Here is a 52877-nt window from a genome sequence, read left to right on the forward strand (position 1 = left end):
CTTGTCCCGCGAAGAGGCCCGCACAGGCGATAAAAACGGTCAGTCATGCTTTTTCATCAGGTGCGGCGCCAGGTTCAGCTCGCGCCCACGCCGCAGGCGAATGCGGCTGCGGCGCCAGAAGCGCACGCCCAGCCACAACAGCAGCAAGCCAGCCACGCTCAACACCCCGGACAACGGCTTGTTGGCATTGAGTTCCGCAAGGGCAGGGTAGTTGCCCAGCAGGCCGGCGACACCGGCCATCGCCAGCAGCACGCCCAGGGTGGCCAGCAAGGCCGACAGGCCGGCCGCCAGCCGCGCGCCCCAGTTACGCGGTTCGCGCGGGCGCAGGCGCTTGGCGTCGAAACTGCCTTTGAGCTTCATTCCGCTCTCCTCTGTGGATATCCGGAATTCGACCTGGGGCTCACCATCGCGTTCAGATCAGGCTGGCGGTGGGGGCCACGCAAGCGAAGTTGTCGGCCATCACGGCCATTTCGCACTGGTGAATCTGCGCGGCCGGGATCACCCCATCCTTGAATGCCAGGTCGCGGGTCGCCGAAGCGTCTTCCACCAGGGTGCAGCGGTAACCATAGTCCTTGGCACGGCGTACGGTGGTGCTGACGCTGGAATGGCTCATGAAGCCGCACACGATCAGGTCCAGATGGCCCAGTTCCTGGAGGGTCTCGTGCAGCTTGGTGTTCTTGAACGCGTTGGGCATGCGTTTTTCAATGACGATTTCGCCTTCCAGCGGCTCCAGCCCCGGGATGAACTGGCCGGCCGGCCCCTGTGGGTCGAAGCGACCACCGACGGTGCCCAGGTGGCGAACATGGATGATCGGACGGCCGCTCTTGCGCGCGGCGTCGAGCAACCTGGCGATGTTGGCCACGGCCTCGTCCATGCCCGACAGCGCCAGGGGCCCGCTGAGGTACTCCTTTTGCGCATCGATGACGATCAGGCTGGCGTGGCTCAGCTTGGCCGGCGGGTAATCGCGGCCAGTGAGGCGGAACATCGTGGTTGGAACGGACATCAAGGGCTCCTTGGATAGGGCTTTTGTATACCTATTGTCCCCTGCCTTGGCGCCAATGGGAATGGTTGACAATGCAAGCAGCATGATTACTGGCCTGTGGCCGGACGGCAGGCAGCCGGAAGGAACAAATGTGCGGTCGGGGCTGTTAGACTTTTGTCCGGTCTGAATTAGGAGTACCCCGTGATCACATCCCGCCTGCGCACGCTGCGCGACTACATCCGCTGGGCGGTCAGCCGCTTCCACGAGCACGACCTGTTCTTCGGCCACGGTGCCGACAACGCCTGGGACGAGGCCCGCCTGCTGGTGCTCGGCGCGGTGCATCTGCCGTGGGAGGTGGCCGACAGCTACCTGGACTGTCGCCTCGAGGACGACGAGCGGGTGCGCCTGCAGCACCTGCTGAAGCGCCGTATCGAAGAGCGCGTACCGGCCGCCTACCTGTTGGGCGAGGCTTGGTTCTGTGGCATGTCGTTCATCGTCGACCCGCGCGTGCTGGTGCCGCGTTCGCCGATTGGCGAGCTGATCGAGAAGCGCTTCGAGCCATGGCTGGCCAGCGAGCCGGCGCGCATTCTCGACCTGTGCACCGGGTCGGGCTGCATCGGTATCGTTGCAGCCGATGTGTTCCCCGACGCCGAGGTGGTGCTGGCCGACCTGTCCTTCGACGCGCTTGAGGTGGCCAACCAGAACATCGAGCGGCATGGCCTGGACGGGCGCGTGTACACCGTGCAGGGCGACGGCTTTGCCGGTTTGCCTGGGCAGCGTTTCGATCTGATCCTGTCCAACCCGCCGTATGTCGATGCCGAGGACTTCGACGACATGCCCGCCGAGTACCACCACGAACCCGAACTGGGCCTGGCCTGCGGCAACGACGGCCTGGACCTGGTGCGGCGCATGCTGGCCGAAGCGGCCGACCACCTGACCGACAAGGGCTTGCTGATCGTCGAAGTGGGCAACAGCCAGGTGCATGTCGAGGCGCTGTACCCTGAGGTGGACTTCGCCTGGCTGGAGTTCGAGCGCGGCGGGCACGGCGTGTTCATGCTGACCGCCGAGCAGTGCCGTCAGCACCAGCAACTGTTCAAGGCCCGCGTCTGACACCTGGCCCCCCACCGCCACAGTTACCGCGCTGCCGTTGAATGCAGTGCGGTCCTGTGGGAGCGGGTTACCCGCGATGCAGTCTCAGCGGGTAGCGATCCAGATCAGCAACCCAGCCTGAAACACCGCAAAGGCCACCAGGCACGTAATGGTAAAGCGCAGGCCACTGTCTTCGCGCTGGTACTTGGCCACCCGTTCATCACGCTCACGCAGTTGCCCTTCCTTTTCCTGCAACTGCTGGTCAGCTTGCTGTAGCAAGCCGGCAGCGTCCAGGATCTCCACCCGCTGCACATGCTCGCTGTTCCAGGCGCCTTTGAGCTGACCCACCGTCGTTTCCACGGTACGGCCCTTCAGGTGCTGGCTGTCTTCGTACTCCACCTCGATGCCCATCGCCCGCAGACAGTGGTCGCGGCGCAGGCGCGAGTCTTCGTTCAGCGCATCCTTGCTCGGCAGCGCCACACCCTCGACGCGGTAATGCGACCACTTGCGCTGCAGCCACTGCACGGCCTGGGCCAGCAGGAAGCGGCCCAGGCCACGGTTCAACGGTTCCAGTTGCAAGCCGGTTTCAGCGCCAATGCGCACCAGGCGTTCGGTGTGGTCGACACGGATGTCCAGGCGGTTCTGTTCCTTGTGCACCTTCTGGCCCGGCAGTCTGATTTCCATGCGCAGCAGGCTGTGGGCCTTGTCATGGCGCTCGGCGTAGCCGAACTGCACAAAGCGCAGCGGCCGTGCGCCGGTACTGCGGTCGGTGGGCAGGGCGGCCAGGCGCAGCAGCTGGAAATGTTCGGTGGTCAGCTCGGCCCAGGGCAGGGCCGGGCTTTCCTGTAATTCTTCGGCCGGCTCTGCGGCAGCGGGGGTGGTGGTCATCAGGGCTTGTCCTCGGCTATGCCTGCTGTATCGGCAGGCAGGCCCCAGACCTGAGCCCGTTCACCTCACGCCGAAGGCAAGTGCTGGATGAACGTCACGATCCGTTCACCCAGCTCGCGCGCCAGCGGCAGCTCGGGGTTGAGGTAGCTGTCGCGCTGCTGGCTCATGCCCTTGGGACTGATGCGCAACATATGGTTCATGCCGTCGATCAGGACCAGCTGGGCATCCGGCTTGGCTGCCTTCAGCCGTTCGGCATCGTCCACATCCACCTGCACGTCGTTGCGCCCCTGCACGATCAGCGCGGGCATGGGCAGGCGTGCGAAGGCCGCCGCCGGGTTCTGCCGGAACAGCGAAATCAGGTAGGGCTGCACGCTGGGGCGAAATACCTGGCGCAACGGAGCCGGTACTTCCAGGCTGGTCTGCCCGGCCTGCAGGCGGTCGAGCAGGGCGCTGCCACCGGCCAGCTGCGCCGGCGGCAGGCGCTGGGCCAGCTGTTCGCGCAGCACCTCGGCCAGTGGCCGGCCACTGCCGGCCAAGGTAATCACCGCGCTTGCACCGGCCTGCTCGGCAGCCAGGCTGGCGATCAGCGCACCTTCGCTGTGGCCGACCAGGATCAGCGGGCCAAAGCGCGGGTCGGCCTTGAGCTTGTGGCTCCAGGCGACCACATCAGCCACGTAGCGCTCCACGCTGAGGTCGCGCTCGTCGGGGGTGGCCGGCTGGCTGGCGGCAACACCGCGCTTGTCGTAGCGCACGCTGGCGATGTGTTCGTTGGCCAGCAGCAGGGCCAGGCGCTTGAGATTGTCGATCCGACCCGAGGCCGGGTTGTTGCCGTCGCGGTCGGTGGGGCCGGAGCCGGCGATGATCAGCACGACTGGCGGCGGGGTGGCTTGCTGCGGCAACAGCAGGCTGCCGTGCAGCACGCCCTGGCCGGTATCGAGGTCGATCGGGCGTTGCAGCACCGTGGGGGCGGCCTGGGCCAGGCTGGTGCACAGCAGGAAGAACAGGGCGACGAGGCGCGACATCATGCGGTACTACAGTAGGGAGATGTCACTTTGACCCTATGTTCGGGCGAAGGTTCTCGGCCTGGGCATGGCAGGCTCGGCCGCTTCGCGGACAAACCCGCTGCCACAGGTTCACGATGCCCAGCACAGGCAAGCAATCCATCTGTATACTGCCGCTTTCGTTCACTTCAGGCAGATCTCGCGGAGCGTCCATGTCCGGCAATACCTACGGCAAGCTGTTCACTGTCACCACCGCAGGCGAGAGCCATGGCCCGGCGTTGGTCGCCATTGTCGATGGATGCCCGCCGGGCCTGGAAATTTCCCTTGCCGACCTGCAGCGCGACCTCGACCGGCGCAAGCCCGGCACCAGCCGGCACACCACCCAGCGCCAGGAAGCCGACGAGGTTGAAATCCTCTCCGGCGTGTTCGAAGGCCGCACCACCGGCTGTTCGATCGGCCTGCTGATCCGTAACACCGACCAGAAGTCCAAGGACTACTCGGCGATCAAGGACCTGTTCCGCCCGGCCCACGCCGACTACACCTACCACCACAAGTATGGTATCCGCGACTACCGCGGCGGTGGTCGCAGCTCGGCCCGCGAAACCGCGATGCGTGTGGCCGCCGGCGCCATCGCCAAGAAGTACCTGGCCACCCAGGGCATCACCGTGCGTGGCTACATGAGCCAGCTGGGGCCGATCGAGATCCCGTTCAGGAGTTGGGAGGCGGTGGAACAGAACGCTTTCTTCAGCCCCGACCCGAGCAAGGTGCCGGAGCTGGAGGCCTACATGGACCAGCTGCGCCGTGACCAGGACTCGGTAGGCGCCAAGATCACCGTGGTCGCCGAAGGTGTGATGCCGGGCCTGGGCGAGCCGATCTTCGACCGCCTGGATGCCGAACTGGCCCACGCGCTGATGAGCATCAACGCAGTCAAGGGCGTGGAAATCGGCGCCGGCTTCGCCAGCGTGGCACAGCGTGGCACCGAGCACCGTGATGAGCTGACCCCGCAAGGCTTCCTCAGCAACAACGCTGGCGGCATCCTCGGCGGCATCTCTTCGGGCCAGCCGATCGTTGCCCACCTGGCACTGAAGCCGACCTCCAGCATTACCACCCCCGGCCGCTCCATCGACATCGACGGCAACCCGGTGGACGTCATCACCAAAGGCCGCCACGACCCGTGTGTGGGCATTCGCGCCACACCGATCGCCGAGGCAATGATGGCCATTGCGCTGATGGACCACCTGCTGCGTCATCGCGCGCAGAATGCCGAGGTGAAGGTGAACACCCCGGTGCTGGGCCAGCTCTGATTCGCCAGTACCGGCCTTTTCGCGGGTAAACCCGCTCCCACAGGTAACTCACGGCCCTCAAGCCCAGTGATATTCCTGTGGGAGCGGGTTCACCCGCGAAGAGGCCGGCACAGGTCCCCAAAAGGCCACCCCATGCAAGCAGTTCCGTACTGGCGCCTGTCCAGCTTCTACCTGTTCTACTTCGCCCTGCTTGGCTCCACCGCGCCGTTCCTGGCGCTGTACTTCGACCACCTGGGTTTCTCCCCGGCGCGTATCGGCGAGCTGGTGGCCATACCCATGCTCATGCGTTGCGTCGCGCCCAACCTGTGGGGCTGGCTGGGCGATCGCACCGGCCAGCGCCTGATGATCGTGCGCCTGGGCGCGCTGTCGACCTTGGCCACCTTCGCCCTGATTTTCTTCGGCAAGAGCTATGCCTGGCTGGCACTGGTCATGGCCCTGCACGCATTCTTCTGGCACGCAGTGCTGCCGCAGTTCGAGGTCATCACCCTGGCTCACCTGCATGGGCAGACTGCGCGTTACAGCCAGGTACGTCTGTGGGGCTCGATCGGCTTCATCCTCACGGTGGTCGGCCTGGGCCGGCTGTTCGAGTGGCTGAGCCTGGATATCTACCCGATGGCCCTGGTCACGATCATGGCCGGCATCGTCGCCGCCAGCTTGTGGGTGCCCAATGCACAGCCGCTGGAGCAGGGCGGGCGCCGTGGCACCGGCGGCTTCCTGCAGCAGTTGCGTGCCCCCGGGGTGATCGCGTTCTATGCCTGCGTGGCGTTGATGCAACTCAGCCACGGGCCTTATTACACCTTCCTCAGCCTGCACCTCGAACACCTCGGCTACAGTCGCAGTGCCATTGGCTTGTTGTGGGCGCTTGGGGTGGTGGCCGAAGTGCTGGTGTTCATGCTCATGAGCCGGATCTTCGCGCGCTTTTCCGTGCATCGGGTGTTGCTTGCCAGCTTCGTGCTGGCGGCGCTGCGCTGGCTGCTGCTGGGTAACCTGGCCGGCGAGCCGACGGTGCTGGTATTCGCCCAACTGCTGCACGCCGCCACCTTCGGCTGCTTCCACGCCGCCAGCATCGCGTTCGTCCAGGCCAGCTTCGGCGCCCGCCAGCAGGGCCAGGGCCAGGCACTGTATGCGGCGCTGTCAGGCACCGGCGGGGCGCTGGGGGCGTTGTATTCGGGCTACAGCTGGAAACTGCTGGGGCCCACATTCACCTTTGGTATGGCCAGTGCCGCAGCCTTGGCCGCAGCCGTTATCATTACCCTTTGTTCGCCACCGACCAGGACCCGCCCCTGATGAGCATTCTCAGCGTTTTCCACATTTCCAGCCCGGACCTGCCGAACAAGGTGCTGACCCATCACGCTGACATCGCCGCCACCCTGGCGGAACAGGGCGTGCGTTTTGCCTATGCCGAGCATGGCCTGCGGGTGCGCCCGGGCACGGCCGAGGAAGAGGTGCTGAACGCCTGTCGGGCACATCTGGACCAGTTGATGACAGCGCACGGCAGCAAAGCCTTCGTGGTGCTCAACCGTGACGGTGCCGACCCGGCGCAGGTAGACATGCGCGATGAGCACGTACATGACGCTGACGAGGTGTTTGCGGTGATCAGCGGGCGGGCGCAGATTGGCCTGCGTCTGGGCGATTGGGTGTATTCGCTGCTTTGCGAGAAGGGTGACCAGCTGGTGGTGCCGGCGGGGGCCCGGCGCTGGGTGGAACTGGGAGATACGCCGTTTTGCCTGGCGCTACGCCTGTATGCCAGCGAGCAGGGTGCACAGCCGCGCTTTACCGGGGATGAAAGTGCCAGGGCGTTTCCGGGGATCGACGAATTCTAGTGGCCCTTGCCGGCTGTTCACCGGCCGTCCGCGAGCTTGCCCGCGAGGCGGCCGGTGAAGCCAATCCAAGACTCAGCGATAGGTTGGCAAGGCGAAGCGCTGCTGGCTTTGCAGCATGGAAATCACCGGCAACTCGCTGGCCTGCTCGGCCAGGTCGCGGCGAATGGCGCTGATCGCCCACGACAGCTGTTCGGCGCTGTGCAGTTGGCCGTAGGTCAGCACCCGACGGGTGACCTTGCCGTCGGCCGCGCGCAGGGTCAACAGGATGCCGCCGTCCGGGCGGGGTTGGGTGGTGACTTGGTAGGCCGGAAACACCGAGACGAACTTTTCCTGGATGAGGTCCATATCAACTCCTGGCAGGTTAGTGGCAATCGTGAACAGGTAGATTGCAGTGAGCGTGCCAAGAGTTTTGTTTTGAAAAAGTCCTTTAAAATCAGGAAGTTAATAAGATATTGAAAGCGCTTGGCCGTGCAATCTGCAAGGTCGTGCATTTTGCACAGTGCATTTTGCACGGCCCACCTGTTGCCTATCGGCTCGATAGAAACTGAACCTTTGACCGATAACCGGGGCCTGACAAACACTTGGGCAATGATTGATGCCAGGAGGTTCCCGATGTCCACCCAAACTGCCCCCGCCACCATGAGCGAAGACGAAGCGGCTGCATTCGCCGAGCAGGTGTTCGAGCGTGCCCGCCAAGGCGATGCCGAGATGCTCGGGCGCCTGCTGGCCAGCGGCCTGCCGGCCAACTTGCGCAACCACAAGGGCGATACCTTGCTGATGCTGGCCAGCTACCACGGCCATCATGAGGCTGTGCGGGTGCTGTTGGCACACGGCGCCGACCCGCTGATTGCCAATGACAACGGCCAGTTGCCCATCGCCGGTGCCGCGTTCAAGGGCGACCTGGCCATGATCCGCCTGCTGCTCGAGCACGGCGTGCCGGTAGATGCCGCCGCGCAGGATGGCCGCACCGCCTTGATGCTGGCGGCCATGTTCAACCGCGGTGAGATTCTCGATTACCTGCTGGCCCAGGGCGCCGACCCGGCGCGCCAGGATGCTCGCGGGGCCACTGCGCTGATGGCGGCGCAAACCATGGGTGCAATGGACGCCGCAGCACGGCTGCAAGCGCTGGCCGGCTAACCGCAAGAGGGCGTTTGCGGCTATCCTTGGCGACTTTTCACCCGTCGCAGGCCCCTTTCATGAAAACTCAGTTGCGCGAATTCATCAGCCTCATTGGCGCTGGCTGCATGCGCGAGGAAGACATCGAGCGCATCGCCGACGAGGCCGCCCAGGCCTACGCCGACCCGGCCGCCTTCCTGGCCGCCAACCCTGACATCAACTACGACGACAGCTTCCCCATTCCGCTGGGCGAATGGGTGGTGCTGGGCAGCCTGCCGGACACCGTGGTGTTCCAGGCCGACAGTTACCAGGACCTGTTCCAGCAGATCAGCGCTTCGTTTGACCAGAGCGTACCGTTCACCCTCAAGGCCAAGCAGCTGGCCCGCACCGAGCCGCTGACCGCGCTCAACCGCATTCAGGTGCAGATGGGGGCGCTGAATAAAGAAGCGGGTGGGTATGTCCTGCTCAATTTCAGCCAGTTGCTGGACGACGAGCTGCAGATGGTGATGGTGGGGCAGAACGACCTGGCACGGGTGCTGGAGCTGGGGGCAGAAGTCGGCATCAGGGTCGAGCCAGCCCTGGAAGCCTTGAAGGTAGCGGTACACGTCTGATTGCATCTTTGTCTCTGCGCGGATCAATCCGCTCCTGCAGGCCCGGTGGTATCCCTGTAGGACCGGATCATCCGCGATGAGGCCGGCCCAGGCAGCTGATAACTTCAGCCTAGCGCCGTATCCAGAAACATCATCACTGCAAAGCCACCCATCAGCCCCAGGGTGGCCGTGGTTTGGTGCCCGTTGCGGTGGGTTTCGGGAATCACCTCATGGCTTACAACGAAGATCATCGCCCCCGCCGCCAGACCCATGCTGATCGGGTAGGCCAGGGCGAAGCCGGTCGAGATGCCCAGCCCGATCACCGCGCCGAGCGGCTCCATCAGCCCCGACCCGATCGCCACCAGTGCCGCTTTCAGGTTCGACAGCCCCGTGGCCCGCAGGGCCAGTGCCACGGCCAGGCCTTCGGGAATGTCCTGGATGGCGATGGCGGTAGTCAGCGGCAGGCCGGTGCTCATGTCACCGTTGGTGAAGCTCACGCCGATCGCCATACCCTCCGGCAGGTTATGCAGGGTGATCGCCAGCACGAACAGCCACACGCGGCTGAACCGTTCGGTTTCCGGCCCGGCGACGCCGATGCGTTCATGCTCATGCGGGGTGAAACGGTCCAGGCCGAGCATCAGCAGCACGCCCAGGGCCATGCCCACGACCACGGTAAACGCCGCAGCAGGGCCGTTGCCGGTGATTTCCCGGGCAGCATCCAGGCCCGGTAGAATCAGCGAGAACGAACTGGCCGCCAGCATCATGCCGGCGGCAAAGCCCAGCATCACGTCCTGGCTGCGCGTGCTGACGTCACGCAGGACCACTGCCAGCATCGCACCCAAGGCGGTCGCGCCGAAACCGGACAAGCCGCCCAGCGCTGCCAGGTGCAGGTGCTGGGCATGGTCCCCCTGAATCGCGTTCCACAGGCTTGCCCCCAGCAATACCAGCACCGCCAGCAGGCTCAGCGCCAGCCCGGCGCCGATCCACGGGCTGCTGTGCATCTGTTGGCGCCAGGCACTGACGGGTGAGGGCGGGGTGATACTGTGGGTGTGTGCGGGTGGCATGGCAACCTCGAAATCGGTGGATGCTTCAGTTTATGCAGTGACCCGCGCAAATGGCCAAGGATTCCCCTCTATCGACGTAATAGCTGGCTATGCTGTGCGGTAAAGCCTCTGGACAGGAGTTTGGGCATGGGGTCGACTTTCAACAGCCTGGTCGGGCTGATCATCCTGGCACTGGATATCTGGGCCATTCTGAATGTCATCAAGAGCAGCAGCGAGGTGGGTATCAAGGTGCTGTGGATCTTGCTGATCGCCTTGCTGCCGGTGGTAGGGCTGGTGATCTGGGCGATAGCCGGGCCACGGGGGAATGTGCGTATCTGAGCGCCGTTACAGACAAAAACGGCAACACCTTCGTGACAAAATTTTCACATCGGGTTAAAGAGAATTCGCCCCCGCACAAAGCTGCGTTGGTAAACTCCTGCACCATTTTCGCAAACCCGCCATCCTAGGACCTTCCCATTCATGGCCAACCCTGACGCCTTGAAGCAACGGGGCGCGCGAGCGCCGTTCACGCCGACCCTGAAATCCCACCTGGCCTTCACCCTGCTGAGCGGCCTGGTGATCATGTTGATGCTCAGCCTCGTACGCCTGGCGTTGCTGGTCTACAACAGCGACATGATCGGCGAAACGCCCTATGCGACTGTCGCCGAAGGCTTCCTCAACGGCCTGCGCTTCGATTTGCGGGTGGTGGTGTACCTGAGCATTCCGTTGCTGCTGGCCATCCTCAGCCCCTGGGCCATGGCCCGGCGTGGCGTGTTCCGTTTCTGGCTGACCATCACCTCGAGCGTGGTGATGTTCCTCGGCCTGATGGAAATGGACTTCTACCGCGAGTTCCACCAGCGCCTCAATGGCCTGGTCTTCCAGTACATCAAGGAAGACCCGAAGACCGTGCTGAGCATGCTCTGGTACGGCTTCCCGGTGGTGCGCTACCTGCTGGCCTGGCTGTTCGGCACATGGTTGCTGAGCCTGCTGTTCAAGGGCATCGACCGCATCACCCGTGGTACTGGCACCGGCGATGTCACCCTGCAGCGCCGCGTGGCGCCGTGGTACAACCGCCTGGCAGTGTTCATGGTGATTCTGCTGGTGGCGGTGGTTGCCGCGCGTGGCACCCTGCGCCAGGGCCCACCGATGCGCTGGGGTGACGCCTTCACCACCGACTCCAACTTCGTCAACCAGCTGGGCCTGAACGGCACCCTGACTCTGATCGATGCCGCCAAGAGCCGTTTCGGCGAAGACCGCGCCAACATCTGGAAGCCGGTGCTCGAGCAGGATGTGGCCACGCAAAGCGTGCGCGAGCAGCTGCTGACCGCCCACGATACGCTGGTCGATGCCGACGAGGCAGCCATCCGCCGCGACTTCGTGCCGCCGGCCGAGCGCACCCTGCCGATCAAGAACGTGGTGGTGATTCTCATGGAGAGCTTCGCCGGCCACTCGGTCGGTGCGTTGGGCAGCCCCAACAACATCACCCCGTATTTCGACAAGCTGGCCAAAGAGGGCCTGCTGTTCGATCGCTTCTTCTCCAACGGCACCCATACCCACCAGGGCATGTTCGCCACCATGGCCTGCTTCCCCAACCTGCCAGGCTTCGAATACCTGATGCAGACCCCGGAAGGCGGGCACAAGCTGTCCGGCCTGCCGGCCCTGCTCAGCGCCCGCGATTACGACGACATGTACGTTTACAACGGCGACTTTGCCTGGGACAACCAGTCCGGGTTCTTCGGCAACCAGGGCATGACCACCTTCATTGGCCGTAACGACTTCGTCAACCCGGTGTTCTCCGACCCCACCTGGGGCGTGTCCGACCAGGACATGTTCGACCGTGGCGCCGAAGAGCTGGCCAAGCGCGACGGCAAGAAGCCTGTCTATGCACTGCTGCAGACCCTGTCCAACCACACGCCGTACGCGCTGCCCAAGGACCTGCCGGTAGAGAAGGTCACCGGGCAAGGTCGCCTGGACGAACACCTTACCGCGATGCGTTATTCGGACTGGGCGCTGGGGCAGTTCTTCGAGAAGGCGCGCAAGGAGCCGTATTTCAAGGAGACCCTGTTCGTCATTGTCGGCGACCATGGCTTTGGCAACCACCAGCAGGTCACCGAGCTGGACCTGGGCCGCTTCAACGTGCCGTTGCTGCTGATTGCCCCGGGCATCCAGGAGAAGTTCGGTGCGGTCAACCACACCGTAGGCACCCAGGTCGACATCGTGCCGACCATCATGGGCCGCCTGGGTGGCCAGGCCCGGCACCAGTGCTGGGGTCGCGACTTGCTCAACCTGCCTGAGGGCGACCAGGGCGTGGGCATGATCAAGCCATCGGGCAGCGAGCAGATCGTCGGCCTGGTGCAAGGCGACCGCATCCTGATCGAGTCCAAGGACATGACCCCGCGCATGTACCGCTACCAGCTGGGCCGCGAGTTCAAGGCCGAACTGATCGAGAGCCCGGACCAGCCGGAAATGCTGAAGAAGCTCGAGGCGTACATCCAGACTGCGACCAAGAGCCTGCTGGACAACACCGCTGGTGTAGTGCACGGTACACCGAAGTAAGGCTGCAATCAGGGCCGCTTTGCGGCCCATTCGCCGGCAAGCCTCCCGACTGAACATTCTTCCTGCCCCAAGGTCATTTATTCAGGCATCACACACCTGTGTTCCTTGAATTGAGAGGGCTCGTTCAATGAAAGAGTGGGAAGTCATCTTTGCCGACCAGAAAGGCGAACCGTCCTCGCTGGTGCTGCATGCCGAGTATTGTCCCAGTGAAGAGGACGCTGCCCGGGCGATACGCTCGCAGCTGTTCCCGGTAATGGATGAGCTGGACCTCAACGACTTCCAGGACCGTACCATTTCCCCCACCGCCCGCTGGCTCAAGGAGCAGAGCGGCGTGACCATCACAAGTATCCACGAAGTGCCCTGATCCGCTCGTTTGCGTGGTGCCCTGGCAGGCACTACGCTGGTGAAAGGTGTCTGTTGTTGTGCAGGTAGGCGCCGCATCCCTTCGCGTCTTGCATCAGCTCGAACTGCCCGGCCACTGCCGGCAGGTGCGTAGTGCACGGAAAGTCTATCCATCGCATTATTCAGGAGGACGATTCATGAGCAGCCAGAACGACGATATCAGCAGCAACGTCTTGCGCCAGATGAAAGCAGGCGGTTTCGACTTCACCCAGATCCACCCTATCGAGTTCTACGCGGTATTTCCCGACGAGGACGGGGCTCGTCGCGCCGCCGGGCAGTTTCGCGGCGAGTCACTCAACGCCCAGGTGAAGGAGCGGGGTGACGGGGCCTGGCACCTGGAGCTGAGCAAGGTCATGTATGCCACCTACGGTGGGATAGGCGACTTCGAAGAGACCTTCGAACAGCTGGTAACGCCCTATGGCGGCGAGGTGGAAGGCTGGGGGGTCAAGCAGGAGCGGGTCATCGCCTGAACGTATTGTGCTACTGCTTCGCGGGCAAACCCGCGAAGCAGGTCGTGCAGCGCTCAAGGCTTGCGCTTGGCCATGTGCGCCAGGTAGGCCAGCAGGTTATCCAGTTCCTGTTCGCTCAACACACTTTGCGCAAACCCCGGCATTTTCGCCTGCGGCCATTGCCTGAGGTTCTGCGGGTCGCGAATCAACTGCCGCAGATACCCCGGCTGGAAGTACTCGGTCGGGTTGTGCGGCACATTCAGGTCTGGGCCCAACTGCGCATCACCCGCGCCGTTGAGCCGGTGACACGCCAGGCAGTTCTGCTGGAACAAGGCAAAGCCCCGGCGGACCGGGCTGTCGGCTGGCAACTTCGGGTCGGGCAGCAGCGCCGGGAAGCGCGCCTCGACGGAGGCGAGCTTGCGAATCGTGGAAATCTGGAACGGCCACTGTTCCGGGCGGATACCGCTGGCCTGCGGTGCGGTCCACACCAGGTAGAACGGTCCGGCACTCGGTTTGCCCTGACCCAATGCCGGCCACGGCTTGCCCGGGTCCTCCACTGCCAGCCAGGCCTGTGCCGGGCCGTGTTGCAGCAACGGCGCGGCCGGCATTTCGGCAGCAAACCCGTCCAGCGCTACCGCCTGCAGATGGTCGCTGGCGCTGACACCTTCGAGCAGCACGGCCAACGGTACCGCCCGATAGCGCATGGGCCGCTGATAGGAAACGTCCTGGTCAATGCGGATGTCCCGCGCCTGCGGGTGGGCCAGCAGTTCGGCACTGCTCCACTGGCGCGGCGTGGCGCCCAGTTCGAGCTGCAGTTGCGCCGCCGACAGCGGCAGGCTCAGGAACAACGCTAACAATACCAGGCAGTGGCGCATAGGTGATCTCCGACCATCAAGGCCGGCAGGTTACCTGTACGTTGCCTGTTGACGCCACAGCGGCAATCAGCCGAACAGCCGTGTCAGGTTCGGCAGGATCAGCAGCAGCGTCGTGGCGAAAAGAATGAGCCCAGCTTGGCGAATTTTCGATTGTGTGAACATGGCGGACCGCCTTCTTGTTGTTATTCCTGAATACCCGTTGGCTTCCCTGTCGAGCGTCGGGTCGATCGCAGTGGCGTTGTGTGACGCCGGAACTGCCTGCCTCTTGAAAGTGGATATACAACCAACAGTAGGGTGTGCGTCATCCATGTTTGAGAACCCTTTGTTCTAATAATTTTCAGTCGCAGCTCTTTCAGCTATGAGGCCATGTGCCATCCGGCTGGCATCCTCTCGCTAGACAGTGGCGCAAGTACCAGCAGGGCGCCGACGAAATGTGACCGTTCGTCAGTACGCCCTACTTGCTTGTACGTGTCTTTCGCGTCAGTCTCTACAGCAGATTTCCACCCATGTCGTTCAGGACTATCCCTATGTCGTTACGCATCTGCATCCTTGAAACCGATGTCCTGCGACCGGAGTTGATCGCGCAGTACCAGGGCTATGGCAGGATGTTCGAGCAGCTCTTCTCGCGTCAGCCAATCGCTGCCGAATTTCGTGTGTACAACGTGATGAACGGCGACTACCCCGCCGACGACGAAGTGTTCGATGCGTACCTGGTGACCGGCAGCAAGGCAGACTCCTTTGGTACCGATCCATGGATCCAGACGCTCAAGGCCTACCTGCTGAAACTGTACGAGCGTGGCGAGAAGCTGCTGGGGGTATGTTTCGGCCACCAGCTGCTGGCGTTGACCCTGGGCGGCAAGGCCGAACGCGCCGAGCAGGGTTGGGGCGTGGGTATTCATCGCTATTCGCTGGCGGCCCATGCGCCCTGGATGGACCCGGAAGTGTCGGAGCTGACCCTGTTGATCAGCCACCAGGACCAGGTTACCAAGTTGCCCGAGGGTGCCACGGTGATTGCATCCAGCGATTTTTGCCCGAACGCGGCGTACCACATCGGCGACCAGGTGCTGTGCTTCCAGGGCCACCCGGAATTCGTCCACGACTATTCTCGTGCGCTACTGGACGCGCGCCAGCAATACCTGGGGGATGAGGTGTACCACAAGGCAGTGGCCAGCCTGGCCACCGAGCACCAGGGTGACCTGGTCGGGGAGTGGATGCTGCGCTTCATCCAGCACCCCATCAGCAAGCACGACGCGGCGTAACGGTCGGCGCCGTACTGCGGCCCCGGCTTCTAGAGCCAGCCCGACTTCTTGAAGCTGGCATACAACCCGGTGCAGCCCAACCCGATCACCGCCAACACCGCGAAATACCCGTAGTGCCAGCCTAGCTCCGGCATGTTCTGGAAGTTCATGCCGTATATTCCGGCAACCGCTGTGGGGAACGCCAGGATCGCCGCCCAGGCGGCGAACTTGCGCTGCACGATGCTCTGCCGCGACGACTCCAGCAACATGCCGATCTCGATGGTCTGGCTGGCGATGTCGCGGATGCCGGCCAGGTCTTCCATTTGCCGTGTCACGTGGATCTGCACATCGCGGAAGTACGGGCGCATGTTCTTGTCGATGAACGGGAAGCTCAAGCGCTGCAGCTCCTCGCTCACCTCCACCATCGGTGCCACGTAGCGGCGCAGGCGCAGGATGTCGCGACGCAGGCTGTGCAGGCGGCGGATGTCGTCCTCCTGCAGGGAGCCGCCCAGCACGCTCTGTTCCAGCTCTTCGATCTCGCCATGAATGGCCTCGCTGACCGGCTGGTAGTTCTCGGTGACGAAATCGAGCAGGGCGTAGAGCACGAAATCTTCGCCGTGCTCCAGCAGCAGTGGCCGCGCTTCGCAGCGCTGGCGCACCAGGGCGTAGGATTTCGAGTGGCCGTTGCGGCAGGTGATGATGTAGCCATTGCCGGCGAAGATGTGGGTTTCGATGAACTCCAGTTTGCCCTCGTGGCGCACTGGCGAATAGGTGACTATGAACAGGGCGTCGCCGAAGGTTTCCAGCTTGGGTCGGCTGTGCTTTTCCAGTGCATCTTCGATGGCCAGTTCGTGCAGGTTGAACTGCCGCTGCAGGTTGGCCAGTTCTTCGGCGTTGGGCTCTTCCAGGCCGATCCACACGAAATGCCCCGGCTTGCGTGCCCACTCGCTGCCTTCGTCGATGCTGATGTTGGTAACCTTTCTGCCGGCGCTGTACACCGCCGATGCCACGACTCGACCCATGGTTGTTCGCTTATTCCGGTTGGACACGGTGTACAGCTTGGGCTGTACCTGGCGCAAGAGCAACCTAGCCTTCGCTCAGTTCGCCTTCCATTCGGTCAATACACTGCTGCATCTGCACTCGGCACTGGTCGATCAATACCGGCAGGTCCTGCTGGGTCATGCCGGCAGTGGCGATCGGCGGCAGCGAACGCACGATCACCGTGCGCCGACGCCAGCTATTCAGGCTCAGGCGCCCTGCATAGCGGCTGACGCACACCGGCACGATCGGTACACCGGCCTCGATGGCCATGTGGAATGCGCCCTTCTTGAACGCCAGCAGCTGTTCGCCGGCATTGCGTGTGCCTTCGGGGAAAATCCAGATCGAGGTTGCGTCCTGCAGTACCCGGGTGGTCTTCTGCAGCGCCTTGCGTGCCTGGTAGGCGTTGTTGCGGTCGACCAGCACGTTGCCGCCCAGCCAGAACAGCTGGCCGAACAGCGGGATCCAGCCCAGGCTCTTCTTGCCGATGGCTACGGTGCGCTGGGGCACCACCTGGCCCAGCACGAACAGGTCGAAGTTGGACTGATGGTTGGCAATAATCACGCAGCCGGGCGGCTGGTCCCACAGCGGGCCCACTTCAGCCCTGACCTTGATTCGCATCAGCCAGGTGGCAGGCAGGCTGTAGAGGCGGGCGAACAGGCGGCTGTTGTCGGGGTTGAACGGGCGGCACAGGCCAATGACCAGGCCCATGGCACCAACTACGAGAAAATGCAGCGCCAGCAGAAGCATGCGAAGGGAGTAGAGCATGGTACGACTCACACCAGACAGTCGCGCGCAGTGTACGGCTGTGCACTGGCTGGGGCAAACCCCGGTGTGAGTCGGTACCCGCGAAAGGGCCCGTGCGGCTAGCCCATGTGCTGCTGGTCCAGCTCGATCGCCTTGTCCAGCGCTTCCAGCAACCCTTTGCGCACCTTCAGCTTGGTGTTCTTGTGCGCCAGCATGTTCAGCTTCTTCAGCTCGCGAGCCGCTGACAGTGCGGCCTCCTGCAGTTGCTCGGCAGGCACCACCTTGTCGAGGAAACCGGCGTCTACTGCGCCTTGCGGGTCAAACACCTCGGCGTTGATCACCGCGCGGTGGAAGGCCGAACGGCGCAAGCGGTCGCGGGCCAGCTCGATACCGGCGTGGTGCATGGTCATGCCGATCTGCACTTCGTTCAGGCAAACCTTGTAGGGGCCTTCGACACCAATGCGATAGTCGCCCGACAGTAGCAGGAAGGCGCCCTTGGCCACGGCATTGCCCGGGCAGGCGACCACCACCGGGAACGGGTGCGCGAGCAGGCGGCGGGCGAGGGTGGAGCCGGCGGTGACCAGGCTGATGGCTTGTTGCGGGCCGCTGGTCATCACCTTGAGGTCGTAGCCGCCCGACAGGATCCCCGGCTGGCCGGTGATGATCACCACCGCGCGTTCTTCAGTGGCGCGGTCGAGCGCGGCGTTGAACGCTGCGATGACGTCTGGCGAAATGGCATTGACCTTGCCGTTGTTCAGGGTCAGGGTGGCGATGCCGTCTTCGGCGTGGTAGTTAATCAGCTCGCTCATGGCAGAGTCCTTTTGTTGGCGTGGCGACGACGTTACCCAGCGCCAGGGGCGAGGTAAAGCAGCAAGGCTGACCGGTCGGTCAGCGTTCGCTGCGGCGCAAATGCAAATACATGAAAAAACTGAAAAAAATGCTTGCCAAAGGAAAGACCTTCCACTAAATTAGCGCGCCTCGACAGGCTGAAAGGCTTGAAGAGAAAACGGTGAAGTGTCCGAGTGGTCGAAGGAGCACGCCTGGAAAGTGTGTATACGAGAAATCGTATCAAGGGTTCAAATCCCTTCTTCACCGCCACATTCTACGAAGAGCCCCCGCGCTGAAAAGCCGGGGGCTTTTTGTTTTCGGGGATTTCCTCGCAGCCCATCGTGTTGGGCCTGACGCGGTCCGCGAAGCGGTCGGGTGCCGCGATGGGCCGCAAAGCGGCCCGAACCTTTCAGAAACTCACCGAGGCCGAAAGCCGGGCAGTCCGCGGAGCCCCCTGGAACAGGTAGTTGTCCCCCAGGTAATCACCCACATCGCGCCAGTAGCGCTTGTCGAACACGTTATCCACCGTCAGCCGCAGCACCGTTTCATACCCTCCGACCTGCAGGCGGTATCGGCTGCCGAGATCGAACACGGTGTAGCCGCCTACTTCCACGTTGCCCGCCTGACTCGCGTACTTGCTGGCGCTGTAGCGCGCGCCGCCGAGCAAGGCCAGGCCCGGTACCGGCAGGCTGTATTCCGCCTGCAGTGCCGCGCGCAACCTCGGCACGTTGATCGCTTGGTGCCCTTCGTAGGCATCGGTACCGCTGTTCTGTACCCGCGCACGGATGGCGGCGGCGCTCGCCAGCACTTGCAGGTTCGAGGTCACCCAGCCGCTGGCAGCCAGTTCCAGGCCGGTATTCTCCTGCTGGCCTTGCTGGACGTAGGTGTAGTTGCCAGCACCGTCCGGACGTGCGTACTGGTATGCCTGGCGGATTTGGAACAGCGCGGCGCTGAAGCTCAGGCCTTGCCAGTCGTGCTTGAGGCCCAGTTCCAGTTGGTGCGAGGTAGTAGGCGCCAGGATTTCCGAAGCGTTGCCGGCAAACCAGGGGGCGGTGCCACCGGCAGACAGGCCCTTGGCGTAACTGGCATAGACCGTGGTATCCGGCAACGGCTTGTAGATCAACGCGGCATTGGGAAGCAGCTCGTACTGCCGGGTATGGCGGCCGGCCACACCGTTTTCGTCCCAGGTCTTTTCATCCAGGCGAACTTCGCGAGCGCCCAGCATGGCCTGCCACTGCTCGTTGAAGCGGATACGGTCGCTGATGAACAGGCCATACTGGCGGCTGTCCAGGCGGCGTTCGCTGGCACCGACAGGCTTGTCGGACGGGACGAGCGCTGGTGCACCGGTCTGGATGTTGCCGGTGCCAAGCCACTCGTTGTAGTACGGGCGTTGATCGAGGGTGCGGCGCTGCACGCTGGTCCCTAGCGTCAGCTCATGCCCCAAGCCCAGCGCATCGAAGCGGCCATTGAGCAGGGCCTGCGCCTCGTCGGTGCGTCGTGTATCGTCGGGGCTGCGGAAATCGTAGATATCGTAGTCGCCGTCGCTGCCAAAGAACGCGCCCTCGCTCGACCCCCAGGCAAACGCGCTGTAGTCATCGATTACCACCTTGCTGCGCGAAGCACTCAAGGTTCCGCTCCAGGCTTCGTTGAAGCGGTACTCGAAGCGCCCGCCCAGGTTCAGCGAGTCGTTCTGCACCGGTTTGGCCCAGCGCTGGTAGGCGAGGCGCTCGTCGGGGTCGATGCCGTGGGGCACTTCGCTTCCACCGAGCAACTGATAACCCGGGACCGAGTACTGTTCACGGTGCTGGTATTCGGCATCCAGCTGCAAGGTGGCATCAGCGTTGAGCTGCCAGTCGAAGGCCAACGAAGCGAAGTCGCGTTTGCCGTCGGCATGGTCGACATAGCTGCGGATGTCTTCATGGGCCAGGTTGGCGCGCAGGCCGAACTGCCGTTCGCTGCCGAACCAGCCGCCCAGGTCCGTAGCCAGGTAGCGTTCGCCTTGTTCATTGGTCGATACGCTGACGCTACGCACGTCTGCGGCGCGCTTGGTCACGTAGTTGACCAGACCACCGGGCTCCGACACGCCGCTCTGCAGCCCGGACAGCCCTTTGAGCAATTCCACCTGCTGCTTGTTCTCCAGGGCGACGTTCTGCTCGCCGGTGATGGTCTGGCCGTTGATGCGGTAGCTGCTGGCCGCATTCAGCTCGAAGCCGCGGACATTGAAGTTTTCGTAGTAGCCGATGGGGGCATAGCTTTCGCCCACCGAGGCATCGCTTTGTAACAGCTGGCTGAGCGTGCGCACCTGGCGGTCTTCCAGCAGCTGCTGGTTGAACACGCTGATCGCAGCCGGGGTGTCGAGCAAGGGCGCGGGCTGGAAGCCGCCTACCGCCGCCTGGCGTGCCTGATAGCCGTCGTTGTCGTAGGTCTCGGACACCTGCACCGGGGCCAGCAGCACGCTGGCTTCGGCAAGCGCATGGGGGCAATGCAGGGCCAGGCCCAGGCTGAGCAGGCTCAGGGGCAGGCGAGGGGGACGCGGGGGCATGCAGTGGGCTCCTGGAGGCGCAACTGCTGTGCCGGGTGTACTCCGCTTGGGGGTCGGCACAGCCATGAAAAAGGCGGCATCTTACCGCCGCCTTCAACATAAAACGATCCGCGCCTTGTGCGATCCAGTCAGCCTTTGCCGGCGGGCCGTCTGTGCTGTCGCCAGTTGTCATCGATCTTCGACCAGGTCTTGCCATCGGTAATGGCCATGAGCTTGCGTCCGTCCTTGAAGGTTGCCAGGAAGGTGGCTTCTTCTTCCTTGCCGCCTAGCCACAGCCCGGCCAGCAGCCCCACCGGCCCTGCCACCAGCGCGCCGGCCACGCCCCAGCCCAGGGCGCTGCCCAGGCTACGGCTGGATTCGAGGCTCGCCAACCGCAGGTCACTGATGCGCGCCAGGGAAATCCGCTCGCCCGGAGAAGGGCTGCGGGGGGTCTTGAGCGTGAGCGATCCGTTGCGATACTCGCCTTCACCTTGCAAGAAATCGCCGGATTGCACCGTGAGTCTTGTCATAACGTCGTCCTGTCAGTGAAAGGGCATTGACCAACGCTTACTGAGCGCTGGCCGGGCGGGCAAGTCAACGGCCAGACGACGGAGGGTAGTGCGGTCGTTTGTCGCCATGGCCGATGCCCGCCCTCAACCCAGCGCGGATTTTCAGGCCATCTGCAACAGATGCTTGCGCTTGCGCTCGGCTAACCCCCACGCCAGCAATGCCAGCGACCCAATCACCAGCCCTGCGACCACGATGCCCATCCAGCCCTGATACTGGAACAGCTGCGTGCCCAGCAACGAGCCAAGTGCCCCGCCAATGAAGTAGCAGGTAATGTAGCCGGCGTTCAGCCGTGTACGCGCTTCGGGGCGCAGGGCGATCACCGCATTCTGGTTGCTCACGTGCACCAGTTGCACCGCCAGGTCGAGCATCAGCACGCCCAGCAGCAAGGCCAGCAACGACTGTTCGGCAAAGCCCAGCGGTACCCAGGACAGCAGCAACACCACCAGGCCAACCGTGGTGCCCAATGCACCCTTGCCGCGGTCGGCCAGGCGCCCGGCCCAATTGGCCGACAGCGCACCCGCCGCACCGGCCAGGCCGAACAGGCCGATCACTGCATCGGAATAGTGGTACGGGCCTTTTGCCAGCAAAAACGCCAGCGGCGTCCAGAACAGGGCGAACAGGCTGAACGCCAGCAGGCCGAGCAGCGAGCGCAGGCGCAGCACCGGCTCTTCGCGGAACAGGCGGAACACCGAGCCGATCAGCGCCGGGTATTTGAGCCCGGCATGGCTGTGGTGTTGCGGCAGGCTCCGGTGCAGCGCCACGGCGGTGATGGCCATCAGCGCGGCGGCCAGTACGTAGATGCTGCGCCAGCCGCCCAGCTCGGCCATGAAGCCGGCGGCGGTGCGCGCCAGCAGGATGCCCAGCAGCAGGCCGCTCATCAGCGTGCCGACCGCGCGCCCACGTGAATGAGGCTCGCTCAGGGCCGCAGCCATGGGCACCAGAATTTGCGCCACCACCGAGAACAGCCCGGTCAGCGCCGTGCCGAGGATCAGCCAGGGCAGGCTCGGTGCGCAGGCACTGATGACCAGGCCCAGGGTGGCAATTGCGGTCATCACGGTAATCAGCCGCCGTTGCTCGAACAGGTCGCCCAGCGGTGCCAGCAGCAACAGGCCGGCGCCATAGCTGAGTTGCGCGGCAATGACGATGCTGCCTGCGCTGGCGGTGCTCAGGCCAAACTGTTGGGCGATGCTGTGCAGCAGGGGTTGCGCGTAGTAGTTGCTGGCCACGGCCAGGCCGGTGGCGGTGGCCATCAGCAGAATGAGTGCGCGACTCAGGGTGGGGTTGTACATGCGGTTCTCGTGGCAGTGAGGTGGAGGGCAACCTGCGCCGGCCTCTCTTCACTTGCCGGGAAGAGGTCGGTACAGGAAACCGTTGAATCAGGCTGCAAACCCGCCGTCGACAGTCAGGCTGGCCCCGGTAATGTACCCTGCCTCAGGCCCCGCCAGATAAGCCACGAAGCTGGCGATCTCGTCCGCCTCGCCATACCGCCCGATCGCCATCAGTGGGATCAGGCTTTCGGCGAACTCACCGCTGGCCGGGTTCATGTCGGTGTCCACCGGCCCAGGCTGCACGTTGTTCACGGTAATGCCCTTGGGCCCCAGGTCACGGGCCATGCCGCGGGTCAGGCCGACCAGTGCCGACTTGCTCATGGCGTAGGGCGCGCCACCGGCAAATGGCATGCGCTCGGCGTTGGTGCTGCCGATATTGATGATGCGCCCGCCCTGGCCCATGTAGCCCGCCGCCGCCTGGCTGGCGACGAACACGCTGCGCACGTTCACCGCCAGCATGTGGTCGAAGTCGGCGAGGTCGAACTCGGTCACGGGCGCCACCGCCAGGACACCGGCGTTATTGACCAGGATATCGAGCCGGCCGAAGGCCTTCACCGTGTCATCCACTGCCAGTTGAACTGCCGCCGCGTCGGCGCTGTCGGCCCGCAGTGCCAGGGCTCGGCCACCGTTTTCGGTGATTTCCCGCGCCAGTGCTTCTGCCGGGCCGGCGGAACTTACATAGGTGAAGGCTACCTGCGCGCCTTCACGGGCCAGGCGCCGCACGATGGCTGCGCCGATGCCGCGGGAACCGCCCTGTACCAGGGCCACTTTGCCTTCGAGGGTGTGTTGCTTGGACATGCTGATCTCCTGCTGGAAGCCAGGCTGGGATGCCTTGGATGGGCGCAGTATCGGCGCTCGATTACCTGCTGATAAGATGGCAATCACTATCAGCAGAGTAAACCTTTGGTTTCTAATCATGGCCATGGAGTCGTTCAACGCTTTGGAGTGTTTCATCCGCAGCGCCGAAGTCGGCAGCTTTGCCGAGGCTGCCAGACGCCTGAGCATCACCCCGGCGGCGGTAGGCAAGCATGTTGCCCAGCTGGAGGCGCGCCTGGGGGTGCGGTTGTTCCAGCGTAGTACCCGCAAGCTGACCCTGACCGAGGCAGGGCAGCGATTTCTCGGGGAGGTCAGTGACAGTTTCCGCACTATCCAGTACGCCGTGGCCAACCTGGCCAGTGCCGAGGGCCAGCCGGCCGGGTTGTTGCGGGTCAGCATGGGCACGGTGTTCGGGCGTTTGTACGTGCTGCCCCTGCTGGGCGAGTTCCTGCGTCGCTACCCGGGCATTATCCCGGACTGGCATTTCGACAACCGCCAGGTCGACCTGATCGGCCAAGGCTTCGATGCGGCGATTGGCGGGGGCTTCGAACTGCCGCCGGGCGTGGTGGCGCGCAAGTTGACCCCGGCGCATCGGGTACTGGTGGCGGCGCCAGCTTATCTGGCCCGCCATGCACCGGTCACGCAGCCGCAGGCCCTGCAGCGGCATGACGGTATCCTGATCCGCTCGCCGCAGACCGGGCGCGTGCGATCGTGGCCGTTGACCAGCCGCTGGCAGGAGCAGCAGCCTTTGGCGTTGCGTCAGGCGATGACCATGAGCGATTCGGATGCGGCTTGTGCGGTGGCCGAGCAAGCGCTGGGGATTGCCCTGGTGAGCCTGCCGTTTGCGGTCCCGTATCTGGAAAGTGGGCGGCTGCGCCGGGTGTTGCCGGACTGGTATGTGGACGATGGGCATATCAGCCTGTATTTCGCCGAGCACAAGCTGTTGCCGGGCAAGACCCGGGCGTTTGTCGATTTTGTGGTGGAGCGGTTCGCTCAACAGGGCCTGGCCGGGCGGTTCGATGCCTTGCAGGCGCTTTGATGTCCAGGTTTGAAGCGCCCCTACGACGACCGCATTGGCCGCGCCTTGGCGAAGGAACCCCTCAGGCTACATCGACAATCCACAATGTCTGCGTCCCCAGGCCCAGCTCATCTTCCACACGCTTGCCGACCAACTGCTGCCCCAGCGGCGATCGCGGGGTAATCACCGTAACCAGCCCATCCGCCTCGCCAATCTTCAACCCTGCCGCCTCGGGCCCCAGGAACAGACGCCGCTGCCCGCCAGCTTCATCTTCCAGCGTCACCAGGTTGCTCAACTGCACGCCGCGCGCCGGGTCATAATCGCGCAGCAGCAATTGCTGGTAGGTTTGCAGCGCCGAACGTATCTCGGCACTGCGGCGGGCCTGGCCGGTGGCCAGGTACGAGGCTTCCAGGCCCAGGGTGTCGTACTTGTTCTCGGCGATGTTCTCCTCGGCGGTAGCCGCTTCATACGCAGTCTGTGCCGCGCGGGTCAGCACAGCCAGGTCATGCTCGAGGGTGGCGACGATCTGCGCCAGCAGGCGGGTCTTGTCCATGATCAGTAACAGAACTCCAGCACATTGGCCTGGCTTTTGTCAGTGGGCGCAGTGCGGTTCTGCTGCAGCCAGAACTGGCACTTGGGGCTGTTGAGGTTGCGCGGGTTGCCCTGGGCGGCCTCGGCGGCCTGTTGCTGTTCCTGCTTGTGCAGGATGTCCTGGTAGCGCTCGAACATTTCAGCCTGGGCATCCGCCGCCGGGGCTGGCGGTACAGCTGGCCGGGAAACGCCGGGCACTACCGCCTGGGCCAACGGCTGCACCTGCTCTGGCCATAGCTGCAAGGCCAGCCACAGGCTGGCGGCGATGGCCACGGCGCCCAGCCACAGGCCCAGGGCAACGCACAGGATCAACGGCAACGGCTTGAGGGAGATCTTCAATTCACGGTGGCGGGGCATGGCACTGTCCTGGCGGGGTGGGTCGGGGGCATTGTCGCATGCGTTTGGGCTTTTTTCCCCGCAGGTGCTTTTGTCGGCGACAATTTATCCGCAGAATTTGCGGTTTTTCCGCTGGGCGAGGGCAGGGCACATGAAAGTCACCTGGGACATCTTCTGCACCGTGGTCGACAACTATGGCGATATCGGCGTGACATGGCGCCTGGCGCGCCAGCTGGTTGCCGAGCATGGCCTGGCGGTGCGCCTGTGGGTGGACGACCTGGGCGCGTTCGTGCGCCTGTGCCCGGGGGCCGATGCTGCACTCGACCAGCAGTGGCAGCAGGGCGTCGAGATACGCTGCTGGCCGGTTGACTGGCAGACGGTGGCCACTGCCGACGTAGTCATCGGCGCCTTCGGCTGCCGCTTGCCGGTTGGCTACATCGAAGCGCTGGCCATACGACCGCTGCCAGCGCTATGGCTGAACCTGGAATACCTCAGTGCCGAAGACTGGGTGGAGGGGTGCCACGGCTTGCCGTCGCCGCAAGGCAACGGCTTGCGCACGGTGTTCTTCTTCCCTGGCTTCACTGCGGGGACTGGCGGCCTGCTGCGCGAGGCGCCCTTGCTGGCCCGTCGCGCCGCATTCGAGGCCGACGCGGCGCAGCGCGCTGCGTTTCTCGCCGGGCTGGGTGTGCAGTTGCACACCGGCGCTCGGCTGATCTCGCTGTTCGCCTACGAAAACCCGCACCTGGCCGGCTGGCTGGACGCCCTGGCCGAGGATACCCGGCCCAGCCACCTGCTGGTGCCGGAAGGGCGTATTCTCGGTGACCTGTGTGCCTGGCTGGGCGAACCTACGCTGCCGGTGGGGGCGGTACGCCAGCGTGGTGCGCTGACCGTGCAGGTGCTGCCTTTCGTCAGCCAGGACGATTACGACCGCCTGCTCTGGTGCTGTGACTTCAACGCCGTGCGCGGCGAGGATTCGTTCGTGCGTGCGCAATGGGCGGGGCGGCCACTGCTGTGGCACATCTATGTGCAGGAGGAGAACGCACACTGGGAAAAACTCGAAGCGTTCCTGGCGCTTTATCGCCAGGGCTTGCCGGACGCTGCCGCCGAAGCCCTGGTCGATCTGTGGCGCGCCTGGAACCTCGACAGCCGCACGCAGCGCGACATGCACGCGGCCTGGGCCAAGGTGCTGGCGCATTGGGACGAGCTGCAGGCGCATGCCCGCCACTGGTGTGCCAAACAGGCCGCTCAGCCGGACCTTGCCATGACGCTGGTACAGTTTTACCGAAATTGGCTATGATACGCGGCCTCGATTTTTATAAATCCATCCAGATTCGGATACTGCGTAATGAAAACTGGTAAAGAACTGAAACCCGGCACCGTACTGCGGATCGACAACGACCCGTGGCTGGTACAGAAAGCCGAATTCACCAAGTCGGGTCGCAACAGCGCGATCATGAAGACCAAGCTGAAGAACCTGCTGACCGGCTACAAGACTGAAACCGTCTACTTCGCCGACGACAAGCTGGACGACGTGATCCTCGACCGCAAGGAAGTGACCCTGTCCTTCATCAGCGGTGACGCCTACACCTTCATGGACACCACCGACTACACCATGTACGAGCTGAACGCCGAAGACATCGACGCCGTTCTGCCATACATCGAAGAAGGCATGCAGGACGTCTGCGCCCTGACCATGTACGAAGAGAAAGTGGTATCGGTAGAACTGCCGACCACCATCAGCCGCCAGGTTACCTACACCGAGAACGCTGCTCGCGGCGACACCTCGGGCAAGGTCATGAAGCCTGCCAAGCTGGCCAACGGTACTGAAGTACAGGTTGCCGACTTCATCGAAATCGACGAGTGGATCGATATCGACACCCGCGACGGCTCCTTCAAGGGCCGCTCCAAGAAGTAATACTTCTTGTGGAACGCAAAAACCCGGCCTTGGCCGGGTTTTTTTGTATCTGGATCGTTACCTGCTGACGCAAGTCTCTAGAAGCGGCCTTGCGTCGCGATGGGCTGCAAGGCCGCTCCTGCATGTGAGCCTCAGACAGTGACGTGAAGGCGTACGTCCACGTTACCGCGGGTTGCGTTGGAATACGGGCACACCTGGTGCGCCTTCTCCACCAGCCCTTCGGCCTCGGCCTGTGCCAGGCCCGGCAGGTTGATGTGCAGGTCGATGTCCAGGCCGAATCCGCCCGGAATCTGGCCGATGCCGACCTTGGCGGTAATCGAGGCATCCGCTGGCAAGGCTTTCTTCTCTTGCACGGCCACGAACTTCAAGGCGCCGATGAAGCATGCCGAGTAACCGGCGGCAAACAGTTGCTCGGGGTTGGTGCCGTCCCCGCCAGCGCCACCCAGTTCCTTCGGGGTGCTGAGCTTGACTTCCAGCTTGCCGTCGCTGGCGCGGGACTTGCCGTCGCGCCCACCGGTGGAGGTAGCTTCTGCGATGTACAGCGGAGTGACCTTTTGCATCTTGAGCCTCGCTAACGTGTTGTGCGCTTCCGCTCTGGGAAGGGCGCGGGTTGGTGTGGGGATTAAGTTAGCGCGCAATTAGTTAGTGCGCAAGATAAATTATGACCGTTCGTCCGGACAGCCCTTTCTCAGCCCGATTGTCAGAGGGTCTTCTGCAGATTCTCGCGCAATGTCAGCAGGTCGGCCTGCAGCTGTTGCAGTTGCTCCAGGCTGCGGCCACTGGCCTTGAGAATGCATTGTGGCACCTCCCTGGCCCGTTGTTGCAGAGCGCGGCCTTTGTCGGTCAGTTGCACCAGCACCACCCGTTCGTCTTCGCGGCTGCGGTTGCGCTGCAACAGGCCTTCGCTTTCCAGGCGTTTGAGCAACGGGGTCAGTGAGCCGGGGTCGGTAAGCAGGTGCTGGCTGATCTCGCCCACGGTCAGGCCGTCGTGCTCCCACAGCACGAGCATGGCCAGGTACTGCGGGTAGGTCAGGCCCAGGGCCTGCAGCAGCGGTTTGTAGACCTTGGTCATCAGCAACGAGGTGGAGTGCAGGGCGAAACAGACCTGGTTGTCCAGCAGCAGCTCGTCACAGGAGGCTTGGGTGTCGGCGTTCATGCAGGTCCTTGAAAGTAATCAATGGGTAAGTCTGGCACGCTGATCATCAGTGCGCGCGTTACTTGTGCAGTTCACTGTGCAAGGCCAGGTCCCAGGGTGGAATCGGACTGAACCGGCTCTTGAGAAATTCGAGCAGCAAACGGCTGCGAGAGTTCGTTTCATGTTCCAGACGTAGCGCGTAGATACCGCTGGTTTCAGCCGGGGGCAAGCCGCCGTCGCAAAACAGCGGTATCAGCTCGCCGCGCAGCAGGTATTCGCTGATCAACCAGGTAGGCAGGTGGGCGATGCCCAAGCCGGCGAGAGCACCGAACAGCAGGGTTTCGGCGTTGTTCGCGGCCATGCGCATGCGCGCGGGGCGGTACAGGCGGGTTTGCCCGGCTACATTGAAGCGCCAGGCAAAGGGTGGCGCCAGGCCATCCCAGTCCAGGCCGTCGTGCCCAGGCAGTTCACTGGGGCAGGTGGGTATGCCGCGGCTGGCCAGGTAGGTGGGGCTGGCGCAGGCAATACGCACCATGTACGCGAGTGGCGTGGCGACCAGTCGGGTGTCGGCCAGAGGGCCGGCGCGCAGTACCAGGTCGACTTCGCCGAGGTGGCTGCCATGCAGGTCGACGAAGCTGTCGATCAGGCGCAACTTCACGTCCAGCCCCGGGTAGGCCACCAGGAAGTCGGCAATTGCCGGTGCCAGGTGGCGACGACCGAATGCGGCAGGGGCGTCAATGCGGATCAGGCCTTCAGGGGCACTGCTCAGCGACACCGCTTCGGCGCGAGCCAGGCGCAGCTCTTCGATGATGCGCCTGGCCCGTTCGGCGAAGGCGTTGCCCGCGGGGGTGACGCGTACGGCGTGAGTACTGCGGGTGAACAGGCGGCTGCCTACGGCGCTTTCCAGGTTGTCGATACGCCGGGCTACGGCGGATGGAGTCAGCGGGTGGCGGCGGGCGGCAGCAGAAAAGCTGCCGGTTTCAAGCACATCGAGGAACAGGCTCAACTGGTCGGTCAGAATATCAGGGCTCATGGCTGCCTTGCTTATGCGGATAGCGCACAGCCATTTTGCGCTGCTGTGCGTTTCCCCGCCAGCCCGCAATGGTTAGCATGCTGCATCATGTGAACAGGTAGTGAGGCCCTGATGATCGAGTGGGTGTTGTATGTCGTGCTGGGCGCTGCCTTGGGGACCATGGGTGGCCTGTTCGGCATTGGCGGCGGGTTGATCGCGATTCCGGCGCTGGGCGTGCTGTTTGGCCTGGACCAGCAACTGGCGCAGGGTACGGCGCTGGTGATGGTGGTGCCGAACGTGCTGCTGGCGCTGTGGCGCTATCACCAGCGTAACCGTATCGAATTGCGCCATGCCGTGCCGTTGTCGTTATGCAGCTTCGTGTTCGCCTGGCTGGGGTCGATCTGGGCAGTGGGGCTGGATGCGCATTCCATGCGTCTGGGCTTTGTCGGCTTCCTGGTGGCGCTGGCGGTATGGAACGTGGCGCGGATGTTCATGAAAGTCTCGCCGCCAAGCGCCGAATTGCGTCATGCCTGGCCGTGGCTGGGCGTGCTGGGCAGCTTTGCCGGCACCATGGGGGGCTTGTTTGGCGTGGGTGGGGCAGTGGTGGCCACGCCGATCCTGACCAGTGTGTTCGGCACAACCCAGGTGGTCGCGCAGGGGCTGTCGCTGGCGCTGGCGGCGCCGAGTACCCTGGTCACCTTGCTGACCTATGGGGTGCACCACAGCGTCGACTGGGGCGTGGGCATCCCGTTGGCGGTGGGCGGATTGCTCAGTATCAGCTGGGGCGTGAAGCTGGCCCATGCGTTGCCGGAGAAGGCACTGCGGGCGATGTTCTGCGTGTTTCTGGTGGTGTGTGCAGTGATGCTCGGGTTTGAGCTTTGAGGGCTTGGGGCCACTTTGCGGCCCTATCGCGACGCAAGGCCGCTCCCGCGGCAGCCCCAGCTCACTTGAACCCTTCGACGATGTAATCGGCCATGCAATCGGTGATCGGCGATGCGCTCTGGGTACTGCGCACCAGCATCACATTGGCCACCGGCAGTTGCGGCAGCCCTTCGCTCTCGCCCAGTATGCGCAGGTTCCCGCCAATCAGGCTCTGCAACTGCGCCGTTACCGCCAGCCCGGCCGTGACGATGGCAAAGATTGCTGCCAGGCTCGGGCTGGTATAGGCGATGCGGTAATCGATGCCCTGGGCCTCCAGGGCGTTGCAGGTCCAGGCCCGGCAGAAACAATCGCTGTTGAACAATGCCAGCGGGATGGGCCGTTGCTCTTGTGGGCAGAAACCCTCGGCGGCGGCCCATGCCAGGCGTTCCTGGCGCAACAGCTGGCCAATCTCGTTGCCCGGCTCGCGGGTGACGATGGTCAGGTCCAGGTCCTGGCGCAGCATCAGTTGCTTGGACGATTCGCAATGCACCTCTACCTGCACCAGTGGGTAGGCCTGGGCAAAGCTTGACAGTATGGTCGGCAGAAAGCGCATGGCATAGTCGTCCGGCGTGCCGATCCGCACCATCCCGACCATGTGCGGCATGCGCAAGGTATTGAACACCTCGCCGTGCAATTTGAGGATACGCCGGGCATAGCCCAGCAGCACCTGGCCTTCGGCAGTCAGCCGTACCTGACGGCCGTCGCGCTCGAACAGCTGCCGCTGCAAAATGTCTTCTTCCAGGCGTTTCATCTGCATGCTCACCGCCGACTGGGTGCGGTTGACCACCTCGCCGGCGCGGGTGAAACCGCCTTGCTCGGCGATGGCGACAAAGGTGCGCAGGACGTCGGCGTCGAGACTCTGGTACTGGGACATTGCATCAATCTCCGAGATGCATGGCATCAGAAACATTCGTTGGATTGATCTTATGCCTGGCGGCAGACTGGAGCCAACAAAACGGAGGGCTTCACGATGAAAGGTCTTGTCAGCAGCATCCAGCAACCTGGCTTTTCCCTGAACCATCTGTTGCATGCGGCCGCACAGAAGGTGGCGCGGTGGTTGCAGCTGTACCGCCAGCGCCAGCAGTTGGCCAGCCTCAGCGATGCCACCCTGCATGACCTGGGGTTGAGCCGGGCCGACATTCAGCAAGAAGCCGAGCGGCATTTCTGGGATGATCCGCTGCGTAAGTAGGGCAGACCGATGCTGGCTCTTCGCGGGCTCGCCCGTTCTCACAGGTAAAGCACTGCTCTCGAAGCGTGTGCCCCTGTGAAAGCGGGCGAGCCCGCGAACGCTTCTAGCGCCGCACCTGCTTGAGGGTTTCGGCGATCAGGAACGCCAGCTCCAGCGACTGGTCGGCATTCATGCGGGGGTCGCAGTGGGTGTGGTAGCGGTCCGACAACGCATCTTCGGTAATCGGCCGTGCACCGCCGATGCATTCGGTCACGTTCTGCCCGGTCATCTCGATGTGGATGCCACCGGCATGGCTGCCCTCGGCCTGGTGCACCTGGAAGAACTGCTTGACCTCGTCGAGTATCTGCGCAAAGTCGCGGGTCTTGTAGCCACTGCTCGCCTTGATGGTGTTGCCGTGCATCGGGTCGGAACTCCACAGCACCTTGCGCCCCTCGCGCTCGACCGTGCGGATCAGCCCGGGCAAGTGGTCGCCAACCTTGCCGGCGCCCATGCGCACGATCAGGTTCAGGCGCCCCGGGTCGTTGGCCGGGTTCAGCGTGTCGATCAGGCGAATCAGCTCTTCGGGGTTCATGCTCGGGCCAACCTTGACCCCGATCGGGTTGTGCACGCCGCGCAGGAACTCCACATGGGCACCGTCCAGTTGACGGGTGCGGTCGCCAATCCACAGCATGTGCGCCGAGCAGTCGTAGTAATCGCCGGTCAGGCTGTCCTGGCGCACGAACGCTTCTTCGTAGTTCAGCAGCAACGCTTCGTGGGCGGTAAAGAAGCTGGTTTCGCGCAGTTGCGGCGCGCTGTCCAGGCCACACGCGCGCATGAACGCCAGGGTTTCGTCGATGCGGTTGGCCAGCTGGTGGTACTTGTCCGCCAGCGCCGAGTTGGCGATGAAGTCCAGGTTCCACTTGTGCACCTGGTGCAAGTCGGCAAACCCACCCTGGGCGAAGGCGCGCAGCAGGTTGAGACTGGCGGTGGCTTGATGATAGGCCTGCAGCAGGCGCTCCGGGTCGGGGATTCGGCTCTTGGCGTCGAAACCGATGCCGTTGACGATATCGCCCCGGTAGGCCGGCAGGGTGATGTCGCCGATGGTTTCATCGCCCGAAGAGCGCGGTTTGGCAAATTGCCCGGCCATGCGCCCGACCTTCACTACCGGACAGCCGGCGGCAAAGGTCATGACGATGGCCATCTGCAACAGCACCTTGAAGGTGTCGCGGATTTTCGCCGCCGAAAACTCGGCGAAGCTTTCGGCGCAATCGCCGCCCTGCAACAAGAATGCGCGGCCTTCGGTGACCTCGGCAAACTGCCGGCGCAGCTCGCGCGCCTCGCCCGCAAACACCAGCGGCGGGTAGCTGGCCAGGGTCTGTTCGACCTTCAGCAGCTGCGCCGCATCGGGGTAGGTCGGTTGCTGCTGGATCGGCAGGGCGCGCCAGCTGTCAGGGCTCCACGGTTGGTTCATTTCAGGCTCGGTCTTGTCAGTTGTAGGCTACGGGCCATGTTAACAGTTGGCGCTGTGCTTGTTGCATCGGGGGCGTTGGCGGACAATGCGCGTTTTGCGGGTTGGATGGTGAGCATGGCGGAACGGCAAGAGCGGCTACTGGCACGGGTGGAAGATGCCTTTGGCGTCATCAGCGTGTACGAAGTGGACGACTACCGCTTTCTGGAGTTCGGTGATGCGATCGAGCAGAGCTGCGTGTTCACTGCCGACCCGAGCTGGCTGGAGTACGACTATACCCGCGCCATGCTGGTCGGGGCGTTGTGCCATGAGCAGCCGGAAAGCGCGCTGTTTCTCGGCCTGGGTGCCGGCACGCTGACCCAGGCGTGCATGAAGTTCCTGCCGCTGGACGACATCGAGGCCATCGAGCTGCGCCCGGACGTGCCACGCCTGGCCATGGAGTACCTGGGCCTGGACGATGACCCGCGGCTGTATGTGCGCATTGGCGATGCCCTGGAGCTGCTGCCCACGGCGGAGAAGGCCGACCTGTTGTTCGTCGACCTGTACACCGACCATGGGCCTGGGGTAGGGCACCTGGCATGGAATTTCCTTGAGAACTGCCAGCAGCAGCTCAACCCGGGCGGCTGGCTGGTGATCAACCAGTGGGCTACCGATGACGGCAAGCCGCTGGGTGCGGCCTTGCTGCGCGGCCTGTACCACCGGCATTACTGGGAACTGCCGGTGAAGGAGGGCAATGTGATCCTGCTGGTGCCGGCGGACCTGGAACAGGCATTGGACCTCGGCGGGCTGCGTGCACGCGCCGAGGCCCTGGCGCCGCGGTTGGGCTACAGCCTGGAAGGGTTGATCCGCGAGATTCGTCCGGCTACCTGAGTGGCTGCGCATCCTTGGCGACACAGGGTCGCTCCCGCAGCGACACTGTCAGTGTGCGAAGGATTATCGATTCAGCTTGCGCTGATTGGTGGCCCGATACTGGCCGCAAATCGCGAAAATTTTCCTCACTTCTTTGCACCATTTCGGGTATAGTACGCGCCGGTCTTTTAGCGGGCCGCAAAATCAGGTGGTGCAAACCCTCCGAGTCCAGCTTCGGCTGCGCGTCCGCTAGGCGGACCTTCCCACGTTTTCTTTTTCAATCGTTTTCGCAAATCCCCGCCGCCAAAGCTGCCTGGGTGACCTGTCGGTCTTTCATGGCTTGTGCAGCTTTGGAGCATGGGTCTTTGCGGATGCACCTAGAGGCAGACCCATGACCCAGGAAACCGGCGGCTTCGCCGCTCTCGATCTCAATCCGAACATTGTTGCTGCCGTTCTGGCGACCGGCTATGAAGAGCCATCCGCCATTCAGCAACAATCGATCCCGATCATCCTCGCCGGTCACGACATGATCGGCCAGGCGCAGACGGGCACCGGCAAGACCGCTGCCTTCGCCCTGCCGATCCTCAACAAGATCGATGTGAGCAAGCGCGAACCGCAAGCCCTGATCCTGGCGCCGACCCGTGAGTTGGCGCTGCAAGTTGCTACCGCTTTCGAAACCTACGCCAAGCAGATGCCGGGCGTGAACGTGGTCGCCGTCTACGGTGGTGCCCCGATGGGCCCACAGCTGCGGGCGATCCGCAATGGCGCGCAAATCGTCGTGGCCACCCCGGGTCGCCTGTGCGACCACCTGCGCCGTGACGAAAAGGTGCTGTCCACCGTGCAGTACCTGGTCCTGGACGAAGCCGACGAAATGCTCAAGCTGGGCTTCATGGACGACCTCGAAGTGATCTTCGATGCCATCCCGGCCAGCCGCCAGACCGTGCTGTTCTCCGCCACTCTGCCGTCGTCGATCCGCTCGATCGCCGAGCGTCACCTGCGTGAGCCCAAGCACGTCAAGATCCAGAGCAAGACCCAGACCGTCACCGCGATCGAGCAGGCTCACCTGATGGTCCACGCCGACCAGAAGATCCCGGCTGTGTTGCGTCTGCTGGAAGTGGAAGAGTTCGACGCGCTGATCGCCTTCGTGCGCACCAAGCAAGCCACCCTGGATCTGGCCGCCGCGCTGGAAGCCAAGGGTTACAAGGCTGCCGCGCTGAACGGCGACATCGCCCAGAACCAGCGTGAACGCGTCATCGACTCGCTCAAGGATGGCCGCCTGGACATCGTCGTCGCCACCGACGTCGCCGCCCGTGGCCTGGACGTACCACGCATCACCCACGTATTCAACGTGGACATGCCGTACGACCCGGAGTCCTACGTGCACCGTATCGGCCGTACCGGCCGCGCCGGTCGCGATGGCCGCGCACTGCTGCTGGTCACCCCGCGTGAGCGCCGCATGCTGCAGGTCATCGAGCGTGTTACCGGGCAGAAGGTGGCCGAAGCGCGCCTGCCGAATGCCCAGGCCGTGCTGGATGCCCGTATCAAGAAGCTGACTTCGAGCCTGGCGCCGCTGGTAGCCGAAGCCGAAGCCACCCACGGCGACCTGTTCGACCGCCTGACCAGCGACCTGGGTTGCAGCGCTCGTGCCCTGGCTGCGGCCCTGCTGCGCAAGGCCACCAATGGTCAGGCGCTGGACCTGGCTGCAGTCGAGGGTGAGCAGCCGCTGGTGCCGAGCTTTGCCCCGCGTGGTGAGCGAACCGAGCGTGGTGAGCGTGGCGAGCGTCCGGAGCGTGGTGACCGCGAGCGCCGTGCGCCGATGCCGCTGGCCGAAGGCCGCGTGCGTTGCCGTACCGCCCTGGGTGCCCGTGACGGCATCGCGGCCAAGAACCTGCTGGGTGCGATCCTCAACGAGGGTGGTCTGGCGCGTGACGCCATCGGCCGCATCCAGGTGCGCGACAGCTTCAGCCTGGTCGAGCTGCCGGAAGACGGCCTGGAGAAGCTGCTGTCCAAGCTCAAGGACACGCGCGTGGCTGGCAAGCAGCTGAAGCTGCGCCGCTACCGCGAGGATTGATCCTGGCGCAATGAAAAAATCCCCGGCCTAGGTCGGGGATTTTTTTTGCCCGCCAGGGCCTCATCGCCGGCAAGCCGGCTACCGGTACAGCGTCAAGTCGAAGCCATGTTGAAGCGGACTCATCCACGAAGCAGGCGACGCAGTGGATGGCACAGGCTTCGCCCGTGTTCGCGGGGCAAGCCCGCTCCCACAGGTAGGAGCAACTGTCTTGCTCAATTTCCAAAAGCTGGCGCGGTCCCTGTAGGAGCGGGCTTGCCCCGCGAATACGGGCGAAGCCCGTGCCATCAACCGCGGTGTCTTCTTCACGGGTAACCCGCTCCCACAGCAACCCAATGTTCAAGCCTGCGGTACTCCTGTGGCAGCTGGCTTGCCGGCGACAAGGCCCTTCAGCCGAACCGATAGATGTCCATCCCCAGCGCCCCCAAGGTAAACCCCTGGTGCACCACCGCAAATTTGCCACCCGCCCCAAGGGCAAAGAACAGCGGCAGCAAATGCTCATCGCTGGGATGGTTACGCACCGCACTCGGTGCCAGCTGTCGATAGCCCAGCAGCGCTGCCTGGTCATCCGCTTGCAGCTTTTCCACCACCCAATCCCTGAACGCGCGTGCCCAAGGCTCGACCACCTCCGGCCCGGCGTGCCAGTCCAGTTCACCCAGGTTGTGGGTGATGCTGCCCGAGCCGATCAGCAGCACGCCCTGGTCGCGTAGCCCTGCCAGCGCCTGGCCCACCTTGAGTTGCAATGCCGGCCCCAAATGGCTGGGTAGCGAAACCTGCACCAGGGGAATGCTCGCATCCGGGTACATCAGCGACAACGGCACCCAGGCACCGTGGTCGAACGGGCGCTGCGGGTCCAGGCGGGCCGGCAGCCCGGCAGCGCTCAGCAAGGCGCTGACCTGCCCGGCAAGGGCGGGCTTGCCCGGCGCCGGATACTGCACGGCATATAGCGCCTGCGGGAAGCCATAGAAGTCATGCCACGTCTCGGGTCGTTCACTGCCGGTCACCAGCAGTTCGCGGCTTTCCCAGTGCGCCGATACCACTACGATCGCTTTCGGCCGCACCAGGCTGGTGGCCAGCCCCGCCAGCGCCGGCCCGCTGGCCCCGGGTTGCAGGGCAAGCATGGGGGAACCATGGGAAATGAACAGGCTGGGCAGCATGGCGGGGTCCTGGCGGTTAAGATGTATTCATCTTCGAACAACTACAGATCGAAATCCAAACCAAGTTTTACCGAGCAATCATCTAAAAAACTGGAGTGATCATGGAGCCAGCGTTCTGGCAGCAGCGGTGGGCCGACAACCAGATCGGTTTTCATCAGGCGCAGGTGAACCCCTACCTGCAAAAGTATTGGGCGCACCTGCAGCGGCTGCCGGGTAGCCGCGTGCTGGTGCCGCTGTGCGGCAAGAGCCTGGACCTGGCCTGGCTGGCCGGGCAGGGGCATCGGGTGGTGGGCATCGAGCTGTCGCGGCGGGCGGTGGAGGATTTCTTCCGCGAACATGGGCTTGATGCCGAGGTGCAGCAGCGCGGGGCATTCGAGGTCTGGCGCAATGGTGATCTGGAGCTGTGGTGCGGTGATTTCTTTGCTCTGCAGCCGGAGGATGTTGGCGACTGTACAGGAGTGTATGACCGGGCGGCGGTAATCGCGCTGCCGCCGCAGATGCGTACGCGTTATCTGCAACGATTGTCGGCATTGCTGCCGGTGGGGTGTCGCGGGCTGGTGGTGACCCTGGATTATGACCAGGTGCTGCTGGACGGGCCGCCATTCTCGGTCGAGGATGAAGAGCTGCGTCAAGGCTTGGCCGGGTGGCAGGTGGACGAGCTGGAGGTTGCAGAGGTCATCAAGCAGAGCCCGAAGTTTATGCAGGCGGGCATTACCAGCCTGTTGGAGAGGGTGTACCAGGTAAGCCGCTGATTGCTGTGTTGCCGGTGCTGGCGTGTGCAAAAAAGGGCGACCGAAGTCGCCCTTTTTTGTCACTGGGTGGATCAACCGCGACGGCGCAGGGCTTCGATACGGTCTTCCAGCGGCGGGTGGCTCATCAGCAGGCCGGCCAGGCCGTGCTTGAGGCCGCCATTGATGCCGAACGCCTTCAAGGTGTCGGGCATGTGCACGGGCAGGCCTTGCTCCACGCGCAGGCGCTGCAGGGCACCGATCATCGCTGCGGTGCCGGCCAACTGGGCACCAGCCTCGTCGGCGCGGTATTCGCGGCGGCGCGAGAACCACATGACGATCATGCTGGCGAGGATGCCAAGGATCAGTTCGGCAACGATGGTCGCCACGTAATAGGCAATACCCTGGCCTTCTTCGTTCTTGAAGATGACCTTGTCGACAAAGTTACCGATGATGCGGGCGAAGAACATCACGAAGGTGTTGACCACACCTTGCACCAACGCCAGGGTGACCATGTCGCCGTTTGCCACGTGGCCGATCTCGTGAGCCAGTACCGCGCGCACCTCATCGGGCGAGAAGCGCTCCAGCAAACCCTGCGATACCGCAACCAGCGCGTCGTTGCGATTCCAGCCGGTGGCGAAGGCGTTGGCTTCGTACGCCGGGAAGATACCTACCTCGGGCATCTTGATGCCGGCCTCGCGGGACAGCTCCTCGACGGTTTGCAGCAACCACTGCTCGTGGCGGGTGCGCGGCTGGCTGATGATCTGGGTGCCGGTGGTCATCTTAGCCATCCACTTGGAGATGAACAGCGAGACGAGGGAGCCGGCGAAGCCGAACACGGCGCAGAACACCAGCAGGCTGCTGAGGTTCAGGTCGACCCCGTTGGCGGCCATGAACCCGTTGAAACCAAACAGGCTCAGGGTAATGCTTGCAACCAGCACCACCGCGAGGTTGGTGGCTACAAACAACAGAATGCGCATCATGGTTGTTACGTTCTCCTGACGGATGAGTTGTCGCTTACTGCGGGGTATATAAGGTGCCGGCCGTGCTGATTCAATCGGGTGACTATTTCAAACTGTGTACGGCGGAGTATGGCAGAGGATGGCAGGGGGGCTGTGGGATAGAGCGTTGCAGGATGTAAGAAGCGGCTTCATGCCTTGAGCGTTCCGGCGGCGTTCAGATCGAGCGCCGCGCGGGCGGCGTCCGAACTCCCGGACTCCGCAAGGCCCAAGCCATGCACCAAGGCTGACTACCCTGGCGTAGGTCCGGCACGTGGGCGGCGCGCGATCTCGCCCCCCCAACACCCCGTCGAACCTTACTGCGAATACCCCTTCAGGAAACTGCCAATCCGCCCGATCGCCGCTTCCAGGTCATCCACCCGCGGCAAGGTCACCACCCGGAAGTGGTCCGGCCATGGCCAGTTGAACGCCGTACCCTGCACGATCAGCAGCTTTTCCGACAGCAGCAGGTCGAGCACGAATTTCTCGTCGTTGTGGATCGGACACACCTTCGGGTCGATCTTCGGGAACGCATACAGCGCGCCCATCGGCTTCACGCAGCTCACCCCCGGGATATCGTTGAGCAGTTCGTAGGTGCGGTTGCGCTGTTCCAGCAGGCGGCCCGGTGGCAGCACCAGGTCGTTGATGCTCTGGTAGCCGCCCAGCGCGGTCTGGATGGCATGCTGCGCCGGCACGTTGGCGCACAGGCGCATGTTGGCCAGCATGTCGATGCCTTCGATGTAGCTCTGCGCGTGGTGCTTGGGCCCCGAGATGATCAGCCAGCCGGAACGGAAGCCCGCCACCCGGTACGACTTGGACAGGCCATTGAAGGTCAGGCACAGCAGGTCGGGAGCCAGCGAGGCGGTGCTGATGTGCACGGCTTCGTCGTACAGGATCTTGTCGTAGATCTCGTCCGAGAACACCACCAGGTTGTGCTGGCGGGCCAGCTCGAGCATGCCCAGCAGCAGCTCCCGGGAGTACACCGCGCCGGTCGGGTTGTTCGGGTTGATGATCACCAGCGCCTTGGTGTTTGGGGTGATCTTGGCCTTGATATCGTCAAGGTCGGGGAACCAGTCGGCCTGTTCATCGCACAGGTAGTGCACCGGCTTGCCGCCGGCCAGGCTCACGGCAGCGGTCCACAGCGGGTAGTCGGGGGCCGGGATCAGTACTTCGTCGCCGTTGTTCAGCAGCGCCTGCATCGACATGACGATGAGCTCGGACACCCCGTTGCCGAGGTAGATGTCTTCTATGGTGACGCCTTCGATACCCTTCTGCTGGCAGTATTGCATCACCGCCTTGCGTGCACTGAACAGGCCCTTGGAGTCGCTGTAGCCCTGCGCGGTGGGCAGGTTGCGGATCACATCCTGGAGAATTTCGTCAGGCGCCTCGAAGCCAAACGGCGCCGGGTTGCCGATGTTCAGCTTGAGGATGCGATGGCCTTCCTCTTCCAGGCGCTTGGCGTGCTTGAGCACTGGGCCGCGAATGTCATAGCAGACATTGGCGAGCTTGTTCGATTTGCTGAACTGCATGATGGGATCCCGATTGAGAAAACGCGCAACGCCCCGCCGAAAGGTTTGAAAGGGCAGGAAGCGGGTGCCAGACTGAACGCCTGGCACACGAAGCCAACTAATATACGTGCCACCCGCGCCCCGGAAAAGACGGTGCGCGGTGAAATTCAGCCTGCCGAGGTCCCTACATGCAAAAGATCGAGAAAACCCTGGAAGAATGGCGCTCGATGCTCGACCCCGAGCAATACCAGGTATGCCGCCTCAAAGGCACCGAGCGGCCATTCAGCGGCAAGTACAACAGTGAACGCCGTGATGGCATCTACCACTGCATCTGCTGCGGCCTGCCCCTGTTCGATGCACAGACCAAGTTCGATTCGGGCTGCGGCTGGCCGAGCTTCTATGCGCCCATCGAAGACAGCGCAATGATCGAGATTCGCGACACCTCCCACGGCATGATCCGCACCGAGGTCACCTGCGCCCGCTGCGATGCGCACCTGGGCCACGTGTTCCCGGACGGCCCGCCACCGACCGGCCTGCGCTACTGCATCAACTCGGTGTGCATCGACCTGCGCCCGCGCGACTGACCGGAGCCCGCCACATGGCTGAATCGATGCTGGATATCAAATGCGTGACCTTGGGTGGCGAGCACAAGACGCTCGGCGACTTCCCGGGCAAGGCCCTGTTGGTGGTGAATACCGCCAGCCAGTGCGGCTTTACCCCGCAATACAAGGGCCTGGAGCAACTGTGGCAGGCCTATCGGGCACGTGGCCTGGTGGTGCTGGGCTTCCCCTGCAACCAGTTCGGCCAGCAGGAGCCGGGCGATGCGCGGGAGATCGCCCAGTTCTGCGAGCGCAATTTCGGCGTGAGTTTCCCCTTGTTCCGCAAGGTCGAGGTCAACGGCCCGGGTGCCCACCCGCTGTTCGTCGAACTCAAGCAGCGCGCCCCAGGCCTGCTCGGTTCGCAGAAGATCAAGTGGAACTTCACCAAGTTCCTGGTCGACCCGGCCAGCGGCCAGGTCAGGCGCTATGCCCCCACCACCAAGCCGCTAGCCCTACAGGCAGACATCGAGCGCCTGCTCAGCCGTTGACCGGCACCCAGTGGTCGATCAGCGCCAGCAGCTCTTCGCGGCGGAACGGCTTGGCCAGGTAGTCGTTCATGCCTGCCGCCCGGCAGCGCTCGCGCTCCTCGGGCATGGCATTGGCGGTCAGGGCGACGATCGGCAGGTCGGGCCAACGGCCGCTCTGGCGGATACGCCGGCTGGCCTCGTAGCCGTCCATCACCGGCATGTTGCAGTCCATCAGCACCAGGTCGAACGTGTCCTGTTCGAGCATTTCCAGGGCCTCGGCGCCTTGGGTCGCCAGTTGTACCTGGCAGCCCAGCTTGGCCAGCATGCCCTTGGCCACCAGCTGGTTCACCGGGTTGTCCTCCACCAGCAGGATCCGCGCGCGGCCTTGTTCCACGGTGATGACCGGGCTGGCAAGCGGGTGTTCGGGCTCGAAGCCTTGCAAGGTGCGGCGCAGGGTGTGGTACAGGGCGTTGCGCGCCAGTGGTCGGGCCAGTTGATGCAGCGGGGCGAGGGCGACCGATTGTTCACTGGGCAGAAAGTTGCCGTAGGCGGTCACCAGCAGGATCGGGATCTTCAGCGCTGGGCGCAGTTCAAACAGGCGGTCGAGGTCATCGGTGATCAGCAGGTCGATGTCGGCGGCATCCAGCGTGGCGCTGCTGTCATGGCGCTGATAGGTCAGCCCCCAGGCGGGCAGCAGGTCCTGGAGTAACTCATCAAGCCCGCTGCCGGCCATGCTCAGTGCCGCCACCCGCCCTTGCAACGGGGCCGGGGCGATGGCCTCGGTGTGCACGGCCAAGGGCAGCTCGGCACTGAAGCGGCTGCCAAAGCCTGGCCGCGAATCAATGTGCAGGCGGCCCTGCATGGCCTTGCACAGGTTGTGTGTCAGCGCCAGGCCCAGACCGGTGCCGCCAAACTGGCGGGTAATGCCGGCGCCGGCCTGGGTGAATGGCTGGAAGATCCTGGCCTGGGCTTCTTCGGGGATGCCGATGCCGGTATCGCGCACTTCCAGGCGTACGCCGCCGACAATGGTGGTCAGGCGCACATCGACGCGGCCGAAACGGGTGAACTTGAGCGCGTTGGACAGCAGGTTGCTGACCACCTGGCGCACCCGCGTCGGGTCGCCCAGCACACTGCTGGGAAAATCGCGGGCAATCAGGCAGGTCAGCTCGACACTCTGCGCGGTGTTCTGCGACAGCAGGTTGGCGGTGTCCTCGACCATCGAGCCCATGTCGAACGGGATACGCTCCAGTTCCAGCTGGCCGGCATCGAACTTGGACAGATCGAGAATATCGTTGAGCAGCTCGACCAATACCTTGCCGGAGTCATGGGCGATGGCCAGTTGCTGGCGCTGCTCGCTGGGCAAGGGGCTGTCAAGGGCCAGGGCAATCATGCCGAGCATGCCGTTGAGCGGGGTGCGGATCTCGTGGCTCATGTTGGCGAGGAACGCGGAACGCGCCTGGGCCATGTCCAATGCCCGGCGGCGGGCCTCTTCCAGTTCCTGGTTGGAGCGGCTCAGGCTGTTGTTGCTGGCTTTCAGCTCATTGGTGCGCGCCGAGACGATGTCTTCCAGCTCGTTGAGGTATTGGGTCAGGCGGTTTTCCGCGTTGCGGCGCTGGTCGATCTCGGTGGCCATGCTGACGAACTGCTGGTTGGCGACTTTCACCAGCACACCGATCTCATCGTTTTCGTGGCCGTGCGGGCAGTCCAGGCGGGTTTGCCGAGGCTTGCGCGGGTCGCGCCCACTGAGCGCGCCGATCACGGTCACCAGCGGCTTGGTCAGCATCATGTAGAACAGCCCCAGCAGGATGCCGGTCAGCACCAGGCTGCGCGCGAAGCCGTTGACCAGGGTGACACCGGCGCGGTCGAGGAAACGGGCGCCGAAGGCGTAGGTGTCCACCTCCAGGTACAGGTTGCCGAGGTCGTCGTAAGGCATGTGGGTCAGGTACAGGCGATCCTCGAACTGGCGCTGCTCGCCGAACAGGAAGTCGCTCAGCGAGCGGTAACGGTCCTCCATGCGTGGACGCTCGACATCGGCCAGCACCATGCCGTTGTTGTCGCTCAGCCGCGCGCGGATGACCGCCGGCGATTGCAACAGGCCGCTGGTCAGCTCCAGGGCCAGTTCCGAGTCGATGTTGTAGGCGATGCGCGAGGCCGGATTGTGGCTGATTTGCAGCAAGGCGCGCACTTCTCGGTTGATGGATGCGTCTTCGCTGGCATAATCGATGCCGATCTGGATGAGACTGAGCAATGTTCCCAGGATGAAGCCGACCAGGACTGTCAACCGGGCTTGCTTGTATGACAGGCGATTGGTGAACTTGATATCCATGAGTGCCGAGCCGGTTCCACGTTCCTTGCGCAGCGCAAGCATAGCCGATCACACCCGGCTTCTGGTGGGTCTGTCTGTTCATTTCAGTTGGTCGCCAAGCGGGGGCCGCTTTGCGCCCCCTAATAACTGAAATTTGTAGGAGTCTTCATGGACGCCCGCTTGATAGCTTTCCTGGACCGCGCCGAATCGGTACTGGCGCGCCTTGAACCCCTGTTGCCGGCACAACGCCCGGACATCGACTGGGGCACTACCTTGGCCGCGCGCTGGCAGCGTGATGGCCGCAGCGGCTACCTGCTGCCGCTGGAGGTCAGCCTGGACATCCGCCTGAGTGACCTGATCGGTGTCGACCAGCAGCGTGACCAGCTGGGCCGCAACACCCACCAGTTCATCAACGGCCTGCCCGCCAACCATGCGCTGCTGTGGGGCTCGCGCGGCACCGGCAAGTCGTCGCTGGTGCGGGCCCTGCTGGCCGAACACGCCGGTGCCGGCCTGCGCCTGATCGAAATCGAACGCGACCACCTGGCCGACCTGCCGCGGGTGGTCGAACAACTGCAAAAGCTGCCGCAGCGCTTCATTCTGTTCTGCGACGACCTGTCGTTCGAAGCCGGGGAGGGCGACTACCGGGTGCTCAAGAGCGTGCTCGATGGTTCGCTGGAACAGGCCCCGGACAACGTGCTGCTGTACGCCACCTCCAACCGCCGCCACCTGGTGCCGGAAAAACAGAGCGACAACGAAAACTGGAAAATGGTCGACGGCGAGCTGCACCCCAACGAAGCGGTGGAGGACAAGATTGCCTTGTCCGACCGTTTTGGCCTGTGGCTGTCGTTCTACCCCTTCAGCCAGGAACACTTTCTCAACGTGGTCGAGCACTGGATCGGCCAGCTGGCGCGCCCGGCCGGCCTGCGCTGGCAGCGTGACGAAGCTCTGGACATCCTCGCCGTGCGCTGGGCTACCGGCCGCGGTAACCGTAATGGCCGCTGTGCCTATCAGTTCGCCCGCTACTGGGTCGGGCTGCAATTGCTGGAGCAAAGTAAATGATCGACCTCAATGCCAGTGGCGCCGGACTCGACGGCTACGACCTGCTGGCGGCGCAAGTGCAGGCGCTGTTCGCCGACGAGCGCGACTTCATCGCCAATGCCGCGCAGTTCTCGGCGTTTCTGTACAACCAGGTGGACGACCTGAACTGGGCTGGGTTCTACCTCAATCGCAACGAAGAGTTGGTGCTCGGCCCGTTCCAGGGCCAGGTCGCCTGCGTACGCATTCCGTTCAGCAAGGGCGTGTGCGGGGCAGCGGCGGCTACCCGCCAGACTCAACGTGTGGAAGACGTGCATGCGTTCCCGGGGCATATCGCCTGTGACAGCGCGTCGAACAGCGAGCTGGTGATCCCGCTGGTGAAGGAGGGCAGGTTGATTGGTGTTCTGGACCTGGACAGCCCGAAGATCGGCCGTTTCAGCGAGGCGGACCAGGCAGGGCTGGAACGGTTGGCGGCGATCTTCCTGCAATTGACGGACTGTTCACTGCCCTGATTGATTGGCATAGCCAATACCCATAAAGGCCCAGTTCCGGGCCTTTTCTTTTCGCTACCCACAGCCATTTGTCCTGCCGCGGGTGTATTACGCACCTAGCATTTCTGTCAGTTTTCAAAGTTCAAACCTGGGCGTCCAATGGTGTGCAACTGACGGCAGCCTCTTCGCTGCTGGTTGTTATCCGCACCTATTCGACTTCAACTATCCGGCCCCTGAAGTACCGGCAATCGTGAAAGGCCAGGACGGGGAGGATAACCCGGATGGCATCTTGTTGCGTACTGCGCTGGACGAAGATCTCGAAGTCATCGTAGACAAATGGAAAAACAGGGCGCGGTTAATAACAGGGGAATGGTCGCAATATACAAGGGTTTGAGCTTGAACGCAGTAACCGCAAATGCTTCTTTCATGGGGGAATTCATGTGGGTAGAGAGGAAAAATTCAGAAAAATACCCTAATAAAGCCATCCTTTTTGGCCACTGCAGAAATCTACTTCCATGATAAATCAGCAGTCGTATCCCGCCACCTGACAGTTTTATCAGTAGACAGCCCAGGCGACAGCTGGCAGACGTTTACCGCACTAGTAATTTTGCCAGTTGGAAAAGTGTTGATTGCAACGTTCACTGTTGTTTGTCCCCGTCACTGGGTGGCGGCAGGTAACAGCCGTTCAATGGCGCAATCACTTTTCCCATGAGGCTTATTCATGAACCGGTTCTCTGCAAGGCTCTTTCCTCCTCCTGCCGATGGCTCTGTTCCGTTGGTTTTACGGCCATTGCTGATTGCCGGGATGAGCACGCCCGTCGCATCAGCCGATGGCGGTATCAATATCAGCACGATCGAAGAAGATCCCAAGGGTTTATTGTCTGCCATCGACCCTTATCTGGATATGTACGAGGGAGACGTGCTGACGGTGTATATCGAAGGCAACCCGCTGCCTCCTATCGACGTTAAAGAGACTGATGAGGGGAAGCGGATTTTTTTCCACCTGCCGGCCGACAGGTTCAATGTCGAGTGGGTAGAGAACATTCACTTCGAAGTGCTGCGCAAGGACGCGACGGCGCCCGAACCGTCGGCACCGCTGCGTCTGCGGGTGAAGCAGTACCGCCCGGGCGGCGTCGACAAGGAACCGCATCTGCCTGGGCACTCGGAATTGCCACGACCTAGGGTCCCGCAGGATGTCATCGACAATGGGGTCACTGCAGAGTGGGCTGCCAAGGGCGTGCCGGTAACTATCGATGTCTACCCTGACCGTGCCCCGCAGGATGTGGTGGTGCTGGATTGGGGCAGCGTGAAAGTACCGCGGGTAATCAGTGAAGCCGAAGCGGCAGGTAACGACCCGGTGGAGATTCTGGTCGGACAGGACGTTATCCTTGCCGCGGGTGACTCCGACGCATTGCAACTGAGCCATTGGCCCCACGATGAAGTGTGGAACTTTGCCAGCGACCGGTCGCGCCCCACCGTTATCACGGTGGAGGCGGGGGCCTGGCGGCTGGAAGAGCCGATCATCAAGGAGGCGGTCAACGGTGTGATCGACCTGGCCGAGCTCAAAGCCAGTGATGTCACAGTGTTTATCCGTACAAACCAGTCTCCGATTGCAGTAGGCGACAGCATTGAATTCACCTGGGTCGGTACGCTGGCCAGCGGAGAGCAGCTTGAGCATCGCCAGACGCTGACTGTCGAAAGCGTACCGGCGCTTCTCGAAGCCAAGGTTCCCAATCGCCTGGTACGAAGCACGGCCCAGGGTACGGGAGACGCATCCTATGTGCTGCGGCCGGCGGATGGTTCTCCAGCGCAGTCGTCGAAGCGGGCATTTGCCCGAATCGAAGGTGACATCTATCAACTGCCGGCGCCGATCGTGCTGGAAGCCATCGAAGACCTGATTGACGATCGTACCGAATCGGCTTGGGTGCTTGCCGGGCCTTACCCGGGCATGGGTAGTGGTGATGTGGTCAACCTGGTCTGGCGCGGCACGCGCGCGAACGGCACTCCCTACCTTTACGAAGAGGAGAAGCTGGCCACAGGCAAGGAAGAGCCATTGCAGTTCCACATTGAACGCGAGCACATCGAGGCACTCGCCGGCGGTACGCTGGAACTCTACTACCGGGTCGCCAATGACAGTGCGGCGCTCTACGGGGTGCGCGAATCCGATCGCAGCTATTACCGGGTGACCACGCTGCGCCATACCTTGCCTGCACCTGAGGTGCTCGAGTCGGATGGCGAAGTGCTGGACCCGGAATGGATCTTCCCCAATGGCGCTACCCTGCATGTTGGTTACACCGATTGGCTTGAGGACGATATCCTGACGTACTACTGGCGCAGCGTGTACCCGGACGGTACGACCAGTGACTGGCTCGAAATTACCCAGGGCCAAGTGGGGAGACCGGTGGATTTCCGTATCAGCCCAGCAGTGGTGGAGGTTTCGCGCACCACCCTGATCCTCGCGTATTACACGGTCAAGCGCGCGGGTACCGAGCAGGTCGACATCTCGGACTTCCTCGAACTCTATATCGGCACGCCGATCCCCCTGGCCATCACCGCAGCCGTCGACAGCTACGGCGCTGTCGCCAATGGCGGGATCAGCGTTGACACTGCCGTCACCTTGAGTGGGACTGCGCGAGCAAGGTTCGGGGTCGACATGCTCGATGGCGATGCCGAGGTGGGCTCGGCAGGGGCCGATGCCGATGGTGTGTGGTACTTCCCGATGACCGAGCTGGTACCGCGATCGTATAGCGTCAAAGCGCGGGCCCAGTACGGCAGGCGCCTGGTCTCCGAGCCCTGGGAGTTCACGGTAGTGGCGTATGTCGTGCCCAGCATCACCCGCATCGAGGATTCGCGCCGCGAGGTGGCCGAAGGGGCGACCACGGTCGACACGACAGTAACCGTTTCCGGGCTCGCAAGCCCCGGCCTGCAAATTGACCTGCTCGAGGGCGAAGTGAGTTTGCATACTGTAGATGTTGACCTTGGTGGCGCCTGGAGCGTGGATCTCGAAGGCCTGACGATCCGTAGTCATGAACTGAAGGCCCGGGCCGTGTATGGCAACAAGGACCTCTCTGCGCCACGTGCCTTCGAGGTAGTCGCCGAGTTGGCACCGACCCTCGACAGTGTGCAGGACTCGCGCGGCGAACTGGCCGACGGCAAGACCACGGTCGATACGCAGATCGTGCTGGCGGGCAAGGCCAGTATCGGGCAGCCGGTGCAAATCCTGGATGGCAGCGTGCCGGTCGATACCGCCCGGGCCGATCTCGCCGGTAACTGGACCCTGACCTTGCGAAACCTGCAGGTGAAAGGCTACTCGATCAAGGTCAGGGCGCTCTACGGGCGTGACCAGGAGTCGGCTGTACGCCGGTTTACAGTGGTCGACTATATCTTCCCGACCATCATCAGCGTCCTGGACTCCCGGGGCGAAGTCCCCGATGGCGGTGCGACGGTCGATACCGCGCTTACCCTGGGCGGCGAAGCGAGTGCCAATGAACAGGTTGAAATCTTCGACGGCAATGCCAGCCTGGGCGTGCCGACCGTCAGCCCTGGGGGCATCTGGACGTTACGGCTCGATCAGCTGCCGATCAAGGTCTATGGCGTCAGGGCCAAGGCACTGTATGGCGCAGGTGAAGAATCGGCGGTAAGGACGTTCACCGTCTATGAGGAAATCAGGCCAAGCATTACCAGTGTCAGGGACAGCGACGGCGAGGTGACGCAGGGCGGTACCACGGTACATGCGCAGGTGAGCCTGGTCGGCAAGGCCAGTATCAACCAGAAGATCGAGCTTTTCGAAGGTGCCAACTCGTTGGGCGAGGTGCCGGTTGATGCCAGCGGCAACTGGAGCCATCTCATGGTCGGGCTCGAGCGCCGCGCCTACAGTTTGACGGCCAAGGCGTTGTATGGCGCTGGCCTGGTTTCGGACGCCCGCACCTTCACCGTGGTGGAGGAAGTGGCACCAAGCATCGTCAGGGTGCAGGACAGTCTGGGGGATGTTGCCAACAATGGCTTCACGTACGACTCCAGTGTAACGGTCACTGGCACGGCGAGTATCGGGCGGCGGGTCGAACTGTTCGACGGTGCCACATCCAAGGGCCAGGCAGCGGTCAATGGCAGCGGCAACTGGAGCGCTGTGGTTTCTGCGCTGACCGTCGGCCAGCACCTGGTCAAGGCTGTGGCGTTGTACGGCAGCAAGCTGGAGTCGAGCGGCCATAGCTTCGAAATGCGCCAAGGTGCCACGCCAGTCATCACCCGTGTGGTCGATAGCAAGGGCCAGCCGATTGGTAATGGTGGCCGCACCTATGAAACCGGGCTGACACTGCATGGCAGCGCTCAAGCCGGGCTGAAAGTAGAGATGTTGGACAATGGCACGTCTGGGCCCACCGTAGCCGCACCGGGGGGCAACTGGCAGGCTCCGATGTCGGGGCTTGCCGTTGGTCGTCATGCGTTCACCGCTAAAGGCCTCTACGGCAACCAGCCGGTTTCCGGCGAGTGGATCGTCACGGTCGAGAACCGGCCGCCGTTGGTGATCGATACCAGCCCCCTGGTACTCAATGGCAGGCTCTTCGTGCGTGGTGATAACGGCCAGGGGCCCAGCGTGGCGCCGGCCAACACGTCGCGGCAACGCGTGGCTAGTGGCGGTGTACCGCCATATGAATACAGCTCCAGTAATACGGCTGTCGCGAGCGTCGATAGCAACGGTACCGTCAGGTCGCGTGGCAATGGCAGTGCTGTCATCACCGTGCGCGACCAGGCCCAGCAATCGGTGAGCTACAACGTGACGGTGCAGAATGTCATTCGCATGTATTTCATGTCGTCTGCCCAGTACATCGTAGGGTGGGATCAGCGCATCTTTATGGGCGATCTGCGGGAAGTGTTCAATCAGTACAGGGCAGGCGGTGGGCTTGGCCAGATCGGTTGGCCTGGGGGGACTTATTGGGCTCGTGATCAACGGTTGATCTGGAATCCGCTTCCACGTCAGCAAGCCCAGCATAAGGACATGAACGGCGGTGGAGAGGGATGGTCGGCACAGCTCGGCCCTTCGTTCCCGGGCATTCGGTTAGGGTAAAGGTTGCTGAACTGCACGACCAGAAGCTGTGTAGCTGAAGTAGTGTTGACGATAACGGCATTGCTGGCCTGGCCAGCAATGCCGTTTCTGTTTTTGAGCCAGGTAGTAACCGATATTTTCATGCTTCCCCTAGCATTTTTGTCAGTAGCAGGCCACTTCGGCTTGGCGTTCAATGTTTCGTACTTCCCTCATTCGGTAAAGGAGCGGCGCAATGTTGGACAACGACCAGTCGGCAGGCAATATCATTGCCCAGGCATCAGATGACAGGCAGTTGGTGCTTGATGAACTTTCGATACCTGGTGCTACCGGCCCGGTGTTCATCGACAAATGGGGTATCAACCTTGCGGCGGCCCGTGAAAACTTTCCCAGAAACGGCCTGCAGTTATATGTCCCGGCGTGGCCGCAAATGAATGAAGGTGATCGGGTGCGGATTCTGCTTGGCAGTGACGAGGTCAGCAGCCTGACCATTCCCTCTGAGTTGGTAGACCAGCGCCAGACGCTCTTCGTTCCGCCGATTCACCTGCAGAATGGCGCTGCTGAACTCAGCTATCGGGTCAAGCGACTGGGGCAGGTAGAGGAGCCTTCGGCGGCGACCGGTATCTACGTCAAGCTCGAGCGTCCCGGTGGCCAGGACCAGGACGGCTCCAACCCTGGGCATTCCGAGCTCAAATTCACCCTGCCGGAGGATGTGGTCAAGGACGGGGTGGACCAGGAGCGCGCCAAGCAGGGGGTGGAGGTGACCATCCTGCCTTATCCGTTCATGGCCGAGGACGACAAGATCCGCCTCAGCTGGGGCGGTCAGTTCATTAGCCATACTGTGACCCCGGAACAGGCGAGCAGCCCCGAGGAAAATCCCGTTGTGATCCTGGTCGAGGAAGCAGTGATTCTCGCGGCGGGCGATTCGGATGAAAAAGGCTTGGCGATAGCTTTTGAAGTTTATGACCTGGTTGACAACCGCTCCGAGGACTGGAGTGCCGAGCAGCGGGTGGTGGTCGACACCGGCAATGCGCGACTTGCCGCTGGCATCGTGAAGGAAGCCAGGAACAACGTCCTCGACCTTGAGGTTCTGGGTGATGCCGATGCTACCTTGCAGGTGTGGGCGTCTGGTGCGCCGTTCGCGGTGGGCGACAGCATCGTGGCCAGCCTGTTCGGCGAGACCGAGGACGGGCGCCCGGTGGACATCACTTATCCGCCCAAGCTAATCGAGAGCGTGCCGGCGGTGCTCGAAATCGGCATTGCCAATGCAGATGTGCGCCAACTGGCCAAGACCCAGGCGAAATTCAGCTATGAGCTGGTCAAGTCGGAGGCGTCGCGCCGGGCCCTGGGTGTCCAGGCTTATGAGCAGCAGCGGGCTGAAGGCAGCTATCAGTCCAGAGGCCAGTTCGTCGCCATTCAGGGCGAAGCTGTACGCCTGGCCGCGCCGAAGGCACTGGATGCCCAGCAGGGCACCCTCGACCCGGCGTTGCCGGTAGCCAACATCGAGGTGCCCTGGGACGACAGTATGCAGGCGGGCGATGTGATCACTTTGGTCTGGGAGGGGGAAAGGCCGGACCTGGAGCCATACTTCCCGGCAATCGATCCCCATGACATCAGCAACGGTGAGGCAGCGCGCAAGGAGCCGATTCCGTTCTCGGTCGATGGCAAACACCTGAAGGCGATCGAGGGTGGCAAACTGGTGCTGCTCTATACGCTGGAGCGGGCCGGTCTGTCGCCACGCAGGTCGGAGCGCACGATCACCTTCAATGTCGGTGAACCGCGCGCTGAGTTGCCAGCACCGAGTGTCGACTACGCAGAGCAACAGGCAGATGGCAGCTGGGTGCTCGATCCCGAAAAGGTACCGGTCGGTGGTACCAAGCTGGTGGTGCAGCGCTATGCGCGTGTCAGGATAGGCGATGTACTGTGGTTCAACTGGGAGGGCACGGATCAGGCGTCGCTGGAAGACTGGATCAACATCACCGCTGCCAACCACGAGCGCGAACATTATGATCTGACCATCAGTAAAAAACTGGTAACCGATAACGACGGTCACGCGGTGGTGGCGTCTTACTGGGTCGCGCGGGCGGAGGGAGCGTCCAGTTACTCCGAGCCGTTGACGCTGCAAGTCGGGGCTGCTGTCCCGGCGCTTCCGGAGCTGGTCATCAAAGAGGCCACTGCAGAGCGGGTCATTGATCCCGCGCTTGTCGCGGACGGTGCAACGGTTGTAATAGGCGCCGATGCCGGCTTGCAACCGCAAGACAAGGTACGTATCGAAGTGCAGGGGGCGTACCCGGACGATCAGACGCACACCGTGGAGAGGGCAGGTGAACAGGAGTTCAAGATTGCCGCTGAAGTGATCCGGGGTAACGAGAATAGCCAGATCACGGTGACCTATTTCGTCCTCCGGGGAGGTGTCGAGCCAGAACAGCCCTCTGCTCCGGTTGAATTCACAGTGCTTGAAATCAGCGAGCCAGCGCTTCCGGAACTGGTCATCGAAGAGGCCATCGAGGGGGTCATCGATCCTGCACATGTCGCGGACGGTGCAACGGTGTTCATCGCCGCCAGTGCCGAGTTGCAACCGCTGGACAAGGTACGTATCGAATTGAAGGGGACGTATCCGGACAATCAGACGCACATCGTGGAGACGGCAGGTGAACAGGAGTTCAAGATCGCCGCTGAGGTGATCCGGGGTAACGAGAATAGCCAAATCACGGTGACCTATTTCGTCCTCCGGGGAGGTGTCGAGCCAGAACAGCCCTCTGCGCCGGTTGAATTCACAGTGCTTGAAATCAGCGAGCCAGCGCTTCCGGAACTGGTCATCGAAGAGGCCATCGAGGGGGTCATTGATCCTGCACATGTCGCGGAC

At 63.1% G+C, this 52877-nt stretch carries 48 protein-coding genes, 1 tRNA gene and 2 pseudogenes; 26 read left to right on the top strand and 25 right to left on the bottom strand.

Going from position 1 to position 52877, the window contains the following annotated elements:
- Positions 1 to 39: 39 nt before the first annotated feature.
- Both B4L76_RS17365 and B4L76_RS17370 read right to left on the bottom strand, forming a co-directional pair.
- Positions 40 to 360 carry a hypothetical protein gene (locus tag B4L76_RS17365; RefSeq protein ID WP_289129491.1) on the bottom strand — a complete coding sequence of 107 codons (321 nt, stop codon included), beginning with the start codon at positions 358 to 360 and terminating at the stop codon, positions 40 to 42.
- Positions 361 to 412: 52 nt separating this feature from the next.
- Positions 413 to 1003 carry a cysteine hydrolase family protein gene (locus tag B4L76_RS17370; RefSeq protein WP_225776816.1) on the bottom strand — a complete coding sequence of 197 codons (591 nt, stop codon included), beginning with the start codon at positions 1001 to 1003 and terminating at the stop codon, positions 413 to 415.
- A gap of 180 nt (positions 1004 to 1183) precedes the next feature.
- Between B4L76_RS17370 and prmB the strand changes: the two genes are divergently transcribed.
- Positions 1184 to 2092 carry a 50S ribosomal protein L3 N(5)-glutamine methyltransferase gene (gene prmB, locus B4L76_RS17375; RefSeq protein ID WP_170028843.1) on the top strand — a complete coding sequence of 303 codons (909 nt, stop codon included), beginning with the start codon at positions 1184 to 1186 and terminating at the stop codon, positions 2090 to 2092.
- Positions 2093 to 2176: 84 nt separating this feature from the next.
- Here the strand turns inward: prmB and B4L76_RS17380 are convergent, their stop codons facing one another.
- Positions 2177 to 2959, bottom strand: coding sequence for a hypothetical protein (locus tag B4L76_RS17380; RefSeq protein WP_296234204.1), 783 nt, complete (start codon positions 2957 to 2959; stop codon positions 2177 to 2179).
- 65 nt (positions 2960 to 3024) lie between these two features.
- Positions 3025 to 3984, bottom strand: coding sequence for an alpha/beta hydrolase (locus B4L76_RS17385; RefSeq protein ID WP_296234205.1), 960 nt, complete (start codon positions 3982 to 3984; stop codon positions 3025 to 3027).
- Positions 3985 to 4172: 188 nt separating this feature from the next.
- Between B4L76_RS17385 and aroC the strand changes: the two genes are divergently transcribed.
- The 3 genes from aroC to B4L76_RS17400 all read left to right on the top strand — a co-directional run bounded on the left by aroC (position 4173) and on the right by B4L76_RS17400 (position 7087).
- Positions 4173 to 5264, top strand: a complete 1092-nt coding sequence (gene aroC / locus B4L76_RS17390) for a chorismate synthase (RefSeq protein ID WP_296234206.1) — start codon at positions 4173 to 4175, stop codon at positions 5262 to 5264.
- Positions 5265 to 5396: 132 nt separating this feature from the next.
- Positions 5397 to 6551, top strand: coding sequence for an MFS transporter (locus B4L76_RS17395; RefSeq protein ID WP_296234207.1), 1155 nt, complete (start codon positions 5397 to 5399; stop codon positions 6549 to 6551).
- Positions 6551 to 7087, top strand: coding sequence for an oxidase (locus tag B4L76_RS17400; protein ID WP_296234208.1), 537 nt, complete (start codon positions 6551 to 6553; stop codon positions 7085 to 7087). The genes B4L76_RS17395 and B4L76_RS17400 overlap by 1 nt, the downstream gene beginning before the upstream one ends.
- A gap of 72 nt (positions 7088 to 7159) precedes the next feature.
- On the opposite strand, the gene B4L76_RS17405 is transcribed toward B4L76_RS17400, so the two are convergent.
- Entirely contained in the window at positions 7160 to 7432 is a 273-nt protein-coding gene (locus B4L76_RS17405; protein ID WP_170028849.1) for a DUF3509 domain-containing protein, read from the bottom strand.
- A gap of 267 nt (positions 7433 to 7699) precedes the next feature.
- Here B4L76_RS17405 and B4L76_RS17410 point away from each other — a divergent pair, with 267 nt between their 5' ends.
- Together B4L76_RS17410 and B4L76_RS17415 are read left to right on the top strand one after the other, a co-directional pair.
- Positions 7700 to 8224, top strand: coding sequence for an ankyrin repeat domain-containing protein (locus B4L76_RS17410; protein ID WP_296234209.1), 525 nt, complete (start codon positions 7700 to 7702; stop codon positions 8222 to 8224).
- Positions 8225 to 8283: 59 nt separating this feature from the next.
- On the top strand, positions 8284 to 8814 hold the full coding sequence (locus B4L76_RS17415) for a hypothetical protein (protein WP_296234210.1): 531 nt from the start codon (positions 8284 to 8286) through the stop codon (positions 8812 to 8814).
- A 104-nt stretch (positions 8815 to 8918) separates the two neighbouring features.
- Here B4L76_RS17415 and B4L76_RS17420 read toward each other — a convergent pair whose 3' ends face one another.
- On the bottom strand, positions 8919 to 9857 hold the full coding sequence (locus tag B4L76_RS17420; protein WP_296234211.1) for a ZIP family metal transporter: 939 nt from the start codon (positions 9855 to 9857) through the stop codon (positions 8919 to 8921).
- 126 nt (positions 9858 to 9983) lie between these two features.
- On the opposite strand from B4L76_RS17420, the gene B4L76_RS17425 reads away from it, so the two are divergent.
- From B4L76_RS17425 to B4L76_RS17440, 4 genes are all read left to right on the top strand, one after another.
- Positions 9984 to 10175 carry a PLDc N-terminal domain-containing protein gene (locus tag B4L76_RS17425; RefSeq protein WP_110747879.1) on the top strand — a complete coding sequence of 64 codons (192 nt, stop codon included), beginning with the start codon at positions 9984 to 9986 and terminating at the stop codon, positions 10173 to 10175.
- Between the two features lie 141 nt (positions 10176 to 10316).
- Positions 10317 to 12392 (top strand): LTA synthase family protein, encoded by a 2076-nt coding sequence (locus B4L76_RS17430; protein ID WP_296234213.1) that lies wholly within the window; start codon positions 10317 to 10319, stop codon positions 12390 to 12392.
- A gap of 127 nt (positions 12393 to 12519) precedes the next feature.
- Positions 12520 to 12756, top strand: a complete 237-nt coding sequence (locus B4L76_RS17435; RefSeq protein WP_296234214.1) for a hypothetical protein — start codon at positions 12520 to 12522, stop codon at positions 12754 to 12756.
- Positions 12757 to 12931: 175 nt separating this feature from the next.
- Positions 12932 to 13264, top strand: a complete 333-nt coding sequence (locus tag B4L76_RS17440) for a ribonuclease E inhibitor RraB (protein ID WP_296234216.1) — start codon at positions 12932 to 12934, stop codon at positions 13262 to 13264.
- A 53-nt stretch (positions 13265 to 13317) separates the two neighbouring features.
- Here B4L76_RS17440 and B4L76_RS17445 read toward each other — a convergent pair whose 3' ends face one another.
- Positions 13318 to 14118: a cytochrome c gene (locus B4L76_RS17445; RefSeq protein WP_296234217.1), complete on the bottom strand. Its 801-nt coding sequence runs from the start codon at positions 14116 to 14118 to the stop codon at positions 13318 to 13320.
- Between the two features lie 527 nt (positions 14119 to 14645).
- On the opposite strand from B4L76_RS17445, the gene B4L76_RS17450 reads away from it, so the two are divergent.
- Positions 14646 to 15377: an amidotransferase gene (locus tag B4L76_RS17450; RefSeq protein WP_296234218.1), complete on the top strand. Its 732-nt coding sequence runs from the start codon at positions 14646 to 14648 to the stop codon at positions 15375 to 15377.
- A gap of 29 nt (positions 15378 to 15406) precedes the next feature.
- Here B4L76_RS17450 and B4L76_RS17455 read toward each other — a convergent pair whose 3' ends face one another.
- The 3 genes from B4L76_RS17455 to B4L76_RS17465 all read right to left on the bottom strand — a co-directional run bounded on the left by B4L76_RS17455 (position 15407) and on the right by B4L76_RS17465 (position 17950).
- Positions 15407 to 16378, bottom strand: coding sequence for a magnesium and cobalt transport protein CorA (locus B4L76_RS17455; RefSeq protein WP_296234219.1), 972 nt, complete (start codon positions 16376 to 16378; stop codon positions 15407 to 15409).
- A gap of 64 nt (positions 16379 to 16442) precedes the next feature.
- A complete protein-coding gene (locus B4L76_RS17460) occupies positions 16443 to 17162 on the bottom strand; it encodes a lysophospholipid acyltransferase family protein (RefSeq protein WP_296234221.1) in 720 nt (239 codons plus the stop codon).
- Positions 17163 to 17260: 98 nt separating this feature from the next.
- Positions 17261 to 17950, bottom strand: coding sequence for a crotonase/enoyl-CoA hydratase family protein (locus tag B4L76_RS17465; protein WP_296234222.1), 690 nt, complete (start codon positions 17948 to 17950; stop codon positions 17261 to 17263).
- Positions 17951 to 18149: 199 nt separating this feature from the next.
- Between B4L76_RS17465 and B4L76_RS17470 the strand changes: the two genes are divergently transcribed.
- A tRNA-Ser gene (locus B4L76_RS17470) sits at positions 18150 to 18239 on the top strand.
- Positions 18240 to 18378: 139 nt separating this feature from the next.
- Here B4L76_RS17470 and B4L76_RS17475 read toward each other — a convergent pair.
- The 4 genes from B4L76_RS17475 to B4L76_RS17490 form a co-directional block, all read right to left on the bottom strand.
- Positions 18379 to 20511 carry a TonB-dependent siderophore receptor gene (locus B4L76_RS17475; RefSeq protein ID WP_296234223.1) on the bottom strand — a complete coding sequence of 711 codons (2133 nt, stop codon included), beginning with the start codon at positions 20509 to 20511 and terminating at the stop codon, positions 18379 to 18381.
- 128 nt (positions 20512 to 20639) lie between these two features.
- The gene (locus B4L76_RS17480; RefSeq protein ID WP_144171712.1) at positions 20640 to 21020 is read right to left on the bottom strand and encodes a hypothetical protein; all 381 of its coding nucleotides are present in this window, start codon (positions 21018 to 21020) and stop codon (positions 20640 to 20642) included.
- Between the two features lie 141 nt (positions 21021 to 21161).
- A complete protein-coding gene (locus B4L76_RS17485; RefSeq protein ID WP_296234226.1) occupies positions 21162 to 22349 on the bottom strand; it encodes an MFS transporter in 1188 nt (395 codons plus the stop codon).
- 87 nt (positions 22350 to 22436) lie between these two features.
- Positions 22437 to 23186 carry a 3-oxoacyl-ACP reductase family protein gene (locus B4L76_RS17490; RefSeq protein ID WP_296234227.1) on the bottom strand — a complete coding sequence of 250 codons (750 nt, stop codon included), beginning with the start codon at positions 23184 to 23186 and terminating at the stop codon, positions 22437 to 22439.
- A 118-nt stretch (positions 23187 to 23304) separates the two neighbouring features.
- On the opposite strand from B4L76_RS17490, the gene B4L76_RS17495 reads away from it, so the two are divergent.
- Positions 23305 to 24243 (top strand): LysR family transcriptional regulator, encoded by a 939-nt coding sequence (locus B4L76_RS17495; RefSeq protein ID WP_296234228.1) that lies wholly within the window; start codon positions 23305 to 23307, stop codon positions 24241 to 24243.
- Positions 24244 to 24304: 61 nt separating this feature from the next.
- Here B4L76_RS17495 and B4L76_RS17500 read toward each other — a convergent pair whose 3' ends face one another.
- Positions 24305 to 24775 (bottom strand): GreA/GreB family elongation factor, encoded by a 471-nt coding sequence (locus B4L76_RS17500; RefSeq protein ID WP_296234230.1) that lies wholly within the window; start codon positions 24773 to 24775, stop codon positions 24305 to 24307.
- 2 nt (positions 24776 to 24777) lie between these two features.
- The gene (locus tag B4L76_RS17505) at positions 24778 to 25170 is read right to left on the bottom strand and encodes a hypothetical protein (protein WP_296234232.1); all 393 of its coding nucleotides are present in this window, start codon (positions 25168 to 25170) and stop codon (positions 24778 to 24780) included.
- A gap of 130 nt (positions 25171 to 25300) precedes the next feature.
- Here B4L76_RS17505 and earP point away from each other — a divergent pair, with 130 nt between their 5' ends.
- Positions 25301 to 26446 (top strand): elongation factor P maturation arginine rhamnosyltransferase EarP, encoded by a 1146-nt coding sequence (gene earP / locus B4L76_RS17510; RefSeq protein WP_296234233.1) that lies wholly within the window; start codon positions 25301 to 25303, stop codon positions 26444 to 26446.
- A gap of 48 nt (positions 26447 to 26494) precedes the next feature.
- Entirely contained in the window at positions 26495 to 27064 is a 570-nt protein-coding gene (efp, locus tag B4L76_RS17515) for an elongation factor P (protein WP_170028870.1), read from the top strand.
- 131 nt (positions 27065 to 27195) lie between these two features.
- Here efp and B4L76_RS17520 read toward each other — a convergent pair whose 3' ends face one another.
- The 3 genes from B4L76_RS17520 to B4L76_RS17530 all read right to left on the bottom strand — a co-directional run bounded on the left by B4L76_RS17520 (position 27196) and on the right by B4L76_RS17530 (position 29232).
- A complete protein-coding gene (locus B4L76_RS17520; RefSeq protein WP_296234235.1) occupies positions 27196 to 27624 on the bottom strand; it encodes an organic hydroperoxide resistance protein in 429 nt (142 codons plus the stop codon).
- Positions 27625 to 27764: 140 nt separating this feature from the next.
- Positions 27765 to 28220 carry a MarR family winged helix-turn-helix transcriptional regulator gene (locus tag B4L76_RS17525; RefSeq protein ID WP_296234236.1) on the bottom strand — a complete coding sequence of 152 codons (456 nt, stop codon included), beginning with the start codon at positions 28218 to 28220 and terminating at the stop codon, positions 27765 to 27767.
- A gap of 58 nt (positions 28221 to 28278) precedes the next feature.
- Positions 28279 to 29232 (bottom strand): LysR family transcriptional regulator, encoded by a 954-nt coding sequence (locus B4L76_RS17530; protein WP_296234238.1) that lies wholly within the window; start codon positions 29230 to 29232, stop codon positions 28279 to 28281.
- Between the two features lie 111 nt (positions 29233 to 29343).
- Between B4L76_RS17530 and B4L76_RS17535 the strand changes: the two genes are divergently transcribed.
- Complete coding sequence (locus B4L76_RS17535; RefSeq protein WP_296234240.1) at positions 29344 to 30093, top strand: sulfite exporter TauE/SafE family protein; 750 nt, start codon at positions 29344 to 29346, stop codon at positions 30091 to 30093.
- A gap of 61 nt (positions 30094 to 30154) precedes the next feature.
- Here the strand turns inward: B4L76_RS17535 and B4L76_RS17540 are convergent, their stop codons facing one another.
- Complete coding sequence (locus tag B4L76_RS17540) at positions 30155 to 31006, bottom strand: LysR substrate-binding domain-containing protein (protein WP_296234241.1); 852 nt, start codon at positions 31004 to 31006, stop codon at positions 30155 to 30157.
- Between the two features lie 96 nt (positions 31007 to 31102).
- Between B4L76_RS17540 and B4L76_RS17545 the strand changes: the two genes are divergently transcribed.
- On the top strand, positions 31103 to 31321 hold the full coding sequence (locus B4L76_RS17545) for a DUF1127 domain-containing protein (protein ID WP_296234243.1): 219 nt from the start codon (positions 31103 to 31105) through the stop codon (positions 31319 to 31321).
- Between the two features lie 103 nt (positions 31322 to 31424).
- Here B4L76_RS17545 and B4L76_RS17550 read toward each other — a convergent pair whose 3' ends face one another.
- Positions 31425 to 32771: a class II 3-deoxy-7-phosphoheptulonate synthase gene (locus tag B4L76_RS17550; protein ID WP_296234244.1), complete on the bottom strand. Its 1347-nt coding sequence runs from the start codon at positions 32769 to 32771 to the stop codon at positions 31425 to 31427.
- A gap of 105 nt (positions 32772 to 32876) precedes the next feature.
- On the opposite strand from B4L76_RS17550, the gene B4L76_RS17555 reads away from it, so the two are divergent.
- Both B4L76_RS17555 and B4L76_RS17560 read left to right on the top strand, forming a co-directional pair.
- Positions 32877 to 33638 carry a spermidine synthase gene (locus B4L76_RS17555; protein WP_296234559.1) on the top strand — a complete coding sequence of 254 codons (762 nt, stop codon included), beginning with the start codon at positions 32877 to 32879 and terminating at the stop codon, positions 33636 to 33638.
- A gap of 336 nt (positions 33639 to 33974) precedes the next feature.
- Positions 33975 to 35688: pseudogene (locus tag B4L76_RS17560) on the top strand (DEAD/DEAH box helicase).
- Between the two features lie 386 nt (positions 35689 to 36074).
- On the opposite strand, the gene B4L76_RS17565 reads toward B4L76_RS17560, so the two are convergent.
- Positions 36075 to 36842 (bottom strand): DODA-type extradiol aromatic ring-opening family dioxygenase, encoded by a 768-nt coding sequence (locus B4L76_RS17565; protein WP_296234246.1) that lies wholly within the window; start codon positions 36840 to 36842, stop codon positions 36075 to 36077.
- Between the two features lie 101 nt (positions 36843 to 36943).
- On the opposite strand from B4L76_RS17565, the gene B4L76_RS17570 reads away from it, so the two are divergent.
- Positions 36944 to 37594 (top strand): thiopurine S-methyltransferase, encoded by a 651-nt coding sequence (locus B4L76_RS17570; protein ID WP_296234248.1) that lies wholly within the window; start codon positions 36944 to 36946, stop codon positions 37592 to 37594.
- Between the two features lie 71 nt (positions 37595 to 37665).
- On the opposite strand, the gene htpX is transcribed toward B4L76_RS17570, so the two are convergent.
- Both htpX and B4L76_RS17580 read right to left on the bottom strand, forming a co-directional pair.
- Positions 37666 to 38553, bottom strand: coding sequence for a protease HtpX (gene htpX / locus B4L76_RS17575; protein ID WP_023661073.1), 888 nt, complete (start codon positions 38551 to 38553; stop codon positions 37666 to 37668).
- A 332-nt stretch (positions 38554 to 38885) separates the two neighbouring features.
- Positions 38886 to 40097: a pyridoxal phosphate-dependent aminotransferase gene (locus B4L76_RS17580; protein WP_186689069.1), complete on the bottom strand. Its 1212-nt coding sequence runs from the start codon at positions 40095 to 40097 to the stop codon at positions 38886 to 38888.
- Positions 40098 to 40264: 167 nt separating this feature from the next.
- Between B4L76_RS17580 and msrB the strand changes: the two genes are divergently transcribed.
- Both msrB and B4L76_RS17590 read left to right on the top strand, forming a co-directional pair.
- A complete protein-coding gene (msrB, locus tag B4L76_RS17585; RefSeq protein ID WP_289129578.1) occupies positions 40265 to 40660 on the top strand; it encodes a peptide-methionine (R)-S-oxide reductase MsrB in 396 nt (131 codons plus the stop codon).
- Between the two features lie 14 nt (positions 40661 to 40674).
- Positions 40675 to 41163 carry a glutathione peroxidase gene (locus B4L76_RS17590; RefSeq protein WP_296234252.1) on the top strand — a complete coding sequence of 163 codons (489 nt, stop codon included), beginning with the start codon at positions 40675 to 40677 and terminating at the stop codon, positions 41161 to 41163.
- On the opposite strand, the gene B4L76_RS17595 is transcribed toward B4L76_RS17590, so the two are convergent.
- On the bottom strand, positions 41153 to 43510 hold the full coding sequence (locus B4L76_RS17595) for a hybrid sensor histidine kinase/response regulator (protein WP_296234254.1): 2358 nt from the start codon (positions 43508 to 43510) through the stop codon (positions 41153 to 41155). The genes B4L76_RS17590 and B4L76_RS17595 overlap by 11 nt on opposite strands.
- Before the next feature lie 105 nt (positions 43511 to 43615).
- Here B4L76_RS17595 and B4L76_RS17600 point away from each other — a divergent pair, with 105 nt between their 5' ends.
- The 4 genes and pseudogenes from B4L76_RS17600 to B4L76_RS17615 all read left to right on the top strand — a co-directional run.
- Positions 43616 to 44506: an ATP-binding protein gene (locus B4L76_RS17600; RefSeq protein ID WP_296234256.1), complete on the top strand. Its 891-nt coding sequence runs from the start codon at positions 43616 to 43618 to the stop codon at positions 44504 to 44506.
- Complete coding sequence (locus tag B4L76_RS17605) at positions 44503 to 44994, top strand: GAF domain-containing protein (protein WP_296234258.1); 492 nt, start codon at positions 44503 to 44505, stop codon at positions 44992 to 44994. The genes B4L76_RS17600 and B4L76_RS17605 overlap by 4 nt, the downstream gene beginning before the upstream one ends.
- A 700-nt stretch (positions 44995 to 45694) precedes the next feature.
- Complete coding sequence (locus B4L76_RS17610) at positions 45695 to 50035, top strand: hypothetical protein (protein ID WP_296234260.1); 4341 nt, start codon at positions 45695 to 45697, stop codon at positions 50033 to 50035.
- Positions 50036 to 50246: 211 nt separating this feature from the next.
- A pseudogene (locus B4L76_RS17615) lies at positions 50247 to 52877 on the top strand (hypothetical protein); the annotation flags it as partial.

Origin of the sequence: Pseudomonas sp. UBA4617 (genome assembly GCF_002386445.1) — a bacterium.
GTDB lineage: Bacteria > Pseudomonadota > Gammaproteobacteria > Pseudomonadales > Pseudomonadaceae > Aquipseudomonas.

Coding starts and splice junctions, on each gene's coding strand:
- B4L76_RS17605 (WP_296234258.1), top strand. CDS start 44,503: ATGATCGACCTCAATGCCAGTGGCGCCGGACTCGACGGCTACGACCTG.
- B4L76_RS17530 (WP_296234238.1), bottom strand. CDS start 29,232: ATGAGCCCTGATATTCTGACCGACCAGTTGAGCCTGTTCCTCGATGTG.
- B4L76_RS17525 (WP_296234236.1), bottom strand. CDS start 28,220: ATGAACGCCGACACCCAAGCCTCCTGTGACGAGCTGCTGCTGGACAAC.
- B4L76_RS17365 (WP_289129491.1), bottom strand. CDS start 360: ATGAAGCTCAAAGGCAGTTTCGACGCCAAGCGCCTGCGCCCGCGCGAA.
- B4L76_RS17580 (WP_186689069.1), bottom strand. CDS start 40,097: ATGCAGTTCAGCAAATCGAACAAGCTCGCCAATGTCTGCTATGACATT.
- B4L76_RS17500 (WP_296234230.1), bottom strand. CDS start 24,775: ATGGACAAGACCCGCCTGCTGGCGCAGATCGTCGCCACCCTCGAGCAT.
- B4L76_RS17385 (WP_296234205.1), bottom strand. CDS start 3,984: ATGATGTCGCGCCTCGTCGCCCTGTTCTTCCTGCTGTGCACCAGCCTG.
- B4L76_RS17565 (WP_296234246.1), bottom strand. CDS start 36,842: ATGCTGCCCAGCCTGTTCATTTCCCATGGTTCCCCCATGCTTGCCCTG.
- B4L76_RS17450 (WP_296234218.1), top strand. CDS start 14,646: ATGTCGTTACGCATCTGCATCCTTGAAACCGATGTCCTGCGACCGGAG.
- B4L76_RS17475 (WP_296234223.1), bottom strand. CDS start 20,511: ATGCCCCCGCGTCCCCCTCGCCTGCCCCTGAGCCTGCTCAGCCTGGGC.
- B4L76_RS17415 (WP_296234210.1), top strand. CDS start 8,284: ATGAAAACTCAGTTGCGCGAATTCATCAGCCTCATTGGCGCTGGCTGC.
- B4L76_RS17590 (WP_296234252.1), top strand. CDS start 40,675: ATGGCTGAATCGATGCTGGATATCAAATGCGTGACCTTGGGTGGCGAG.
- earP (WP_296234233.1), top strand. CDS start 25,301: ATGAAAGTCACCTGGGACATCTTCTGCACCGTGGTCGACAACTATGGC.
- B4L76_RS17505 (WP_296234232.1), bottom strand. CDS start 25,170: ATGCCCCGCCACCGTGAATTGAAGATCTCCCTCAAGCCGTTGCCGTTG.
- B4L76_RS17445 (WP_296234217.1), bottom strand. CDS start 14,118: ATGCGCCACTGCCTGGTATTGTTAGCGTTGTTCCTGAGCCTGCCGCTG.
- aroC (WP_296234206.1), top strand. CDS start 4,173: ATGTCCGGCAATACCTACGGCAAGCTGTTCACTGTCACCACCGCAGGC.
- efp (WP_170028870.1), top strand. CDS start 26,495: ATGAAAACTGGTAAAGAACTGAAACCCGGCACCGTACTGCGGATCGAC.
- B4L76_RS17465 (WP_296234222.1), bottom strand. CDS start 17,950: ATGAGCGAGCTGATTAACTACCACGCCGAAGACGGCATCGCCACCCTG.
- B4L76_RS17425 (WP_110747879.1), top strand. CDS start 9,984: ATGGGGTCGACTTTCAACAGCCTGGTCGGGCTGATCATCCTGGCACTG.
- B4L76_RS17460 (WP_296234221.1), bottom strand. CDS start 17,162: ATGCTCTACTCCCTTCGCATGCTTCTGCTGGCGCTGCATTTTCTCGTA.
- B4L76_RS17555 (WP_296234559.1), top strand. CDS start 32,877: ATGGTGAGCATGGCGGAACGGCAAGAGCGGCTACTGGCACGGGTGGAA.
- B4L76_RS17400 (WP_296234208.1), top strand. CDS start 6,551: ATGAGCATTCTCAGCGTTTTCCACATTTCCAGCCCGGACCTGCCGAAC.
- B4L76_RS17545 (WP_296234243.1), top strand. CDS start 31,103: ATGAAAGGTCTTGTCAGCAGCATCCAGCAACCTGGCTTTTCCCTGAAC.
- B4L76_RS17570 (WP_296234248.1), top strand. CDS start 36,944: ATGGAGCCAGCGTTCTGGCAGCAGCGGTGGGCCGACAACCAGATCGGT.
- B4L76_RS17430 (WP_296234213.1), top strand. CDS start 10,317: ATGGCCAACCCTGACGCCTTGAAGCAACGGGGCGCGCGAGCGCCGTTC.
- msrB (WP_289129578.1), top strand. CDS start 40,265: ATGCAAAAGATCGAGAAAACCCTGGAAGAATGGCGCTCGATGCTCGAC.
- B4L76_RS17370 (WP_225776816.1), bottom strand. CDS start 1,003: ATGTCCGTTCCAACCACGATGTTCCGCCTCACTGGCCGCGATTACCCG.
- B4L76_RS17485 (WP_296234226.1), bottom strand. CDS start 22,349: ATGTACAACCCCACCCTGAGTCGCGCACTCATTCTGCTGATGGCCACC.
- B4L76_RS17420 (WP_296234211.1), bottom strand. CDS start 9,857: ATGCCACCCGCACACACCCACAGTATCACCCCGCCCTCACCCGTCAGT.
- B4L76_RS17440 (WP_296234216.1), top strand. CDS start 12,932: ATGAGCAGCCAGAACGACGATATCAGCAGCAACGTCTTGCGCCAGATG.
- B4L76_RS17610 (WP_296234260.1), top strand. CDS start 45,695: ATGAACCGGTTCTCTGCAAGGCTCTTTCCTCCTCCTGCCGATGGCTCT.
- B4L76_RS17435 (WP_296234214.1), top strand. CDS start 12,520: ATGAAAGAGTGGGAAGTCATCTTTGCCGACCAGAAAGGCGAACCGTCC.
- B4L76_RS17455 (WP_296234219.1), bottom strand. CDS start 16,378: ATGGGTCGAGTCGTGGCATCGGCGGTGTACAGCGCCGGCAGAAAGGTT.
- B4L76_RS17540 (WP_296234241.1), bottom strand. CDS start 31,006: ATGTCCCAGTACCAGAGTCTCGACGCCGACGTCCTGCGCACCTTTGTC.
- htpX (WP_023661073.1), bottom strand. CDS start 38,553: ATGATGCGCATTCTGTTGTTTGTAGCCACCAACCTCGCGGTGGTGCTG.
- B4L76_RS17595 (WP_296234254.1), bottom strand. CDS start 43,510: ATGCTTGCGCTGCGCAAGGAACGTGGAACCGGCTCGGCACTCATGGAT.
- B4L76_RS17480 (WP_144171712.1), bottom strand. CDS start 21,020: ATGACAAGACTCACGGTGCAATCCGGCGATTTCTTGCAAGGTGAAGGC.
- B4L76_RS17495 (WP_296234228.1), top strand. CDS start 23,305: ATGGCCATGGAGTCGTTCAACGCTTTGGAGTGTTTCATCCGCAGCGCC.
- B4L76_RS17490 (WP_296234227.1), bottom strand. CDS start 23,186: ATGTCCAAGCAACACACCCTCGAAGGCAAAGTGGCCCTGGTACAGGGC.
- B4L76_RS17410 (WP_296234209.1), top strand. CDS start 7,700: ATGTCCACCCAAACTGCCCCCGCCACCATGAGCGAAGACGAAGCGGCT.
- B4L76_RS17550 (WP_296234244.1), bottom strand. CDS start 32,771: ATGAACCAACCGTGGAGCCCTGACAGCTGGCGCGCCCTGCCGATCCAG.
- B4L76_RS17600 (WP_296234256.1), top strand. CDS start 43,616: ATGGACGCCCGCTTGATAGCTTTCCTGGACCGCGCCGAATCGGTACTG.
- B4L76_RS17395 (WP_296234207.1), top strand. CDS start 5,397: ATGCAAGCAGTTCCGTACTGGCGCCTGTCCAGCTTCTACCTGTTCTAC.
- B4L76_RS17520 (WP_296234235.1), bottom strand. CDS start 27,624: ATGCAAAAGGTCACTCCGCTGTACATCGCAGAAGCTACCTCCACCGGT.
- B4L76_RS17380 (WP_296234204.1), bottom strand. CDS start 2,959: ATGACCACCACCCCCGCTGCCGCAGAGCCGGCCGAAGAATTACAGGAA.
- B4L76_RS17405 (WP_170028849.1), bottom strand. CDS start 7,432: ATGGACCTCATCCAGGAAAAGTTCGTCTCGGTGTTTCCGGCCTACCAA.
- B4L76_RS17535 (WP_296234240.1), top strand. CDS start 29,344: ATGATCGAGTGGGTGTTGTATGTCGTGCTGGGCGCTGCCTTGGGGACC.